Consider the following 57,671-nt stretch of genomic DNA (forward strand, 5'->3'; position numbering starts at 1 on the left):
ACGTTCGATTGCGGTTTCCAAATTAGGTGGCGCCATCGAAAAGAATAATCCTTCGGTCACATCAATAACCAGCTTTCCTTTAAAGTTTGGATCGTTAGCCAAATCTTCTAAAATAGGTCGCGGACAACTACCTTCAATAGCTAATTGTATCGGATGATAAGCAGTCAGACTATTCCAGGTAGCCTGGTCAAGATCGTACTTAATACGGGACGAACCAATAAAAACAATCGCTTTATCTGATGGTTCATAAACCATCGCCCGTTTATCTGACCAAAGCGGTGCTCCATCATCATAATCTATGACAACGCCTTTAGACCTTAAATAAATTTCAAAGCTTAATACAACAGTGACTACAATAACTAACGTTAAAATAGCCGATTTGAAAAGGGATTTTTCGTTCATAATGTTACAGTTGAGATGATGAAGCATTATAAAATCTAATCAAGTGGGGAAATGATTATAATTGACTTTATTGCTATCTGTCTCAAATTTAACAAATAAATTAGTTAAGGCACGAACAGCTAATTATATTTATGAACCATTTTCTTGTTAATAAGTTAATTGAAGTACTAACTCATTTGAAAACAAGAAAAAAACCGAAACTATCTTTTATAAAACAGTTTCGGTTTTAGCAGTTACTCAGCGGTAACCGGATTGATTATATTCTTAACTTCAGCAATGCTATTGGCTGGAAATCCACCCTGTTTAGCATGCTCTTTTATCAGTTCTTCATTAGGTGCAATGTAAACACAATAAATTTTGTCACCCGTAACAAAACTTTCCACCCATTGGATTTCTGATCCTAATTTACTCAAAACACCGCAAGAAGTTTGTGAAATTCCTTTTAATTGCTCCTGAGTTAAATCACCCGCTCCGGGAATTTCTCGTTCAATAACATACTTTGGCATGATTTCCTTTTTTAAATTAATATTGAATTATTCTTTATCCTTTCTCACCATAAATAACCAAGGCACTGGAATCAATTTGGACGTTTCCGTCGGGATATTTTTCATTGACAAGCTGATAAACTTCTCTTCTTATTTTTTCTTTCATGGCATCATCTGCCTTACTCAATGCTGCAACAAAAGGCGCAGCAACTTCGGTCATCATATTCCAATAAACATCTGTCGTATTGCATTTTAATCTTCCTGCTACTTCACGTTGGGAAACATTTGTAAACCCGGCCTGTTGAAATAATTCGACAATGAAATTGTCTTTGGCACAACGAAACATTCCGGGAGATCCTGGTGGTGGTGGCGGTAATTCCATGTTACTGTTTATGGTTCCCATGGAAGCGGTTACCCAAAAGTTCTTTTCCGGACCATTCCAAACCGAAGTAGCTATTCTTCCTCCCGGTTTTAAAACACGTTGCATTTCCTTGGCTGCAAGAAGCATATCAGGGAAAAACATAAAACCAAACCGACAGCTTATAGCATCAAAGGTGTTGTCTTCAAAAGGCAATTCGCAGACATCACAAGCCTGCGTTTCAATATTCTTTATGCCTTTAAGCAGAGCGTTTTCACGTGCTATTTCGAGCATATCATCTGATAAATCGGTGATTACTACTTTTCCATTGGTAACAATTTTGGCTATTGTCAATCCGGGTTCGCCTGTTCCGGCTGCTATATCCAAAACGTTATCGGTTTCTTTTAACCTCAATAATTTAATGATTTCATCGCCCATTGGCTGTAAAAAATCCATCATTAGGTCGTCCCATTTTTTCCATCCGGGAGAAAACTTGTTCCATGAAGCTTTTTGTTGTTCACGGATTTCTTCTAATTGTTGTTCCATACTATTGGCATTTTAATTTGTTAGTAAACCAGTAGGAAGTTATAGAGTCAGGCAGTTTTATTTGCCGAATAAGCTGAGAAATGAGGAGTTTTTACTTATTCCGAACGTAAAGATACTAAATATTTAAATTGAAAATCAATGGTTTACAATTGTTTATTTTCTTTGCTATCTTTGAAAAACAGAAACAACCATTTTGCCTATATCTAACGACCAAAACAATATGCTTCAGAAACAATTAGAATTAACTAACGAGCAAACTTCTCCACTATTCAGGATTATGTGGGTGCAAAATAGTAATGAACCAAACAGAAGACATTTCGATAATAACATTTGTGCGTTTCATATTGGCAACGGTTATATATTATCAGTAGCTCATAATTTAAAAACAGAAGCAAGGCATTTCAAATCGATTGAAAATGGTCTTTACCTAACCAATATTTTTCCTTATCTGAATGCTGAGCAGGCCCAACTATTCGAAACCTGCTATCCATTGGATATTACTACCGGAAAAAGATATTGGAATAGTAATAATTCGAATGATTTTCAAGTTGTAATTGACACACTTAGGCAAATCAATTTTGATACGCGTTGGATAACAATGATGGAGCGCAAGATTTGTAAACCGCATTTGGTAGTACAATTCAAGGAAAATCAGTTTTATAATAATCCGGCGTTGACCGTTCATTTTAATGAAGCCACTTCTTTTGCAGAGTCAGCTATCAATCGTCATACTTTTTTGGTAGAAGTAGCCTTGGTTGAATCTTTTTATAATGAAGATATTGCTTTATATAAAATTGTAAATACGCCTCAAACTATTATTGATGCGATGCCAAGCCTTGAAGTAGATTACACCATTTTAGACGATAATCAGGAAAACTATTATTGCCTGCAAAGTTCACCTATGAGCGAGATTGGGAAGCTACTCAACAAGGCCAAAATAGAAGGTTTTACAGAACATTTTGCTATCTATCAAGACCGCATTGGCGGAAATTATAATCTCGAAGGTTTACGCTACTTAATCAAAGGTTATTTTAGATTTGGCTCTTCGGGTGCGCCTTATGTGGTGTATGACTCCAAATCAAATGCGTTTAAAGTAAATGCCATTCAAAGTGAAGCATGCCCAATACAGCTTTCCATAAACAATCAACGCGACGGAAATTTTCAATACATCAATGCGATAGCGACGCCTTTACTGGTTATTCAGGAAAGACTGGAAGCACATACCAAAACAATAGCTTAAACTAAATAGTCATGAACAACTTTATCTTTTACCTGATTGGTTTTATTTTGGTAGTTTATATTGCCCGTTTAATGGGAGAAAAAGCAATGAAACTTTTAAACACAGAACAAAAGGCGGGTTTAATCGATTTATTTGCTGCAGACCGTAAATACGGTTCGGCTTTAATATTCATTGTTGTAATTGCTTTTTTGGTCGTATTGCAATTCAGGCTTATAGAGCCTATTATCGCTTTTAGGATTTACTTTATTGTAATGATTGGCTATGTTATATTTAAAAACTACCGAACCTACAAAAAACTTACTTTCAATAATTATCCTGCTGAATATATCCAAAAAATACTTGTAGCAAATGTTATAGCTATTCTTGGTATAGTAGTGTTTTTATCACTCATGTTTGTTGAAGCCTTTTAATCATTGATTGCTTAAATCCCAGGTTTCGCTTTACAATTCAGAACCGACTATTAATAATTGTACGCAACAGCCTCATAAGTTCCGTCTGCTTTTTGGTTAACGGTAATAAAAGGATAACCTTTGGCGGCAGCTTTATTTTTTACACTTTTAATAGTTTGTTCCGCCTGTTCTACTGATGATATTCCTTTAGTTTTATTGAGTATTCCGGTATAAGTAGCTGCTTGCTTCAAACCGGTAGTTTGATCTTGCTGTTTTAAAACGATGACTTTATCAAAATCACATTTTGCAGCTACAGCAACTTTTGCAGAAACGGTTTGAAGATTCGATGTCTTTAGATTTTTCAACGAAGCCACCGCAAAGGAGCTTATTTTTTGTTGTTCTTGGCTTTCCGGATTCGAGTAATAAATTACATTATTTTCATTTTTAATATAATTAACAACATGCTCTGTTCCGTCGTGTTTTACTAATTGATGCGTTTGAGCAAAAGCATTACAACCCAAAATCAGTAATAATGTTAAAAAGGTAGTTTTCATAAGATTAAAATTTAAAATATATTCAAAATAAATAATGTGATTAAGAATGAATAAAAGTCATTTTTAATCACATCAAAAATATAAATTATCGCTTTTGTTTTGTGTTAAGAATGCGTTAAACGAACTCTTAATTCGGAATAAAAAAGCTAAAACTACTGTCTTTCTAATAAGCTAAAAGCTCTAGCAAATTGTTTTCAAATCGCTCCTTTGGCAAATACTGGTCTTCCAAGGCTTTTACAAACGGAATAGCACTTTCCAAACTACCAACTCTTCTAACCGGTGCGTCTAAATGCTCAAAGCATTGTTCCATAATCATAGCCGAAATATCGCTGGCAACACCTCCAAAAAGCGTATCTTCCTGTAGAATGATTACTTTGTTTGTTTTCTTTACAGATGCAAAAATAGCTTCAGTATCCAATGGTTGCAACGTTCTCAAATCCAATAAATCAGCGCTAATTTCAGGATATTTGTTTAGTGTTTCCAATGCCCAATGCACTCCGGCTCCAAACGAAATAATGGTTACCTGTGTTCCTTCTTTCAACAAAGCTGCTTTTCCAAACGGAATGGTGTAATAATCGGAAGGCACATCCTGATAAACCGAACGGTATAATTGTTTGTGTTCAAAAAACATCACCGGATTTGGGTCATTGATGGCTGTATTCAATAAACCTTTTACATCATAAGGAAATGCAGGATACACTACTTTCAATCCCGGAGTTTTGGTAAACCAGGCTTCATTCGTTTGCGAGTGAAAAGGTCCGGCTTGTGTGCCACCACCGCAAGGCATACGCACAACTACGTCTGCTTTTTCATTCCAACGGTAATGTTGTTTGGCTAATAAATTTACAATCGGATTAAATCCTGTAGAAACGAAGTCAGCAAACTGCATTTCTACAACTGCTTTGTGACCGTTGATGGATAATCCCATTCCGGCAGAAACCACAGCGCTTTCACAAATTGGGGTGTTGCGGACTCTTTCCTTTCCAAATTGAGCTACAAAACCATCCGTGATTTTAAACGCTCCACCATATTCAGCAATATCCTGTCCCATGATAACAAGGTTGTCATGACGTTCCATTGATTGGCGTAAAGCATTTGAAATTGCATCTACGACTCTAATGTTTTCCACTTTATCAGAAGGATTAACTTCTTCAAAATCATACGGTTTGTAAACATCACCTAATTCTTCTTCTAAACTAGCGACGACTTCCGGTTCTGCTTGTGTAATTGCCCAATGCTCATCTATTTCTTTCTTGATTGCTTTCGTAATCTTCTCATCTTCTTCTTCAGAAAGCACACTTATTTGAGTCAAATAGTCTTTATAATTTGAGATTGGGTCTTTGATTGCCCACATATCCATCAACTCCTGAGGCACATATTTGGTACCACTCGCCTCTTCGTGACCACGCATTCTGAAAGTCTTGAATTCCAATAAAACTGGTCTTGGGTTTTCAGCCAAAGACGCTTTAAGTTCAGCTATTTTAGTATAAACTTCTAATATATTATTCCCATCAAGGATATGACTTTCCATGCCATAACCTATTCCTTTGTCAGCAAGGTTTTCACAACGGTATTGCTCGTTTGTTGGTGTCGAAAGTCCGTAACCATTATTCTCAACCACAAATAAAACCGGTAAATCCCAAACAGCGGCAATATTCAATGCTTCATGAAAATCGCCTTCTGATGTTGCTCCTTCTCCGGTGAAAACTGCGGTAACCTTTCCGTTCTTTTTTAATTTATTGGCTAAAGCAATTCCGTCAGCAACACCTAATTGCGGACCCAAATGCGATATCATTCCGATGATATTAAACTCTTGTGTGCCAAAGTGAAAACTTCTGTCTCTGCCTTTGGTAAAACCCGTTGCTTTTCCCTGCCATTGTGAAAATAATCGGTGCAACGGAATATCACGACCTGTGAAAACTCCCAAATTCCTGTGCATCGGCAGTATGTATTCGTCTTTATCCAAAGCAGCAGTTATTCCAACAGAAATCGCTTCCTGTCCAATGCCGGAAAACCATTTAGACACTTTTCCCTGACGCAGCAGTATTAGCATCTTTTCTTCAATAAGTCTTGGTTTTAGCAGTCTTTTATATAAGTCCAACAATTGGATATTGGATAATTCTTTTCTGTCGAAATTCATTTGGTTTTATTTAAAGCCCTGCAAAAATATCACTTTTTTTGTTCCTAAAAAAAATGAAACTGTTTGACTTCTCCCTTTTTCCCTGCTGCTCGAGTCTTTCGATAATTAATTCTTCCGATTAGAGAAATAAAAAATTGCTAACAATTGTCGGTTAATAAGATTATGAAATATGTGAAAAATTAACATTTAAATTTCATAATTATTTATTACTTTAACGAAAAATTATAATTATGAAAGTTAAGAAAGGTTTCTTTAGAGCATTAAGAGTATTTTTTTTATTTGTGATTGGGGCGCTGGTCTTAGGATATATATATGACAATATTCAGCTTGCAGCTACTATAGGAGTTGGCTTGGGAGTACTCTGGATGGGAGTTGCATATTTTAATGCGGAAGAAGGAGAAGAAGAAGAATAAATAATCAATCTATTTATCGGATGAAATATGTAGTGATTGTTTTAGTCGCCTTTTTCTTTATTTGTTGTAGTAAATCAACATTCAATCCTGAATGGACAAAAGAAACTGCACCACCTAATTATACCGCACGTTTTGAAACATCGAAAGGAAATTTCGATATCGAGGTTACCAGAGCCTGGTCTCCACAAGCTGCCGACAGGCTGCACCAACTATTGACACACAGCTTTTATGACAATCAGTATTTTTATCGTGTGGTACCAAATTTTGTCGTACAGTTCGGGAATATCGATACCATTGTCTACAAGAAATGGGAAAAATTTAAGGTTCCGGATGAGCCGGTGCTTAAAAGCAACCTAAAAGGTTATGTCAGTTTTGCCCGGGATGGTAAGGAAACACGCGGGAATGACTTGTTCATTAACCTAAAAGACAATGTGAGGTTAGACACCGTATCTCCCAAAGATGTACGAGGTTATCCGGTGTTGGGCTATGTGACTAATGGCATGGATGTGGTGGAAAAACTTTATTCAGGCTATGGCAATAAAACTATGGATGTTTATGATTCCTTAAGCGCCAATCGAAAAAAGTACTTGCAACTGTTTCCAAAAATGGACTCCATTAAAAAAGCGTATATAATTAAAAATAAATAGTAAGCACCAAAATATAAAATTCCAAATTCCAAAATGTACAATTTATTGGGATTTGGGATTTGTTTTTTTGTAATTTTACCAGCTATGGATTTACAAGACCAACTAAAAAAACTATTTCCAGAGCACCAACCTTCAAACGAACCTGAAGTAGTTGAAGAGACAGAGCATGTTCTTTTTATCCAAAAAGAACCTATGATTTGTAAATATGAAAGACGAAAAGGAAAAGCCACAACCATCATTGAAGGCTATGAAGGCAGTGAGGAAGATTTTAAACTATTAGCCAAAGAACTCAAAACAAAACTCAGTGTTGGTGGTACTTTTAAAAATAGCGCTATCATCATTCAGGGCGATTACCGCGATAAAATAATGAACCTGCTCAAAGACAAAGGTTTTAAAGTAAAGCGTGTAGGTGGATAATAAAATTGAATTACAAATAACCAAATAACCGACCCGAGGCGAAGCCGAATTGTATGGAGCGCAGCGGAATAAATAACCAAATTAACAATGATTAAATCTTCAGAATTAATACTAAACCCAGACGGAAGTGTTTATCACTTAAACCTAAAACCGGAACATATTGCCAAAGACATCATCTTTGTGGGCGACCAAAACAGAGTTGAAAAAATAACACAGTTTTTTGACCGCATCGAATTTTCTACACAAAAGCGTGAATTCAAAACCCAAACAGGTTATTACAAAGGCAAAAAAATCACTGTAATGTCAACCGGAATTGGTCCTGACAATATTGATATTACCATTAACGAATTGGATGCTTTGGTAAATATCGATTTGGAAACGCGACAACCAAAAGAAACTTTAACTTCATTGAATATCGTTCGTATCGGAACTTCGGGTTCGTTGCAGGAAGATATTCCGGTAGACAGTTTTGTGATGGGTGAATTTGGTCTTGGTTTAGACAATATGCTTCGCTCCTACGTCATTGATGACATCTGCGAAACGGATATGGAAGAGGCGTTTATCAAACACACCAATTGGGATTTGAGAAAAGGAAAACCATACATCATTGGATGTTCGGAAACACTAAAAAATAAATTCGACAGCAGCCTAATACACAAAGGAATTACCGGAACTGCCGGTGGTTTTTATGGCCCACAAGGAAGAGTATTGCGTTTGGCAATTCAGGATCCAGAGTTGAACAGCAAAATGGATAATTTCAAATTCGGCGATGTCCGAATGGCAAATCTAGAAATGGAAACGTCTGCTATTTATGGCTTAGGAAAGCTTTTGGGACACAATTGTTTGTCGTTAAATGCCATCATTGCAAATCGTGCCAGCGGAACTTTCAGTGCTGACCCATATAAAGCTGTAGATGCTTTGATTCAGTATACTTTAGGGAAATTTGCCGAATAGAAAATAGAGCAAAGAAGAAAGAAGCAAGAGAAATGGCTTTAATCCTTGAAACCAAACGACTCCTAATGCGTCCATTAGAGCTTTCTGATGTCGATGGTTTCTTTGCCATGAATGACAATCCAAATGTAAATGTTTATTTAAGGAATCCGGTTCGAACAAAAGAAGAAGCACAACAATACGTTCAGAAAATTATCAATGAATATCAAAAAAATGGCATATCAAGGTTTGCAGTATTTTTGAAAAAAACAAATAAACTAATTGGGTTTTCAGGCTTAAAGTACAGGGCAACCGAGGAAAACAATCATATCAATTTTTATGATTTGGGTTATCGTTTTGCAGAAGAACATTGGCGTAAAGGCTTTGCCACAGAAGCGGCGATTGCCTGGCTCGATTACGGATTTAACACAATGAAATTACCTACCATTTATGCTTCTGCCATTAGTGACAATATTGGCTCCAATACTGTTTTAAAAAAACTTGGTTTTGAATTAACTAATGAATATTTACAGAATAATATCCAACACAGTTGGTATAAATTTGACAAAGATAAATGGATTTAATTCTGGAAACTGAAAGATTGTTGCTCCGCCCATTAGAGTTTTCTGATGCAGAAGCTATGTTTGCCATGGATAGCAATCCGGAAGTACACAAATACCTTTGGCAGAAGCCATTTCAGGATATAGCCGAAAGTATCAAAATAATCGAATACGTAAGAGAACAATATAAAACCAACAATATCGGCCGATTTGCTACTATCATAAAAGAAACCGGCGAATTCATTGGCTGGACAGGAATAAAGTTTGTGGACAACCATGTCGAAAATGGCAATACCAATTTCTTTGATTACGGTTATCGTCTGAATGAGAAATACTGGGGAAAAGGCTATGCAACAGAAGCGACAAAACTCTGGCTGGATTACGGTTTGAACCAAATGAATATTGATAAAATACACGCTTATACTCATAGTGAAAACATTGCTTCGAATATCGTTTTAAGAAAAACAGGCATGACTTTCATGGAAGAATATATAGCTGAAGATGGTGTCAAATGGAATTGGTGGTTAATAGAAAATCAAAAAGAGAATAGATAATAGACAAAGAGATAATAGAAAAAAAGTCTATCATCTATCATCTCTCTGTCTCTCATCCAAATAATTATGAAAACAATAAAAATAGCCGGAGTTCCCGAACATTTCAACCTGCCATGGCAATTGTGCATCGAAAATGGCGAGTTTGAGGAAATCGGAATTGATTTACAGTGGACAGATATTCCGGAAGGCACAGGTAAAATGTGTCAGATGCTTCGTGATGGCGAAACTGATATGGCTGTTATTTTAACCGAAGGCATCGTAAAAGATATCGTTGGCGGAAATGACTGTTCGATTGTACAGGTTTATGTTGAAAGCCCATTGATTTGGGGAATTCACGTTGCAGCTGCTTCAAAATACAATGCATTAGCTGATTTAGAAAATACCAAAGTCGCCATTTCCCGCTATGGTTCGGGTTCGCATTTGATGGCGTATGTTAATGCACAAAATCAGAATTGGAATACCGATGAACTTCAATTTGAAATCGTAAACACTATCGATGGCGCAGTGGATGCTTTAACGAATGGCACCGCCGATTACTTTATGTGGGAACGTTTTATGACCAAACCTTTAGTTGACAAAGGTATTTTTCGTCGTGTAGCCGATTGTCCAACGCCTTGGCCTTGTTTTGTTATTGCAGTGAGAAATGAGTTTTTAGATGCGAACAAACAATCTGTTGCGCTGATTTTAGAAACTATAAACAATACCACTATCGAATTCAAAGATATTCCGAGTATCGACAGAACTTTGGCATCCAAATACAATCAAAAAACAGCAGATATTCAGGAATGGTTATCGCTAACCAAATGGTCGCAAAAACCATTAGCCGAAAAAGTGTTAAACAATATCCAAAATCAATTATTTGACCTAAAAATTATAGATAAAAAAGGTACTTTTGCTGAAATAGTGAAAGCCGTTTAGCTTTTGCCATTGGCACTATGATAAAATTAGGGAGTCTTACTTATCAACAGCTTAAAGAAAAATTCAGGATAAAAAGTCCGTGGGATTTGATTATCATTTTTGTACTGAACATCCTTATTACCATTCCCATTTTTATTATTGCTCATCACAATTTTATCACACTCGATTGGGCACATCACGTAGACAGAGTTTTATTGTTTCTTGTTATTCTTATAGCAATTCAATTCATTTTAAGAGCGATGAGAAGAGTAACTTTAATTTCGGTGATACTCTATTTAATTTTTTTGCTTTTTGGAACCTTATCAGGCAAATACAATTTTAAAACCGTGTTTGAAGATTACCGCTCGATGATGTACACCATGAGTGAAGATCCTTATCCACAAGATATTATCATTACCAAATTGCTGCCTTTTCCCAACAAATCAAAAATTCTGGACGCTGTTGAATATCAAAATCCCAAAATCAGAAACTTTTCCATCATGGCTATCGACAAGCATTTTAAAGATGTAAAAGGATATCATGATTATTTTACTATCATACAGTCGTTTGCTATTTTTAAAGAAATAAACAGCCGCTGGAATTACGTCAGTGATCCAAAAGGACATGATTATATTGCCAAAGCCACTGAATCGCTTCAATACCTTTCCGGCGATTGCGATGACCATTCCGTTTTCATGGCAGCCTGCATCAAATCTATTGGTGGCACAACGCGATTGATTCATACCAAAGGACATATTTATCCCGAACTATTAATTGGCAATAAAAAAGATTTGGAACATATCAATTATGCCATCAAAAAAGTACTTTTTCAAACAGAAAGCAAAGGCAAACCGATTAATTACCACATTGACGAAAGAGGAAACATTTGGCTAAATCTTGATTATACCGCGAAATATCCCGGTGGTCCATTTATGAATGAAGAAATTCTTGGAGCATTGACACTCGATTAATTCGGTTATTTGGTTATTTGGTTATTTGAAACTCATAATTTATTTCTATCTTCGTTTTCAATAAAGCAAACGATAATGAAAAAACTTATTTATCTACTCTTCTTATTACCTCTGGCATTACAAGCACAAGATGGTGGAGAAAACACGGTGATTACCAATAAAAAGAATGAATTTCGTGTAGATGTTTTGGCTGCTCTTGTTTATACAAAAGCAAGTTTTAGTTACGAACGCTTTTTTGGAAAAGACTTCTCGACAGGTTTTAATGTAAATTTTTCAAATAGTGGCAAACTAAATGATGACTTCGACAATGGCTACAGAAACAATGTTCCTAAGTTTGAGTTCAATCCGTATTTGAGATATGCTTTATCAAAAAGTAAATCAAGGTATTACTTCGCCGAAGTTTTTGGTTCGTATAATGGCGGTGATTACAAAGAAATAGTCCGAATAGACGGCATGGCAATGCCTGATTACTACACCACTAAAAAGTCAAAATATACCGATTTCGGTTTAGGCGGAAGTTTGGGATACAAAATGTATTTTAAGGACAGCTTTGCTTTGGAGTTTATCGTTGGATTTGGTTCAAACCTTACCAATCGTGATAAAAGTCCCGATGTTATTTCAAGAGTTGGTTTAAATTTAGGGTACAGATTTTAATAAAAAGAAAGATGAAAAAATTACACTATATACTATTAATAGCTACTGCGTTCCTGGTTTCAAATTGTGATACCAACGACGATGGTTTTTACAATAATGTTTTTGTAGATATCCCAAACTTAGTTTCCATAGAGACACATACGCCTACCTATACTGTTGGTGAAAAGTTATACATCGATGCCGATTTCTCAAGGTATTTAAATGATGGCGCACTCTTAGATATTTATCAAACAACAGGAGCAACGCAGTTTGCTTTTTCTTATGTAATCGAAAAACAAATCAGTGCAACAGAATGGGAAACAGTATCTGTGAGTGACAGTCAATTGGATATCGTTAAAGGCGATGCCCAAAACGGTTCTTATGTTTACGGAATTTGTGAATACAATACGACAGACTCAACTTATGAATATCGTGTTGGGTTTCCATTATTAGCTACAGGAACGTATCGCTTGAGTTTTGGCTATAATAGTGATACTCATGATAGTGTAATATTACGTTCGTTGAGTCCGGCTACTCGCTTAATTTTAAACATTAATTCCGCGATTGCCGGATTGAATTCAGGAAGCTATTATACTTTCACCGTAAATTAAGCTTACCATTCTATCGTTTCTTTTCCTAAACTTTGCAGGTAAGTATTGGTTTTACTAAAGTGTTTGTTTCCAAACCACAAGCCTCGATTGGCGCTCAACGGCGATGGATGTCCGGTTTCTAAAACATGATGTTTGGTTCGGTCAATTTTGGCACCTTTCTTTTTGGCAAATCCGCCCCAAAGCAGAAATACAACACTTTCTTTTTCGTCTGATATTTTCTGAATAATTGCATCGGTAAACGTTTCCCAACCTTTATTCTGATGGCTTCCCGCTTCACTTTCTCTGACTGTTAAAGTAGCGTTGAGCAATAAAACACCTTGGTCTGCCCATCTTTCTAAATTTCCGGATTTTGGAAAAGACACATGAATATCGGTTTGGATTTCTTTAAAAATATTAATCAACGAAGGTGGAAAAGCAATGCCATCATTCACCGAAAAGCACAAGCCATTGGCCTGACCAAATCCATGATAGGGATCCTGACCAATAACGACAACTTTTACTTTATCAAACGGGCAATGATCAAAGGCAGCAAATATTTCAGTTCTTTTTGGAAAGCATCTATTAGTATTGTATTCGTCTTTAACAAAGGAGATTAACTGTTGAAAATAAGGCTTCTCAAATTCGCCGGAAAGTACTTTTTGCCAGGAAGAATGTATCTTAACGTCCATCTCTTAATTTTTTATCAAAAATAACACATTCTGTTGCAATATGGATTGCATCCTTTGTAACTTTGACACTTTGCTACTTATATGATTTCCATCACAGATAAAACACTACAAGATTTAGAATTCAGCACCGTTTTGCAAACCATTTCAGAAAGATGCACTACTGAAATCGGGAAGCAGAAAGCACTCGAAATTGTTCCTTTCAAAGACAAAGAAACTCTGATGAATGCTTTGTTACAAACGTCTGAATACCTATCTTCTTTTTCCAATAACAATGCGATTCCCAATCACGGATTTGATAATCTGACCAATGATTTGAAGTTCCTCGCCATTGAAGATAGTTTCCTGGAAGTGGGCAGTTTCAGAAAAATAGCCACGCTTTCAGAAACCGTAAATGTGTTGCTACTATTCTTCAAGAAATTCCATGATTATTATCCAAAACTAAACGACAAATCGGCACAAGTTGAATACACCAAATTCATTATTCAAAAAATAGATGAAATCGTTGATAAATATGGTGAAATAAAAGATAACGCTTCTCCTCAATTAAATGAAACCAGAAAGGCAATGAATTTGGTTCGTGGTAAAGTCAATCAGAGTTTTGGGCAGGCAATGACACAATACAATTCGCTTGGTTATTTGGACGAAATCAAAGAAAGTTTTGTAGAAAATCGTAGGGTTTTAGCGGTTTTAGCGATGTATCGCCGAAAAGTAAAAGGTTCTATTTTGGGAAGTTCCAAAACAGGAAGCATTGCTTATATCGAACCCGAAGCAACGCTTCGTTATTCACGAGAATTGAGTAATTTGGAATATGAAGAACGCGAAGAAATCACCCGAATTTTAAAGAAATTATCAAGCGATATTCGTCCGTTTTTAGACTTGTTAAATCAATATCAGGAGTTTCTGAGCGATATTGATGTTATTTCGGCGAAAGCCAAATATGCCAACAAAATCAACGCCATTTTGCCAACGATTACTACTGAAAAGCAATTGTATTTCAGAGATGCCTTCCATCCTATTTTGTTTTTAAGCAATTTGGAAAAGAAAGAAAAAACATTTCCACAAACCATTGAATTAACTACTGAAAGCAGAATCATTGTCATCTCCGGTCCAAATGCAGGTGGAAAAACCATATCTCTAAAAACCGTTGGATTGCTACAGCTAATGCTGCAATGCGGAATTCTTATTCCGGTTCACGAACGCAGCAAAACGTTTTTATTTGACAGGATTCTGACTGATATTGGCGATAACCAATCAATAGAAAATCATTTGAGTACGTATAGTTATCGCTTAAAGAACATGAATTATTTTCTGAAGAAATGCAACGGCAAGACGTTGTTTTTGATTGATGAATTCGGAACGGGTTCAGATCCTGAATTAGGCGGTGCTTTGGCGGAAATATTTTTAGAAGAATTTTATCATAGGGAAGCATTCGGAATTATCACCACGCATTATTCGAATTTGAAAATTCTGGCAAACGAATTGCCTTTTGCATCCAATGCCAACATGCTTTTTGATGAGAAATCTTTGGAACCTATGTACAAGTTGATTTTAGGGCAAGCCGGAAGTTCTTTCACCTTTGAAGTAGCACAGAAAAACGGAATTCCGTTTGGATTAATCAATCGTGCCAAAAAGAAAATTGAAGGCGGAAAAGTACGCTTTGACAAAACCATTGCGACACTTCAAAAAGAACGTTCTAAATTAGAGAAAACATCCCAAAACTTAAAGGAAGAAGAAACTAAGACTCGGGAAGAAAGCAGGAAAATGGAATCCATAAATTCTAAAATTCAGGAGAAATTAGAACGCTATCAGGAATTGTATGATGCCAATCAGCGCTTGATTTATATTGGGCAAAAAGTAGATGACATTTCGGAGAAATACTTTAACAACAAAGACAAAAAAGTTTTGATTGGTGAGTTTTTGAAAATGGTAGAAATCGAAAACTCCAAGCGTAAAAAAGCAACTGTAAAAGAGAAAGCGGCCAAGGAAATCATTCAAAAAATAGTTATCGAAGAAGTCAAAGTTAAAGTAGAAGAAATTCGGGCAGAGAAGAAAGAAAAGAAATTAAAAGCTCTACCAGTAGAAAAACCAAAAGTTGCTATTAAAGTCGGCGACAGAGTTCGTATGATTGACGGCAAAGCCATTGGAACGGTCGATAAAATTGAAAAGAACAAAGCCGTTGTCAATTATGGTGTTTTTACTTCTAAAGTTAACCTGGAACAACTTGAATACGTTCAGGCAAAATAATAAATATGGAAATTTCAGACTTACCAAAAGATAAAAAAATAATCCTTTTTGATGGGGTTTGCAATCTTTGTGATTCGTCTGTTCAATTTGTGATTAAACACGATAAAAAAGATGTTTTCAGATTTGTGCAGCTTCAATCAGAATTGGGTGTAAAGATTATCAGCCATCTTAACATTGATTCTTCAAAAGTAGACAGCACAATTTTATACGAACCTGGAAAAGCATATTATTACAAGTCTGATGTCGCATTCAAAATCCTAAAAGAAATTAATAGCATTCATCGATGTTTGCTTGTATTTTCAATTTTCCCGAAAGCTGTTTTGAATTTTATCTATGATTATGTTGCCAAAAACAGATACAAATGGTTTGGCAAAAAAGAGAGTTGTATGATTCCAACATCTGAACTTCAATCTAAATTTTTAGCATAAAAAAAGCCATCTCGTTTTTTGGAACGAGATGGCTTTTCTATTGTATAATTAAAGAATTATTGCTTAACAATTTTCTTAACAGCAACTCCTTGGTCAGTAGTGATTTTCATCATATACATTCCGGTTGCTAAATCGCTAACTGAAACTTGTCCTTCAGTTGCATTAACTTTTTCTGTTTTAATTACTCTTCCGTTCAAATCAGCCAATTCAACAGTACTAACAATTGCATTCTGATCGTTAGAGAAGTTGATAACATTATTTACAGGATTAGGGAAAACAGAGAACTTAGATGATAAGAAATCATTTGTTCCTAAAACTGAAGTAAAGTTAGTAGTATCTATACGCAATGTCGCAGCAGCAGCTGTAGCGGCAGAGATATCGTTAAATGCGAAATAATAAATACCAGCTGTTGGAGCAGTCCATGCCGGAGCAGTTTGCTGTGCATAAGTAGTAGCTAATAAAGCTGTATTAGCCCATATTTGTGTTGTTTGAGCAGCAGTAGAGTTTAAATTACCAACTGTTAATCTCAAACTTCTTGCAGAAGCACAACGTACCCAAAAAGAAACTGTAACCTGCTCACCAGCTTGTAAATTAAAAGGAGGTGAAAATAGCCAGTTGTTTGAAGTTGTTGCTGTATTGGTATTCATAATCCAATATTGAGTAGGAGATTGAGCATTAGCAGCAGTAGTACCTAATCCATAAGCACCATTACCAGCTGTTGTCCAACCTTGCAATTGAGCTGTAGTGTCAAAACCACTAGCGTAAGGACAAACTTTTGCCAAAACTAAATTATTTACAGCAGACCACGCGCTTTGTGATGATACAGAACAAACACTTCTTATATAATAATCATAAATAACAGAAGCATTTAAACCTGACAATGCAATTGAATTTGTACTAGTAGTAGCAACTGTTCCGGTACCTTGCGTAAATCCTGTTAATCCATACTCCACTTCATAGCCTGACGGAGCAGAAACAGAAGCATCCCAGTTTAGTGTTGCAGAAGTAGTTGTTAAATTAGTTACTGCATTAATGTAATAAGGTTTAATACAAGTATTTGCCGTATAATTAAAAGTAAATTCAAAACCATTACCATCCCAAAAGTTATCCCATTGAATATAATAGGTTGTACCTCCAACTACCGGAAATGTTATAGTTGATAAAAAGTTTGTAGCATTATCGTCGTTTACATCATAACAAGTTAAGGCAAAACAGTCTCCAGTGAATATAGACACCTTTGTATCAACACTGTTAGGCGCAATGTTTACAGGCAAATTTGCATCAATTGTAATTTCCCCGTTAGCTGCCGGAGTATACTTATACCATATACCGTTAATTGCACCTCCTCCATCAGTGGTGGTGTGAGTATAACAACTATTTGAAAATGTACCCGTTACCGCAGGTGCAACGATTGTTCCGTTTGTTGTAATGTTGATAGCTGCAGCACAACTACCTTGAGCAAACGAATTTAATGAACCTAAGAGGATCAACGAAAGTAAAAGTTTTTTCATAAAATATTTTTTAAGGTTTAAGACACAAATTTAATAAAGTATTTCAAATATTATATATTTTTAACTTTCTTTTTCCCATTTACCTACAACTGATGTAGCTAAGGCGTTTCCAAGCACATTTGTTGCACTTCTGAACATGTCACAAAAATGGTCAATTGGCAGGATTAAAGCAATACCTTCAATTGGTATTTTAAACATCCCACAAGTGGCAGCAACCACAACCAAACTTGCTCTTGGAACTCCGGCGATTCCTTTACTGGTAAGCATTAAGACCAGAAGCATTGTCATTTGCGTGCCAAAATCGAGATGCACTCCATAGGCTTGCGCAATAAAAATACTGGCAAAAGTCATGTACATCATACTACCGTCCAGATTGAATGAATATCCTAAAGGCAACATGAAAGAAACTATTTTGTCTTTTACGCCAAAACGTTCTAATTCTTCTGTTAATTTAGGAAAAACAGCTTCAGAACTTGTAGTTCCAAAGGCAATTATCAACGGACTGACAATATGTTTTAACAAAGTAGTCATCCTTGACTTTAAAAAAATATAGCCAACTAATAACAATACAAACCAAAGTGTTGAAATTCCAACCATAAAAGAACCAAAGAATTTGGCATAAGTAAGTAGCAGCTCATTTAAATCCCGAATGGCAAAAACGCCGGCTATAGCTCCAAAAACACCAATCGGCGCAAACTTCATTACATAATTCACCATTTTCAAAATGATGTGTGAGGTTTTATCTAAAGCATTTACAACCGGTTTTGCATGCGCGCCAATAGAGGCTGCAGCCAATCCGAAGAAAATAGAAAAAATTACAATTTGTAATATTTCATTAGTAGCCATCGCTTCTACAATACTTTTCGGAATGATATGTTCAATAAAATTCTGAGCCGAAAAACCATCTGTTTTTTCTACTACATCTGTTGCAGTTGACACATCTACATTTCCTAATTTCAAACCAACGCCCGGTTGCAATGTATTCACCCAAAATAATCCTATCAAAAGAGAAATAAACGAAGCTGTGAAAAACCAAGCCAATGCCTTTCCTCCTATTCGTCCAACGGCTTTGATGTCGCCCAATTTAGCAATCCCAACAACAAGCGTCGTAAATACTAATGGGGAAATAATCATTTGCACCAATCGGATGAAAATGGTAGCCAGCATTTTTATGTAACCGCTAAAATCTTTAGCAACGTCTTCAGAATAATTATAATGGACAAAAATTCCCAGTAAAGCACCGGCAATCATCGCAATTAGAATCTGAACAGTAAGATTAGAAAAGAAGGACTTTTTTTGGTTTTCGATTAGAGTCATTTATTTTTGATAGGTTTTGTTTAGTAAATAAAAATCAGCCAGAACAATTGCTGCCATAGCTTCTACAATTGGCACAGCACGAGGCACCACACAAGGATCATGTCGTCCTTTGCCTTGTTGTTCAACCAAAGTATTTTCATTCGTCAGCACTTCCTGTTTTTGAATTAATGTCGCAACCGGTTTAAAAGCCACTCTGAAATAAATATCCATTCCGTTTGAAATTCCGCCTTGAATTCCGCCCGAAAGATTCGTTTTGGTCGTGCCGTCTTCGTTATATAAATCGTTGTGTTCGCTGCCTTTCATTTTGGCGCCACAAAATCCGCTGCCAAATTCAAAACCTTTGACTGCATTGATTGATAACATCGCTTTGCCTAATTCGGCGTGAAGCTTATCAAAAACCGGTTCACCTAATCCAATTGGAACATTTTGGATAACACAGGTTACCGTTCCGCCAACAGTGTCACCTTCTTTACGAATTTCCTTGATATAGCTTTCCATTTTTTCGGCTGTAGCCAAATCCGGGCAACGAACTGCATTGCTTTCGGTTAAAGAAAAATCTAAAGCTTGGTATGGTTTGTCAATAAATATGTCACCAACAGAAGAAACAAAAGCATTGATTTTAATAGTAGATAAAACTTGTTTGGCAATCGCACCAGCTACAACTCTGCAAGCTGTTTCTCGTGCTGAACTTCTTCCGCCACCGCGATAATCACGAATACCATATTTCTTTTCGTAGACATAATCGGCATGACTTGGACGATAACTGTCTTTGATATGTGAATAATCATCCGACTTTTGATTGGTATTTGGGATAATGAAACCTATTGGTGTTCCGGTAGTTTTGCCTTCAAAAATTCCTGAAAGCAATTGCACTTCATCTTCTTCTTTTCGTTGGGTAACGATGGACGATTGACCTGGTTTTCTGCGTTGCATTTCATTTTGAATAGCATCCAAATCGAGTTCAATTCCTGCAGGGCAACCGTCAATAATTCCACCTAAAGCTTCTCCGTGCGATTCACCAAAAGTGGTTAGTCTGAATAGCGTTCCGTAACTGTTTCCTGCCATATTTTATTTTTTTGAGATAAACGAGTCATAGGTGACAATGAGCTAAAGCTAATATACCTGAAGCCCACCGGGCTTCCTCCTCTTAATATCAAATGTTTTTTACTTCGTACAATTTGTCTCGTCTTCCTGACGAGACTCGGGTTAACAAATATAACATTAATGAGACAAAGTCAAAAGTTATTATTTAAAATTAAGTGACTATCGAAAAGATTGCACCAAACAAAGAAGCTAGATTGATGCTCACATAAATTTTCGAAAGCTTTGCGTCTTAGAGGCTTTGCGATATTTAACTGCTCGCAAAGACACCAAGACGCAATGAAAAAGTACTAACTTGTCGGAAAGAAACTTTAATGTAAAGTTCCTCAATAGTAATTTAAATTAATAATATAAAGATTTCTTCATTACATTCGCAATACAAACTAATTATAATAAAAATGAAAACTAAATTATTCTTTATTGTTATTGCCTTTACTCTTCTTGCCGGATGTTCAAGTGATGATTCATCAGGAAGTATCAATTCCGGAGTTTATTTGCCTTTGGCAGTTGGAAATTACTGGACTTATGATGTTACAACTGATGGTCTGGCCATCACCAATAGGGACTCTTTATATATATCGAATGATACTGTTATCAATACCAAAACCTATAAAAAATTTAAAACCCTGAATATTCCGTTTGGTTTTTATTCCAATTCACTACGTAATAATGGAGTGCGTAAAGAGAACGATGCCCTTTATATGTCAGGGAATGCCGGATTGAATTTAGGAGACGTTCTGCCAATTGATTTAAGTGTCACTGATTTAATGATTTTTAAGGAAAGTGCCACTGCAAATCAAGAATTAGGTTCCGTTTCCGGAGTTATCAATCAGGATTTTCAAGGTTATCCACTTGTGATAAACTATACCCTGAAAACAACAGCATTAGAAACCTTACCTACTTTTAGTATTGATGAGAACCACTCTTATACCGATGTTAAAAAAGTAAAAACCACTTTAAATCTAAGAGTTTCAACAACAGTAACAGTTCCGGGAATTCCTATTCCGCTGACTGTTGCATTATTGAATACCCAGGATGTTGTTTCGTCCACTCAATATTATGCAAAAAATATTGGAATGGTATATGCCAATACAATTCTCAGTTATGAACTTCAGGATTTCTCCTCATTTGGAATTACATTGCCAATACCGCAATCTGGTTCGCAAACCCAAAATGAATTACTAGATAATCATCTTGTCAACAACTAATAAAGTTGCAAAGTTTGCCTTACCGGAACAAAATATGTGAATTTGATAACGTTGACTTTTAATTCAATTAATGTTAGAGTCTTTAATTTGCTAAACTCTAAATTCATTTATTTTGAAAAAAAGAAAATTAGATGTAGTAGTGATTTCAGATGTTCATTTAGGAACCTTTGGTTCACACGCTCACGAACTGAGCTATTACTTATCGGCAATCAAGCCAAAGATTTTAGTATTAAACGGAGACATCATCGACATTTGGCAATTCAGAAAATCCTATTTCCCCAAAGCACATTTAAAGGTCATCAAAAAGATTGTTGACTTAGCTTCCAAAGGCACAAAAGTGTATTACATAACCGGAAACCATGACGAAATGCTGCGTAAATTCAGCGATTCGAGTATTGGTAATATTTCCATTGTGGACAAGCTTGTTTTAGATTTAGATTATAAAAAAGCATGGATATTTCATGGCGATGTCTTTGATGCTTCGGTGCAGCATTCTAAATGGATAGCAAAACTTGGCGGATTGGGATACGATTATTTAATACTTACAAATAGGTTTGTGAATTGGTGTTTGAAAAAACTCGGGAAAGAACCTTACTCCTTTTCCAAGAAAATAAAAGCCAGTGTAAAATCGGCGGTAAAACATATTTCTAATTTTGAAACAACCGCTACTGATTTAGCCATCGAAAAGAACTATGACTATGTTATTTGTGGTCACATTCACGAACCAAAAATTGAAGAGAAAAAAAACAAGAACGGCTCAACCTTATATTTAAATTCGGGCGATTGGGTAGAAAACCTCACCGCATTGGAATATAATAACAGGAGATGGAAACTCTACAAATATGAAGAGCATACCGAACGAGAAGAAGAGGATTTATTTGAAATGGAAGATTTTATAAGCCAGCAACTTATCGCTTCAGTGATTTATTCAAAAGAAAAATAATTTGCAACTGATTAGTTTAGTCAGAAATTGTATAATAAATTTGTGTTATTATATAAGTGAGTTGGCATTATTTTTGTCGACCTTTGAAAAAACTAATTAAAAATTAAACAATGAAAAAAATCATTTTATCTGCTTTTATGCTAATGGGATTAGCATTTAGCGCACAGGCTCAGGACATTTCGAAGAATGCATTAGGATTACGTTTAGGAGACAACGATGGTTTTGGAGGAGAAGTTTCATACCAGAGAGGTCTAGGCAAAAACAATCGTTTAGAATTGGATTTAGGATGGAGAAACAGTAATGATGTTGATGCATGGAAGCTTGTTGGTTTGTATCAATGGGTTTGGAATATTGAAGGAGGATTCAATTGGTATGCTGGTGTTGGTGCCGGTTTAGGAAGCTGGAGTTATGACAAAAACGGTTTTAACGACAGTGGTACTATCATTCTTGCTGCCGGAGACATTGGTATTGAGTACAACTTTAAAGAAGCTCCAATTCAGTTATCATTAGATTTCAGACCTGAATTCTATTTGAATAATAATGATGATAACAGATTTAGAGAAGATAATTTCGGTCCGGATATCGCGCTTGGAATTCGTTACAGATTTTAATCAAAAAATTACATAAATAAAAATCCCGTCCTAATCCAGACGGGATTTTTTATTTAATAACAATTGGCTTCTTAGAATTGATTTTTATAACCGTATACGGATACAAGGTTTCATCATTTGTTTGAACAGCTTCTATATTCTTTTGATCATCCTTAATATAAATTTCTATTTGAGTTGGTGTCTCGATGACATTTTCAATTGTTACTTTATTTTTATTTTCTAATGTTGGTCCGGTATTAAGGATAACAAAGTTAGATGTGTTTATATCATTTGGGCTTATTTTTTTTCGCAGTGTTTCATCTCCCAAAAGCATTTTGATTTCTTTAGATTCTGTGAATATTTCATAAAATTTAATGTTTGCGCCACCATCGTTATTGACTAGCAGTACTTCATACAAGGGTTTGCTAGCTGCATTCTTAGTCGGTGAACAAGAATATAGTAGTGCAATTAGCAGTATGGAAATTATTTTTCGCATTTCGAATTGTTAATGGCTTTATGGTATAATTCTTCATACAATGGAAGTATATTTTTGATGTCAAATTGTTGCGCAACACTCAAGGAACTTTCTCTGAATTTGGCTAAAGTTGTATCATCAGAAAGTATTTTTAATGCATTTTCAGCCATACCGTCAATATCGCCAACGTTGCTGAGATATCCCGAAACTCCATCAAAGTTTACTTCGGGCAAACCTCCCGAATTACTTGATATCACCGGAACGCTCCATGCCATTGCTTCGAGTGCAGCCAAACCAAAACTCTCGGTTTCTGATGGCAATAAAAACAAATCAGAATAAGACAGAATTTGATCAATCTCGTTACTATTTCCAAAGAAGATTACTTTATCCTGAATACCAAGTTCTTTGCAAAGTTGTTCCGCTCTTGATTTTTCAGGACCATCGCCAACCATCATTAGCTTAGCCGGAATCTTCTGTTGAATTTTATAGAATATCTTGATGATATCCGGAATGCGTTTTACTCTACGGAAGTTACTAATATGAGTCACAATTCGTTCTTCCTTTTTTGCCATAACAGAACGATGACAGGAAATCTGACTTTCGTTGCGTATCTTATCTAATTCAATAAAATTCGGGATTACATGAATCTCTCTTTTAACATTAAAAAGACGCAGAGTATCATCTTTCAAACTCTGCGAAACCGAAGTCACTATATCTGATTTATTGATGCTGAAAGTAACGGCAGGTTTATAAACAGGATGATTTCCAACCAAAGTGATGTCAGTTCCGTGTAATGTTGTAACCATCGGAATCTTAATTCCTTCTGCTTTCAACATTTGCTTTGCCATATAACCCGCATAAGCATGTGGAATAGCATAATGCACATGCATCAATTCTATTTTATAGAGTTTCACCATGTCGACCAATTTGCTCGACAACGCTAACTCATACGGTTGATAATGAAATAAAGGATATTCCGGAACATTAACTTCGTGGTAATGCACCTTTGAATTTAAGAGTGCCAAACGAACAGGCTGACGATAGGTAATGAAATGAATTTCGTGCCCGCGACGTGCAAGTTCTAAACCTAATTCAGTAGCTACTACTCCGCTTCCCCCAAAAGTCGGATAACATACAATGGCAATCTTCATGTGTTATTTTTAATTTTATAGAAAAGAGAACTAAAGTTCGCATACCTGAAGCCCACTGGGCTTCCTCCTCTTAATATCAAATCACCAAAGGTTGGATAGCATACAATGGCTATTTTCATGTGTGTATTTTAGTGATACGAATTTAAGCAAAATGACTTGTCTTTTTGTTAAAAAAGGTTAAAAGTTGATGAAGTAAGGTTTATAACAATCCGTTATACTTTCTGATAAACCATTCGGCTGCCAGGGAAATAGCAATCAGAACCAATAACCAAATCCAATCAATCAAAGGCGATTTCTTTACCAAAGTTTTTTGAATGGCCTTGTAGCTGTCGTCAGCCAAAAGCTGTTTAATCAAAGTATCAACCTGATTTGGCAGGTATGCTTTGCCTTTAGTTTGTGCTGCCAACTGATTAAGTTTGTTCCAATCCGGATTCACAAATTGTTTTTCAATATCAAAATCCAATACTTCAAACCTACTTGAGTAAACCGAATTTGAATTCAATTCTTTTACCGTAAACGCATAATTTCCGGCTCCTAATCCATCTAAATTAACCTGAAAAGCATTTGTGGTTCTAAGCAAATCATAATTTTTAACTTGCTTGGTTTTGGTGTTTGTAACCGCGATAGTCAAACGTGCTTTTTCGTCGAGTTCATAGTTTTTATTGAAAAACTGAGCCGTAATTTCAATGCCTTCACCCGAATTATAAAAGCGCTCATGCGTAACTACCAATGATTTTCTGGCATTATTTGATGCCAAATATTGTATGGTTTTGTCAAGAAAAATATCGAAATCAGCAAAGCTCTTTTTGTCAACAAAATTGTTTGCGCGCCATTTCCAGATATTTTCTCCAAATAAGAAAGCACTACGTTTTCCTTGATTTTCGGCGAAAGCCATTAAAGGCTGATTGGTTTCAATATTGCGAATCGTAGAAGATAACAACGTATTGGTATTACCGTTAGCCGTAATCGCTCCAAAAGGATTTTCCAATGGAGGAAACTGTTCAAACCCGATATTATCCAAAGCAAAAAGATTAAACTGACTGTCAAATGCGGCCAAATAATCTTCCTTGCTTCCACTCATTTTGAAGCTGAAATTATTTTGATTTTGATTCAGAAAATTATAATCAGTATCATTTCCGGTAATTATCCAGGTATTGATTTTGGCATTTTCGTTCTGGTCAAAAATGGCTTTAAACTCGCCATTTGGCTGATACAATATCAAAACATTATAATTTGTTAACGAGCTGATTTGTTTTGGTTTAACAATAGTTACTTTTCTTTGTGCATTAGATTCAATACTTCGTTTAATGGCACCCAAATCAGGATGCGAAATTGATGAAACCAATGCTACTTCTGTCTTTTGATCGATAACTTCTACGGCAAAATTCTTGACATTGTTATACGTATTCTTTTCCGACTCTTTTGATAAAATGGTAGCTTTAAGAATCTGCAAACCAACTTTGTCCGCAGGCAACAATACATTTAGCGTAGCTGATTTTTTAGATGGAGATAAAGCAACCGTTTGCTCATTCAGAACATTACTTCCTCGTGATATTTTGAATGTTGCGTTAATGCTTTTGGTTCCGGCATAATTCAGAAAAACTTCAACCGGGAATTTGTTTTTGTGAAATGCATATTTGTTGACATTCAGCTGAGTGATTCTCAAATCCAAATAAGTCGTCGTATCACCAACAACCAATGGATAAACCTTATTGTCAGGATTAAATCCAAAAACGTAATCTTCACCAGATGTTTGATTTCCATCAGAAATCAAAACCGTTGGATAATGCTGGTTTTTGTAAATGTTTTTTAGGTTTTTGGCAACCACATCAATATTCGATTGTGTTCCTTTGAAATCAATAGTATCTGCCGGAAGAAAACCAGCATCAAACTGATAGGTTTGAACATCAAATTTATCAGCTAAAGCGGTGTTTTCGGAAAGCTTTTGAAATACTTCCATTGCCGATTTATCTGCTTTCAAATCAGTAAGAGAAGCCGAATTGTCAATAACAATAGGCAAAGGCGTTTTAACCGTTTCAACTGTTTTTCTTGAAATTATCGGATTAATCAATAAAAGCAATAATCCAAAAATCGAAAAGAAACGCAAAAAAGCCAAAAGCAAGGTCGCTTTCGACTTGCTTTTGACTCTAAAAAAATATTGGTAAAATGATAAACCAGCAGCAATAAGTATTGATACGAGTAATAACAGGATTGTTGTGGTGTTCATATTTTTAGTGTTCAGTGTTCAGTTATAAGTGTTCAGTTAAGTCGGATACTGCCAACTAATTTCTGAACACTGCCAACTTTCTTAGGTAAGCATTCCTCCGCAAACATTCAACACCTGACCAGAAACATAAGCACTCATATCGGAAGCAAAGAAAAGACAGGCATTCGCAACATCTTCCGGAGTTCCACCACGCTTCAACGGAATAGAATCTCTCCAGCCTTGCACCACATCTTCGTTTAATTTTGCAGTCATTTCAGTTTCAATAAATCCAGGTGCAATAGCGTTACAACGAATATTTCTCGAGCCTAATTCCAAAGCTACTGATTTGGTAAAACCAATCATTCCCGCTTTTGAAGCCGCATAATTAGCCTGACCGGCATTTCCTTTTACACCAACAACCGAACTCATATTGACAATAGAACCTTTACGGTTTTTCAGCATGATTTTTTGAACAGCTTTAGTCATATTGAAAACCGACTTCAGGTTGATTTCAATTACTTTATCAAAATCCTCCTCAGACATACGCATTAAAAGATTGTCTTTGGTAATTCCGGCGTTGTTGATTAGTACATCAACATTTCCGAATTCTGCTAACACATCATCAACCAGTTTTTGAGCTTCGTTGAAATCGGCTGCATTTGATTTATATCCTTTGGCTTTGATTCCCATCGCCGATAATTCGTTTTCTAAAACTAGCGCAGATTCTGCAGATGAACTATACGTAAACGCAACGTTTGCTCCGTGTTGTGCAAATATTTTTGCGATTCCGCTTCCAATTCCTCTACTTGCGCCGGTGATGATGGCTACTTTTCCTTCTAATAATTTCATGTTATAAAGATTAGTTTCGATTTATTCCGCTGCGCTCCATACAATTCGGCTTCGCCTCGGGTGTTTAATTTGATAGCCCAAATATAGAATAATTTATACTTCTAAAAAACCATTTGTATTTAAACCTTTAGTATCATTGTATGTCGAATGCTGACAACCTAACCAAATGATTGAAAACCAATTCCTTTTTGAAAAACTTTATCATGAGTATAAAACGCTCGTGTTCAATGTGGCGTTGAATTATCTGCAAAACGTTGAAGACGCTGAGGAAATCACGCAAGATGTTTTTGTGAAAGTTTATAATTCTTTGGAAAACTTCAATCAAAAATCGTCGCATAAAACCTGGATTTATCGAATTACGATTAATCAATGTTTGGATTATATCAAGCAAAAGAACAGTCAGAAGCGCTTTTTTATTTTTGGAAAGAAAAGCCAGAACGAACAGGAATATCTCAACACAGCAACCTTTGAGCATCCTGGAATTTTAATGGAAAATCAGGAAGATGCCGCAATTCTTTTTTCATTCATCAACACCTTAACCGAAAATCAAAAGACCGCTTTTTTGCTTTCAAAATTAGATGGATTGAGTAATCCTGAGATTTCTGAAATTATGCAATTGAGCATTTCCTCTGTGGAATCACTTGTATTCAGGGCAAAAGTCGTGCTTCAGGATAAATTATCTGAGAAATTCAACAACTACCGCAAGAAAAAATAATAACCTTCGTCAAAGTAAATACTGAACTTAATTCAGCACAAGCATGGAAAGAAATAATTGGATAGAAAACATTTTGAACAGCACTAACGGTCTTACGCCTGTAACGCCAAGTGACGATTTGTTTTCCAAAATTCAGCAAAGAATTCAGCTGGAAAGCAAAGTGTCTTCAAAAACCGTTTGGCTTGTTGCCGCTTCAATCGCGGTTTTAGTAATGCTTAACTTCTCAGTTATCGCATTTAAATCCAAAGAAAAAACAAGTTCAACCACAGCCTATTTAGAAATGACTGTCAATAAAAGTAACCAGTTATATTAATAACAATGGAAAAAACAAAACTATTAACGATTGCCGTTATCGGATTATTGCTGCTCAATTTGGGCACATTAGGCTTTTTGATTCTAAAGGGAAAAGACCACAGACTTCCACATGAAGGCGGCAGACCGGAACCAAAAGAAGTAATTATAAATAAATTGCATTTTGATGCACAACAACAAGAGAATTATGCCGAGTTAATAAAATGGCATCGCGGAGAAATTACAAGGCTTGATGATAGCATTCGAAGTGCTAAAAACGAATTGTATACACAATTAAATCAAGCTGAAGTCAATGTAAAAACAAAAGACAGTCTGATTCTGCTTTTGAATTCATATCAAAAACAAGTAGAAGAAACACATTTCAAACATTTTGAAGATATCAAAAAGCTGTGTCACCAAGACCAAATGGAGAACTTCAAAGAGTTGACGCAAGAATTATCCAGAATATTTGCTCCAAAACCACGCAGACCAAGACATGACTAGAAAGGGAATTCATATTATTTCCTTTTTATTTTTTTGTTTTTCGCTTTTAGCACAGAACAAAAGCGATTCGTTGGCAGTTAGTTTTCATTTGGAATTTAATAAACTTCCACTCGAATTAAACAAAAAATATGTTTCGGTAAGCAAAGACACTTTGATTATTGAAACCTTTAGATGTTATATTTCCAATATTCAGATTCAGTATGAAGACAAGTCTGTCTTCACTGAAAAAAACAGCTATCACCTACTCGATGCTGAACATCCAGATTCGTTTCAAATTCCAATTACCAAAAAGAGTGACAAACTAATTTCCAAAATCACTTTCGATATTGGCATCGACAGTTTAACCAATACTTCTGGCGCAATGGCTGGTGATTTAGATCCAATAAAGGGAATGTATTGGGCTTGGCAAAGTGGTTATATTAACACAAAAATTGAAGGTAAAAGCTCGAGCTGTAAGACTAGAAACAATGAGTTTCAGTTTCATATTGGCGGCTATCTGCAACCCTATTATGCCATACGCAAGATGAAATTTGATTGTAACAAAAAAGCTGATAATGACATTTATATTGGTATCGATTTGAATCCGTTTTTCTCTAATTTGGAACTAAAAGAAACCAACAGCGTAATGATTCCGGGAAAGGATGCGATGAAATTGGCAAATTACAGCACCAAAATGTTTTATTCGCAATGAAATTCAATTGGAAATATATCTTGGGAACTTGGATTGCTTTAGTTGGTTTTGGATTTTCAAATCAAACTACTACTCCACTATATCTTGATGTGCCAAAAGGCTGGCCAAAACCAGTTTATGATTTTGATAGAAACCCATTAACCGAAGAAGGTTTTCAACTTGGCAGGTATTTGTTTTACGATCCAATTTTATCAAAAGACAGTACCATTTCGTGTGCTAGCTGTCATTTGCAGCAAACCGGTTTTACACATGTTGATCATAAATTGAGTCATGGAATTGAAGGAAAGATTGGCACTCGCAATGCAATGATTTTAATTAACCTGGCCTGGAACAAAGACTTTATGTGGGATGGCGGTGTAAATAATTTGGAAATGCAACCCATAAATCCGATAACTAATCCGGCAGAAATGGGTGAAACATTGGAACATGTAATAGCCAAATTGCAGGCAAGCGAAAAATACAGAACGTTATTTTCTAAAGCTTTTGGTGATGAAAAAGTCAACAGTCAAAGGCTTTTAAAGGCGTTAGCACAATTTACCGTAATGCTAAAATCATCAAATGCAAAATATGATAAAGTCATGCGCAAAGAAGAAAGTTTCACAACGCAAGAGCAACACGGTTATGATTTGTTTAAAACGAATTGTGCATCCTGTCATAAAGAGCCGCTTTTTAGCGATACAAAATTTGAAAGAAACGGATTGGCTGTTGATGAAACTTTGAATGATTCTGGCCGAATGAAAATCACCGGAAAACAAGAAGATTATCTGCGTTTTAAAATTCCGTCGCTGAGAAACTCTTATTATACCTATCCATACATGCATGATGGCAGGTTTAAAACCCTAATGGAAGTTATAAAGCATTACAATTCTCTTGGAAACGATAAAAATCTACCTGCAGCATTGGTTAAACCAATGAATCTTTCAGATAATGACAGGGTAGATTTAATTGCATTTTTATATACACTAACGGATAGAGAATTTCTATTTAACAAACGATTTTCATTTCCAAGAGAATAATTTTAAACCAATACGCAAGAAATAAAAACATCTTTCGTCTAACGTTCTATAACCAAACCAGACCACATGAAATCGAAGATTCACGAATACCAAAAAAACAATTTTAAAATCATGAGTAATAAATCAATCTTATTACTGCTGCTTACCACTATCGCGCATTCGCAAACCAATCCCATAATTACACAATGGCTGCGCAATACTACAGGAATTACAGGCCGTCATTATGTATCGGGTAATCCAACACCAATTACTGATGCCGTTGCTGCCAATGTACAAACGGTTCAATATTCAACCAATTGGGTTTATGTGACTACCAATGGAATTCCGGCTTATATTACCGGACCTTTTTTAGATGGAAATCCATCTTTGGCAACTTCACAAAATGGAGCCATTTTCAAAATGCCTTTAAATCCAACTCAGAATACCGGAACGCCAACAGCAACAAACGGAGGAAATATTGGACTGTTTAAAAATGGTGTGGCTTTGTTTGATTATCGTGATGGTGCTTCGTGGAGAAACGCTTCAAGCCAGATGTGTGGCGGACCAACTGGTATGTGCACCGGTGATGCTGTTTGGAACAGAGATGCCATTCCGGCTGAACGCGGCGGATTTGATTGTGCAAAGGCACATCCTGCAATGGGAAATTATCATCATCACCAAAACCCGAGCGCTTTTAATTTAGATTTGGCAGTAATATCAACGGTTTGTGACACGTATCCTTCGGATGGATTATACGTTATCAATTCAGCAGAACATTCTCCGTTGATTGGTTTTGCTTATGATGGTTTTCCAATTTATGGTGCTTATGGTTATGCCAATGCTGATGGAACCGGAGGCATTGTCCGAATAAAATCAAGTTACCAATTGCGTAATATCACCACAAGAACCCATTATGCTGATGGAACCAATGTTACCGATGGTCCTGCGGTAAGTACGACCTATCCTTTGGGTTATTTCAGAGAAGATTATGAATATGTAGCACATCCTTCTGATGCTAGTTATTTAGATGTTCACAACGGACGTTTTTGCATAACGCCTGAATATCCTTTGGGAATTTATTGCTATTTCGCTACGGTTGATGCCAATCATAATTCGGCTTATCCTTATGTAGTTGGCCCAACATTCTACGGTAATAAAACTGCGGTTAAAGTGACTTCGATTTCTGAAAGTACAACACAATATACTTTGGCCAATGCCGATTTTAATTTGTCAAAACTGAATATCAAAATCTATCCGAATCCGGCTCAGGATTTTATTGCTATTCAATCGGATATGATAGAAGATAATTTGGACGTAACACTTATCGATGAACTTGGCAAAGTGATACAATCGAATAAAATCCTTCAGGGAAGCACACTTTCCATTATCGATTTAAGTACCGTTTACAATGGAATATATTTTGTAAAAGTTGCCAGTGTGAAAGACAATAAAACGTTTAAAATAATCGTAAACAAATAAGCCATGAAACTACGTTATTTATCATTTCTTCTTATACCAACATTTTGGTCATGTAGCAGTTCTTCCGGTAGTGATTACGTTGATCCGTATGCTAATGTAAAAGCAACATTTGGAACGAATATCGATTTAGATAATCTGGCAAATTATGCTAATCAAACCATTCCACCTTACATCACAAAAGACAATACCGCCGGAAATCCAATCACGGATAAAGGAGCAACTTTAGGAAGAGTTTTATTTTATGACAAAAATTTGTCTTCCAATAATACCATTTCGTGTGCCAGTTGCCACCAACAAGCAAATGCTTTTAGCGATACCAATGTAGCCAGCAATGGTGTAAACGGAACCACAGGCAGGCATGCCATGCGTTTAATTAACTCCCGATTTGCTGTTGAAAATAAGTTTTTTTGGGATGAGCGTGCGGCAACATTAGAGTTTCAAACAACACAGCCTATCCAAAATCATATCGAAATGGGATTCAGTGGTACCAGTGGCGATGAAGGTTTTAGTGGTTTGATAACCAAGCTTAATCAAATTGGCTACTACAAAGAACTGTTCAAGTTTGTCTATGGTTCGGAAGAAATTACCGAAAGTAAAGTTCAGTTGGCATTGGCACAATTCGTTAGAAGCATTCAGTCCTTCGATAGTAAATACGATACCGGAAGAGCCCAAGTTGCCAATGACGGACAAGCATTTCCCAATTTTACAGCGCAGGAAAATCAGGGAAAACAATTATTCTTAGCGCCTCCTGTTTTTGATGCTACGGGTAACCGAACAGGTGGTGGCGTTGGCTGTGCCGGTTGTCATGCTGCGCCCGAGTTTGATATTGCTCCAAATTCAGGAAATAATGGAATCATCGGTAATTTAGGCACAACAGGCATTGACATTACCAATACCCGAGCTCCTTCCCTACGCGACCTTGTTAAATTGGACGGAACATTGAATGGACCGTTGATGCATACAGGTGTAATTACAAGTTTACAGGCTGCCATTGGTCATTACGGAACTATAAATATTGCTCCGGGAAATACGAATCTTGATCCAAAGCTGAGACCTAATGGATTTGGGCAACGGTTAAATTTTAATGCGCAGGAAATTAATTCTTTAATAGCCTTTTTGAGAACCCTTTCCGGTTCTAATGTCTATGTTGATACAAAATGGTCAAATCCATTTCCGAATTAAAATAAAAAAAGCCTCGACAAAATGTTCACGCAGCTTCGACAAGTTGTCGAGGCTGCGTCGAGAAGTTGTTCAGGCTGCGTCGACAACTTGTCCAAGCTAAGGCTATAAAAATACTGTTTTGCTTTTTCTGCTAAACATTTAGTATCAACACCTTTTTTATTCTTTAATAAACTTACTGCTCGCCGTTCCTTTATCGCTTATAATCTTGATAAAATAGCTTCCGGTTTTCAATCCTGAAACATCTATCGTTTCATTTGGATTAGTAATAACCTGAACCAATTGCCCAAGTGTATTATAGATATTTACCGAACTTATTATCACATTTTGTCTTGTTGTGATTGTCAACACATTTTTGGCAGGAACCGGAGACAAAGTAAATACGCTGCTGAACTCAAAATCCTGTGTTCCTAAAGCGGCAATTGTCGTTGTAGCCGTATTGGTAACAATTGGAAAATTATAATCAAAATAAATACTTGAGCTATTACTAAAAGTATTTCCAACCACCAATGTTGACTTGGTTTTAATTTTAAACACCACATAACCATCGTTGTTGGCATCATCAAATGGCAGATTGATATTTTCAAAGATAAACTCCACTCTATTTGTATTTGTAATCTTTGTTATAAAAGAATGGCTGCCATTTAAAGGCACTAAAGTGGCAATATCAAACTTAGCAGTATCAATAATATCTTTCACAACAACATTTTCAGCAGCATAATTTCCGGTGTTTTCAAAGCGTATCATATAATGTACATACTCACCAACCTTTTCGACACCAACTATATTTCCTTCCAAGCAGTTTTTATCATTTGGATCATATGAACCCACAACAACTTGCTGTAAGCGGTGTGAATTGTCCGTTTGGGTTTCGTCTCCGGCCAATGGAAATATTGTAGATTCAAATTTTATTACGCTGCCAATATTAAGCGGAAGCGACTCCGATGGCGTGTTCATATTGAGCGTGACTTCTATCTCACGTGTTTCAAAAGGAAAGAGATTAACATAACTCCATGTCAGCAAACTAAAGTTTATACTTTCCGGTGCCGGTGAAGCCGAAACAAAATCCATATAATCATCATCAAAACCAAATGTCAACGTTCCCGACATCATTTGATTTCCTTTGTTTTTGTATACAATTTTATATCTTGCATCAAATCCTGCTCTGGCTCGGGTTAATGGATAAATCCATGTTTCTACATCATTGTGAATTCCATTTGCAGAAATACAAAAGTCTTGTGTATATGGACTACTTGCACTAGGGAAAGTCACAGCTGTCGATGCTGGAGAAACTGTAAAATAAGTTGGATTTTCTAAAACAGGCGTAATGGCATGAGTTCCCGCTGAAACAGGTATTGAATAATTGCCTGATGTATTTGCAAACATACTCCCGGTAGTCACTCCTGAAAAGTTAAGTTTTAGGTATGGATAAGGGATGTCCAACAAATCACAGCCATTAGTATTATAATCAAATTTACCGTTACCTTGGATTGTATAATAATTTCCTCCGGGTGTAAATGAGCAATACGTTCCAATGTTACAATTGGTCATTGAAAATACATCTAAAAGATTTTGGATATTATTTAACTGACCTTCATCAGCACATATATATCTTAAATTTGGATTACTACCGAGACCGACGTTTGCTTCATTTTTCCCGTTTTTTATATTCATAAACACGAGTTGATTACTGGTACAGTAAACATTATTCAAATTTATGCAAGAACTAAAATCTACAGTGGTTAATTGATTTGTATCAAACCAAGCTGTCGTAAGATTTACTAATCCATTTACATTTACAGAAGTAAGTTGATTTTGCCATGCTGTTATACCTGTTACACTAGTTAGTCCTGTAAAATCAAGAGAGGTTATTTGATTTGACTGACATAAAAAAACTTGCAGATTTGTAAAGGGAGCGAGATTAATAGCGGTAATGGTATTATATGCAACATTTAATCTTACCAGATTTGTAAAATTTTCTATTCCGGTAACATTTGAAATTAAAACTGAAGCTGCTGCATTTTGGTTATTAACATCTAACCATGATATTTGTTGAGCTTCACTTATTTCAATTTCTCCGTTATTATTAGCATCAATTTTTATATAATTCCCAGCTAAATCTTTACCAATTTGATTACTCGTACTCGCCGCCAACAACTTCGCCTTAAAATTAGCATCCGGGAAATTAATAATCTGAGCCTGACATGTCATACCAACTAAAAATAAAACCAAAAATGTACTGAGTTTTTTCATAATTAATTTATTCTTTAATAAACTTACTGCTTGCAGTTCCCTTATCGCTAATAATCTTAATAAAGTAACTTCCTGTTTTCAATCCTGAAACATCAATCGTTTCGTTTGGATTAGTAATAACCTGAACCAATTGCCCAAGTGTGTTATAGATATTTACCGAAGAAATCATGATGTCTTGCTTAGTTGTAATAGTTAGGCTATTCTTCGCAGGAACCGGAGACAAAGTAAATATATTACTGAACTCAAAGTCCTGTGTTCCTAAAGCGGTAATTGTCGTTGTAGCCGTATTGGTAACAATTGGGAAATTATAATCAAAATAAATATCTGCTGTATTGCTAAAAGTATCTCCTACAACTAATGTTGGTTTTGTTTTGATTTTAAAGGTAACATAACCATCATTGTTAGCATCATCAAAAGGAAGATTGATGTTTTCAAATATAAATTCTACCTGATTCGTATTCATAATTTTGGTTGTATAATTATGGCTTCCGTTTAATGGGATTAAAGTAGAAATGTCAAACTTAGTTGTGTCAATGATATCTTTTACAACAATATTTTCAGCAGCGTACGTTCCTGTATTTTCAAAACGGATTACGTAATGAACATATTCCCCAATCATTTCAGGCCCAATGATATCACCTTCAACACATGTTTTGTCATTTGGATCGAAGGAACCTACAACTGTTTGTCTTAGGCCACTATAATTGTCCATTGTATTTTCATCTACTGTTGATGGATTTATACTTGCGGTAAAACCTAATTTGTCACCAATATTTACTGCAGGAGTTTCCAAAGGAGAATTGACATTGAGTGTAGTTATTATTTCCCGTATTTCATATGGCAGTGAATTAGCATAATCCCAACTTAACACCCCGAAATTTTGAGTTGTTGGTGCTGGTGTAGCCGAAACAAAATCAATTCTATCATCCTCAAATGTAAAGCTGATACTTCCAGTTGAAGGAACATTTCCTTTATTCTTATATATAATTTTATATCTCGCATCAAATCCTGGTCTTGCAGGTGTCAATGGAAAAATCATTATTTCTACATCCTGATGAGTCCCAATTGGCGTAATACAAAAGTTTTGTGTCAAAGGTGATACTTGGTCTGGAAATGTTACTTCTATATTGGTTGGCGAAATACTGTAATATTCCGGATTTTCTAATACAGGTGTTATGGTATACGTTCCCGAAATAAAATTTAAAGTAAACTGTCCACTGGAATTCGCAATTATATTTCCGGAAGCTGTTCCATTTGAGAAAATAAAATTAAGATTAGGATAATTCAAATCATCATTGTCACAACCGTTATTATCATAGTCAACATGAGTATTACCCTGAACTGTATAAAAGTTTCCTCCCGGAGTAAAACTGCAATAGGTATTTACCTGGCAAAACTCAATTCCCTGTAATTGAAGATATGCCTGAACTACAGCAACTAGTGGCTCATCAACGCATATGTACCTTAAATTAGGGCAATTTTCAAATTCTATTTCGTCATTGCTTCCATTTTTAGCATTCACATAAACAAGTTGGGTATTATTAGCAAAATCCAATTGGTTTAGGTGAATCAATTGACTAAAATCCAATTCAGTAAACGGATTGTCGTCAACCCTAATATTTGTAATATTAACAGAACCATTTGTGTTTAAGGAAGTGAGCAGGTTGTCTGAGCAATCCAGATCTAAAAAACTTGGTAAATTACTGATATCAAGTGACGTTAACTGATTAGAGGAGCATACAATGCCTTCAAGATGGATTAGTCCATTAACGTTCAATGTTGTCAGTTGATTAAATCTGCAATCAATTCCTTTTAGGTTGGGAAAAATTGTAAGATCCAATGTGGTCAATTGGTTATCGTAGCATCCTAATCCTTTAAGATTTTGTGAAGCATTCAGGCTTAAAGATGTAAGATGATTTTCACCGCAATATAAATCTGTTAAATTACTGAAACTGCTTATCCCTTCTAAATTTGAAATATTGCTGGCATTGATGTTAAGGAACTTTATAGCCAATGCTTCCGATAATTGAATTTCTCCATCGCTATTGGTATCAATAGAAACAAAAGTATTCACAGCAGGATAACTTATATATTCTTCTGCTGATGCGATTGGATTCGTTGGGCTTGCCTGCAATAACTTAGCTTTAAAGTTTGCATCAGGAATGCTTACTATCTGAGCAGTACTAATTAAACCAATAAAAAAAGCAGTGAAAGCGTAAAGTTTCTTCATAAGAATGATTTGATGTCCAAATATATATAAAATATTGAATAAAAAAAGCCTCACAAAATGTGAGGCCTGAATTATATTTTCCAATAATGGGTTATCCCATCACTTCTTTTACTTTTTTACCAATCTCAGCAGGAGAATCCACTACGTGAATACCACATTCTCTCATGATGCGTTTCTTAGCTTCTGCTGTATCATCAGCCCCACCAACAATTGCACCTGCATGTCCCATTGTTCTACCTTTTGGAGCAGTTTCTCCAGCGATAAAACCAACAACCGGTTTGCGGTTACCATCAGCTTTTATCCATTTGGCAGCATCAGCTTCCAATTGACCTCCAATTTCACCAATCATCACGATGCATTTGGTTTCAGGGTCATTCATCAATAATTCAACAGCTTCTTTAGTTGTTGTTCCAATGATTGGATCACCACCAATTCCGATAGCCGTTGTAATTCCCATACCTTGTTTCACCACCTGATCAGCTGCTTCATAAGTTAAGGTTCCCGATTTAGAAACAATCCCAACAGTTCCTTTTTTGAAAACAAAGCCCGGCATAATACCAACTTTTGCTTCTTCCGGAGTGATAACTCCTGGGCAGTTTGGACCGATTAATCGGCAATCTCTTTCTTTGATATATTCATACGCCTTAATCATATCCGCTACAGGAATACCTTCAGTGATAGCAATAATCACTTTGATACCAGCATCTGCAGCTTCCATAATAGCATCAGCAGCGAAAGCCGGCGGAACAAAAATAATAGAAGTATCAGCTCCGGCCTTTTCAACAGCATCTTTTACGGTATTGAAAACCGGTTTGTCTAAATGGGTTGTACCACCTTTTCCTGGCGTTACTCCACCAACAACATTAGTACCATATTCAATCATTTGTGAAGCATGAAAAGTTCCTTCGCTTCCTGTAAATCCTTGAACTATTATTTTTGAATTTTTATTAACTAAAACGCTCATGTTTTTGGTTTGTTTATTGTTTTTATTTTTTAGTGTTACAAAAGTATGAAATAGTGTTCAGTGTTCGGTAATCAGTGTTCAGTTTTTTTATTATTACAACTGACTCATTTGATAACCTCTGTAAAGCTTGTTGTTTTTTAATTCCCAAATAACCATAAAGTGAGCCAATAACATCTCTTCTCTTGGGTTTTCAATGGTTTTTACATAATGTGAATAACGAACAGAAACCGTATTGCCATCTTCCATAATATGGGTTATTCTGGCTTTTGAACGAACATAAGCTTTACCTAATTCTGTTGTTAAATCAATTATCTCTTGGTGTTTAAGTTTCAGAAAACCTTTAGAACTGTGCCACTCCAAAACTACATCATTATGCAAAAGTTTGGCAACAGTTTCGCTTTCCAGCAAAGCATCTGATTTGTAAAATTCCTGAACGATTTCTTTAGCGCTCATCTTTATTTAAGTTTGTTTAAAATTTCCGGTATCCTTTTAACGTTGGCCAACTGCTTTAGTTTTTCTCTTGATTCTTCGATTGGTGTTCCAAAATAGCTCTTTCCGCCTTCAACCGATTTGGTTACTCCGGTTTGCCCCATAATAACCGCTTTGGTTCCAATTGTGATTCCGCTTGTGGTACCAACTTGTCCCCACATAGTTACTTCATCTTCAATGATTACACAACCAGCAATTCCGGTTTGTGAAGCAATCAGGCATTTTTTACCAATGACAGTATCGTGTCCAACATGCACCTGATTATCAATTTTGGTTCCTGCTCCAATAGTTGTATCTCCGGTAACGCCTTTATCAATAGTGCACAACGCTCCTATTCCAACATTGTCTTCAATTACAACTCTTCCACCAGAAAGCAATTGATCAAAACCTTCCGGACGTTTTTTATAATAAAAAGCATCTGCTCCTAAAATTGTCCCCGAATGAATAATAACATTATCGCCAATCACAGTGTTATCATAGACAATTACATTCGCGTGAAGCAGGCAATTTTTACCAATGGTTACATTGTGTCCAATAAAACAATTGGGTTGTATAACTGTATTTTCGCCAATAGTGGCCGATTGTGAAACACTGGCATTTGCCGCCACAAAAGGACGAAAATGTTTTGTCAACGTATTAAAATCTCTAAAAGGATCATCTGAAATCAACAATGCTTTTCCTTTTGGGCAATCCACTTCTTTATTAATTAAAACAATGGTCGCTGCCGATTCTAATGCTTTGTCGTAATACTTTGGATGGTCAACAAAAACAATATCTCCAGGTGTAACCACATGGATTTCGTTCATGCCTTCCACAGGAAAATCATCAGCACCAACATATTGGCTTCCGATGATGGCTGCGATTTCTTTTAAAGTATGTGTTTTTGGGAATTTCAAAACTATTCTTTTACTCGTTCCATATAAGAACCGGTAGCAGTATCAATTTTGATTTTGTCACCTTCATTGATAAACAAAGGAACGTTTACAGAAGCTCCGGTTTCAACTTTTGCTGGTTTAGTAGCATTTGTAGCTGTGTTTCCTTTTACGCCTGGTTCAGCATAAGTAACTTCCAAGACAATCGAAGCCGGCATATCTACAGAAAGTGGCAATTCAGTTTCGGTGTTGATTTGAACCATTACGTTTGTTCCTTCTTTCAATAAATCCGGTGCATCAAGGATATTTTTATCCAAAGTAATTTGCTCATATGTCTCAACATTCATAAAATGAAATTGATTTCCTTCAGCATATAAGTATTGGAAATTCTGGGTTTCCACTCTAACAGTATCTATTTTGTGTCCTGCAGAAAAGGTGTTGTCTAATACTTTTCCGTTGGTTAAGCTTTTTAATTTAGTTCTAACGAAAGCCGGGCCTTTTCCCGGTTTAACGTGAAGAAATTCGATGATTTTATAAATATCGTGATTGAACTTGATGCATAATCCGTTTCTAATATCTGATGTAGATGCCATTTTTTATTTGTTAATTTGGTTATTCGTTTATTTGTTGTGCCTTAATTAAGCTCCAGAGTAGCCTTTCATGATTCCTCTTGATGAGTTTCTGATAAAATCTAAAATCTCATCACGCTCCGGTGAAGCTGACATTTCGGCCTCGATAATCCCAACAGCTTGTGATGTATTATAATTTTTCTGGTACAGAATTCTATAAATATCCTGTATTTCTCTAATCTTTTCAGAAGTAAATCCTCTTCGTCTTAATCCGACTGAATTAATTCCGACATAAGAAAGTGGCTCTTTTGCAGCTTTAGTATATGGCGGAACGTCTTTACGAACTAAAGAACCTCCGGAAATCATAGCATGATCACCAATTTGGATAAACTGATGTATAGCAGCTAATCCTCCAATGATGGCGTAATTTCCAACAATTACGTGTCCGGCCAAAGCTACACCATTTACAATAATGGCATTATCACCAATATGACAATCGTGAGCAATGTGTGCTGTTGCCATGATAAGACAGTTATTTCCAATCTTAGTTTGACCCGAAGCAATTGTACCACGATTAATCGTAACACACTCTCTAATAGTTACATTATCTCCAATTACCGCAAGTGATTCTTCTCCTCCAAATTTTAAATCCTGAGGCACTGCAGCAATTACTGCTCCCGGAAAAATGTTACAGTTCTTTCCAATTCGTGCGCCTTCCATGATGGTAACATTGGAGCCAATCCAGGTTCCATCACCAATGACTACGTTATTGTGTATGGTTGTAAATGGTTCGATTACTACATTTTTCGCAATTTTTGCTCCCGGATGTACGTATGCTAAAGGTTGGTTCATAAGGTATCTATTATCGTTTAATTAACTCTGGCAATTTGCGCCATCAATTCCGCTTCGGCTACTAGTTTTCCATTAGCGTAAGCACTAGCCGACATGTGACAAATTCCTCTACGAATTGGCGAAATCAAATCACATTTAAATATCAAAGTATCGCCCGGCAATACTTTATGTTTGAACTTCACGTTGTCAATTTTCATGAAGTATGTCAAATAGTTTTCAGGATCCGGAACAGAGCTCAAAATCAATATTCCACCCGTTTGCGCCATTGCTTCCACGATGATTACACCTGGCATTACCGGTGCTCCCGGAAAATGTCCTACGAAGAATGTTTCATTCATCGTTACATTTTTCAAACCAACTACATGATTATCTGACATTTCAATGATTCTGTCGATAAACAAAAATGGCGGTCTGTGCGGAAGAATACTCATGATTTTATGAATATCCATTAAAGGCTCCAGATTTAAATTATAAACGGGAACCTGATTTTTTTGTTCTATTTTGATAATCTTAGACAATTTTTTCGCGAACTGAGTGTTTACAAAATGTCCCGGTTTATTAGCAATTACTTTTCCTTTGATACGAGTTCCTACTAAAGCTAAATCACCTATAACATCAAGCAATTTGTGACGTGCCGCTTCGTTTGGATAATGCAAAGTCAGGTTGTCCAAAATTCCATTTGGTTTCACCGAAATAGAATCTTTTCCAAAAGCCACTTTCAGGTTTTCAATGGTTTTTGGTGAAATTTCCTTGTCCACATAAACGATGGCATTGTTCAAATCGCCACCTTTTATCAAACCATTATCCAATAATGTTTCTAATTCGTGAAGGAAACTAAACGTTCTGGCATCAGCAATCTCAGATTTAAATTCTGAAATGTTTTTCATGGTAGCATTTTGGGTTCCCAAAACTTTGGTACCAAAATCAACCATGGTTGTTACCTGATATTCATCAGAAGGCATAAGTAGAATTTCACTTCCTGTAGCTTCATCTGTAAAAGAAATTACTTCTTTCACAACATAATAATGACGTTCTGCCTCTTGCTCAACAACTCCGGCTTTTTCGATTGCTTCAACAAAAAACTTAGAAGAACCATCCATAATTGGTGGCTCAGATTCATTCAATTCAATAATTACGTTATCAACATCACAACCCACAAAAGCTGCAAGAACATGTTCTGAAGTTTGGATTTTAACGCCTAATTTTTCAAGGTTAGTGCCACGCTGTGTATTCACTACATAATTAGCATCAGCTTCAATAACCGGAGAACCTTCTAAATCTACTCTGACAAAGGTAAAACCATTGTTTACAGGCGCAGGTTTGAAAGTCATTTTTACTTCTTTTCCAGTATGAAGTCCAACACCAGTGAGTGAAATTTCGTTCTGGATGGTCTTTTGTTTAACCATGGTAAGCTATTTAATTAGTATTATTATTTTTTTTCAATTCTTCTAAATCAGCAACAATCTTAGGCAAATTCCTAAAGTGAACATACGATTTGCTGTAGTCCGAATATCCGAAAGACGGACTGCCTTGCAACACTTCGCCATCCGGAACATTTTTCCCAACACCCGATTGTGCCTGAACACGAACATTATTTCCGATTGTAATATGCCCGGCAATACCAACTTGTCCGCCAATCATACAATTGCTTCCTATTTTTGTCGAACCCGCAATACCTGTTTGTGCTGCGATTACCGTATTCTCACCAATTTCAACATTATGAGCAACCTGAATATGATTGTCTAGTTTTACTCCTTTTCGGATTAATGTTGTTCCTAAAGTAGCTCTGTCGATAGTAGTGTTTGCTCCTACTTCAACATCATCTTCAATGATTACGTTACCAATTTGAGGAATTTTACTAAACGTTCCGTCTTCTGTTGGTGCAAAACCAAAACCATCCGAACCAACAACACATCCTGAATGAAAGTTGCAATTGCTTCCAATCACTGTTTCAGAATATATTTTTACGCCGGCAAAAAAGATACAATTATCGCCAATCGTTACGTTATCGCCAATAAAACAGTTTGGATATATTTTTACATTGTTGCCAATAGTTACGTTTTTACCAACATAACTAAAGCTTCCTAAATAAAGGTGTTCACCATAAGTCACATTTTCCGAAATCACTGATGGCTGTTCAATGCCCGATTTCATTAACTTAACCTGATTGTAATATTCTAATAACTTTGAAAAAGACTGATAAGCATCTTCGACTTTAATCAAAGTTGTAGTCAACTCATTTTCAGGAACAAAATCATTATTGACTATGGTAATTGTAGCTGCTGTAGTATATATAAAATTAACATACTTTGGGTTGGCTAAAAACGTTAGCGAACCTTCAGTTCCTTCTTCTATCTTAGCTAATTTAAAGACTTCGGCTTCAGGGTTACCTACCACTTCGCCTTCAAGAATTCCCGCTATTTGAGCTGCTGTAAATTTCATTGGCACAAAAGTATAAAAAATTCGATTTTAATGGTAGTTTTCGTCAAGTAGTTTTGGAAAACATATAAAATACTTGGTTACCGGTTTTGACAACGCTTTTAAATTCAATTGGTCAGAAGCTTCAACCACATCTTCAATGGTTTTGTCTTTCTTCAAAATCCTAATTGGTTCTGCGTCTTTGCTGTAAGCTTGGTTTTTAATCTTTCCTTTAAAGATAAAATATTTGGCTTCCTGTTCTGTGATATTGTGCTCTTTTGCAAAACGGGTAATCATTTCCACCAATACTTCTTTTGGAAACTTTTCGCTGTTGAGTTTTATTTTTGATAAGTCTCTGTTGATAATCATTTTGCTCAAACTGCACAGGATAAAATCATCGTGATGCTGCCAGTTTTTTAATGCGCTAATAATGTCAAAATCATCAAGTTGCGAAAAGCTATCTAAATTATCATTAGAAAAATTTTCAGATGTAACTTTATGCTCCATAAAATGTTTTAACGGCTTGCTGCATTCTATCTCAACACCTTTATGAAGTAATTCTTTGGCTCTTTTTAGTGCATTAGTCAAAGTCATCTCGGCAACCAAACTTGTCTTGTGCAAATAGGCTTGCCAGTACATTAATCGTCTTGCCATCAGGAATTTTTCTATTGAATAAATCCCTTTTTCTTCCATAACCAAAAAATCATCCGTCACGTTCAACATCTGAATTAATCGGTCCGAATTTATATTTCCTTCAGCTACTCCGGAATAAAAACTATCGCGTTTCAGATAATCCATTCTATCCATATCCAATTGACTTGATATCAACTGTAACATGAATTTTCTGTGATATTCTCCTTTAAAAATCTGGATTGCCAAACTCAATTGTCCGTTAAACTCTTCGTTAAGTTTGTTCATAAACAACATTGAAATCTCTTCATGATGCACTTCTACGATGCTGTGTTCCAAAGTATGTGAAAATGGTCCATGCCCAATATCGTGTAGAAGTATCGCAATGTATAAGGCATTCTCTTCTTCTTTGGAAATCGAAACATCTTTTGAACGCAAAACCTCAACCGCTTTCTGCATCATGTGCATAGCACCAATTGCGTGATGAAAACGAGTATGATGTGCACCCGGATAAACCAAATATGACAAACCCATTTGCGTTATACGACGCAAACGCTGAAAATAAGGATGCTGAATTAAATCGTAAATCAACGTATTCGGAATGGTGATAAAACCATAAATTGGGTCGTTGAATATTTTAAGTTTATTAGTGTTGCTCACAAATCTGTTGGTTTTAGTAAAGATATAAATTTATACCAAAGCTTTGAAATAGTCCTTCAATAGTTTATCATTCTCACGAGTTGGAGTGAAAACTTCTAATATCATTGGTTTGTCGTTTTGCTTGTACAATTTTGACAATCCTTTTTTAAGTGAAGCTTCATCACTTGCCGTTACATAATCCAACAGATACATTTTGGCCAAATGCTCAGCCGTTAGGCAATGTGAAGTTTCAAAATACCTGTTGAAGGTTTCTGTTTCCTGATGTCCGGGTAATATTCTAAAAATACCACCACCACCATTATTAATCAAAATGATTTTAAAATTCTTTGGAATATAATTGTTCCAAAGCGCGTTGCTGTCATACAAAAAGCCAACATCTCCGGTAATTAAAACTGTTGGTTTTTGACTACCAACAGCAGCGCCAATAGCAGTTGAAGTACTTCCGTCAATTCCACTAGTACCTCTATTGCAAAACACTTCTATCGATTTATCAATATCGAATAATTGTGCATAACGAATAGCCGTACTGTTGCTGATTTGCAATTGAATTTCATTTGACAAACTTGACAATATACTTTCAAATGCTTTTAAATCACAAAACGGAACCTGAGAAAGATACTCGGCATGTTTTACTTTTCGTTTTGAATGAATGTTTTGAAAAGTGGCTTTGTAATCGCTTTCGATGTCTTTTACAAAAGGCAAAAACTGTTTAAAAAACTGATTTGGATTGACGCTAAAATGCTTGGTCAAAATGCCAAAGGTGTCATAGGCACGATGCTCATCAATATGCCAATGATGTCTTGGTTTGTATTTTCGTAGAAATGCTTTTACTCTTTTTGAAACTATCATTCCGCCAAAGGTGATAAGAATTCTGGGTTGCAGTTCCAAAAATTCAGATGGCGAAAAAGGCGTTATTAGTGTATCGATATTGTTTATAAAACTTGGGTGATGTAAGTTAGATGTTGCTTCCGTCATCACAACAACCGATGGGATTGACGCTAATTGCTCAAGCCATTTTTGTTCTATGGAATTTGGTGCACATTCGCCAACCAAAACTAAAATCTTCTTGCTGTGATTCCATAGTGTTGAAAAAGCAATGATATCATCAACATCAACTAATCTGTGAGGTATAACCAAACCGGTTACATTAAAATCGACCGAAAGCTTGTTGGTTGTTTCGTATAATGGTTCCTCAAACGGTACGTTTATATGCACCGGACCTTTTCGGGCAATGGCAACATTAATAGCTTCATTGATAAAAACATCATTTTCTTCTGAAGCTTCTTCGGTTAGATTGGCATTGTATAACGAATGATTGATAAAAACATTTTCCTGACGAATGGTTTGTCCGTCGCCAATATCAATTTTATCAAAAGGTCTGTCAGCCGAAATAACAATAAATGGAATCTGACTGTAGAACGCTTCGGCCAAAGCCGGATAATAATTCAGTAATGCCGAACCTGAAGTACAAACTACAGCAACAGGTTTTTTGGTTTGTTGGGCAATACCTAAAGCAAAAAAAGCGGCACAGCGTTCATCTGCAATGCTATAGCAGCTAAACTTTGGATTATTGGTAAACCCGATTGTTAGCGGTGCGTTTCTGGAACCTGGGGAAATAATTATATCGTGAACTCCTTTGGCGTGGCATATTTCAATAATGCTTTGTGCTAAAGGTATTTTAGGGTAAATCATTGTTACTTTTTAATGGAAACAAAGATACAAATTGTATCTCTTTTTTAATACTGTAATTTGTTTTCTTACATTTACAACTAGCTTTTTGCTTATGGAAATCAAAATCAGACCTTATCAAACTCAGGATGCGGAAATCATCGTTGCCATTCTCAATCATTATATTGCGACTTCGACTGCTTTATATGATTATAATCCGAGAACTATAGAACAGCAACAAGCCATTTTTGAAGAAAAGCTAATCAAAGAATTTCCGGTAATTGTTGCAACAATGGATGAATGTGTAGTTGGTTTTGGCTATTATAGTGAGTTTCGTTTTCGGGAAGCTTATAAATTCACTGTAGAACATTCTGTTTATGTAACGCCAAACGAACATGGTAAAGGCATAGGAAAAGTGATATTGCAAAGCTTAATTGATTTAGCAAAAAAGCAAAAATTGCATACGATGATTGGTGTAATTGACGCTGAAAATGAAAGCAGCATCGCTTTTCATGAGCAATATGGTTTTAAAACTGTTGGAATAATTAAGGACAGTGGATTTAAGTTTGACCGATGGCTGCACTCTGTGATTATGCAATTGATGTTGGAGTAAATTCACTATCTTTCAGTAATTTATTAAATAATAAATCATGAAAAGACGGAACTTTATAACCAATACAGCACTTGCCGCTATTGGAATCACAGCCACAATTGCAACATCCTGCAACACTAAATCGGATACTGAAAAATCAGACAGCAATGATACTTCAACTGAAGATGATTTTGAATTAAATGAAATCACTATCTCAGAACTTCAGGAGAAAATGAAATCGGGAAAATATTCTTCAGAGCATATCACAAAACTTTATTTAGACAGAATTGAAGCCATAGATAAAAATGGACCCAAGCTAAATGCCATCATTGAACTAAATCCTGAAGCTTTAGAAATTGCCAAAGCAATGGATAAAGAACGAAAAGATGGTAAAATCAGAGGGAATCTTCACGGTATTCCAATACTAATCAAAGACAATATTGACACTGCAGATAAAATGATGACCACTGCTGGTTCGTTGGCATTAGTTGGAAACATTGCTTCTAACGATGCTTTTATTGTAAAAAAATTACGTGATGCCGGTGCTGTATTACTCGGAAAAACAAACTTAAGCGAATGGGCAAACTTTCGTTCCAGTTCCTCTTGCTCGGGTTGGAGCAGTCGTGGCGGACAAACCAAAAATCCTTATATCCTCGATCATTCACCATGTGGTTCCAGTTCAGGTTCAGGTGCTGCCGTTGCTGCCAATCTGTGTGTTGTTGCCATTGGAACAGAAACAGACGGTTCGGTTGTTTGTCCCGCATCGTCAAACGGAACGGTGGGAATAAAGCCAACAGTTGGTTTATTGAGTCGTTCAGGTATTATACCCATTTCTCATACACAGGATACAGCCGGACCATTGGCAAGAACTGTGAAAGACGCAACTATGCTTTTAGAAACAATGATTGGTATTGATGCTGCTGATAGTGTAACTAAAGAAAGTAATGGAAAAACAACGGGGAAATACACTCAATATTTAAAAGCTGATGGTTTGAAAGGAAAAAGAATTGGCATAGAGAAAAAGAAATATTCAAATCCTCTTCTAAACGAATTGTTAGAAAAAGCAACTAACATCATGAAACAGCAAGGTGCCACTATAGTTGAAATCGAATATCTTGATAAGATTAATGCAAATGGCAATTCGGAATTTGAGATTATGAAATTTGAATTCAAAAATGGCCTAAACAACTATTTGTCAACTTCTAATTCCAATATGAAATCATTAAAAGACGTTATTGCTTTTAATAAAAAAAACGAAGCTAAAGTAATGCCTACTTTCAAGCAGGAAACACTTGAAATGTGTCAGGAAAAAGCAGGGTTAGAAAGTAGAGAATATTTAAATGCTTTAGCAAAAAGTCATACCGATGTAAAAAAGATGATTGATGCAGTTATTAAAGAAAACAAACTTGACGGTATAACGGGATTAACAATGGGACCGGCTTGTAGCATTGACACTATATACGGCGATCGTTGGGGCGATGTATTCTTAACCTCTCCGGCAGCAATGAGTGGCTATCCACATATTAGTGTGCCTTGCGGAAAGGTCTATGAATTACCCGTTGGGCTTTCATTTTTTAGTGGCGCTTATCGGGAAGGAGACATAATAAGCCTTGCCTATGGATATGAACAAGCTTCTAAAAACCGAATAAAACCTGAGTTTAAAAAGGCCTTTTTGGACTAATAAAAAAACCTGATGTGTAAAGCATCAGGTTTTTTGTTTTGTATGAATTGGGTTAAATTATATCTATTCCGTTTTCTTCTAAAATCGCTAAAAGGTAACTGCTTTGATAGGGGTTGTATTTTTCGATTCCACTTTGATACCATTTAGAAATAACATCAATCTGGAAAGCAGTATAATCGTCATCGTTTATACTAATTCCAAGCATTCCGGCCAAAAGAAAATCTTCTAAAACTTTATTAGTTACAATCAATTTAGGAATACCATGAATAATTTTGCCATTCATTCGTTCATAATCTAGTCTTCCCTGATTAAAACCAAAAACATAAGCATCGCTTTGATTTTCTTCTATTTTCAAATATGGATTTAGGCCATTTGAAAAACCTTGTAAATAATCTTGTCTGTATACTGGGCTGAATATATTCTTCATAAGTAGAAGTATTGTGGTATTGAAATTCTAATCAAACTTATAGAGAATAATTTAGTAATTATCTAAAAATCGTTTAAAGGAAAAAAAACTCTTCAAATCACAACACGAGTGACGTTAGTCGATAAAATAAAAGCAAAAAACCTGATGAAATTCACCAGGCTTTTATCTTGAAATAACGTTTAGTTACTATTTTCCATTAATCCAACCTACTATTGCAGTGTCTGTTGGCAATACTCTTGGAGATAATACTTTTACTAATTCTCCTTGTTCGTTGATTAAATATTTTTGGAAGTTCCATTCTACTTCGCTGTCCTGCAAACCGTTTTTACTTTTTTGTGTCAGGAACTTATAAACATCATCCATATCATTTCCTTTTACAGAAACTTTACTCATCATTGGAAATGTAACGCCGTAGTTCATTTCACAGAATTTTGCAATTTGCTCATTGCTTCCGGGTTCTTGTGCTCCAAAATTATTGGCTGGAAAACCAACTATCACAAAATTAAGATCTTTATACTTTTTATAAATCGCTTCCAAATCTTTGTATTGTGGTGTCAGTCCACATTCTGAAGCTGTATTCACTATTAAAATTTTCTTTCCTTTTAACGATGCAAAGTCAAACTCTTTCCCGTATAAATCTTTTACTTTAAATTGGTAGATTGTCTCTGCCGAAATAGCTGCATGTGTTTCCATTGTATTATTATTTGTTTTGTTATTTTGTGCCTGATTTTGACAACTCAATAGCAGCAGTAGGCTGCAACTTAATAGTAGAGACTTTTTCATAGCTTTAATTTTTTATAAAATTAGACAATATTTTTTTAGCTGATGTTATACAATTCCTAAAGTTTTGGAAATGCTAAAAAAAGCTCACTAAGTCTCATTATCACTGAGTCCTATGCAAACGAAATTTCAATTTACTATTGATGTTAATGAAATCATGCAGAGATATTTTAGCAAATGGTTTAAATTTTTGTTTTATCTTTATCAAATAATATTAAACACAATAGCAACAATTTTATAATAAATCCATAAGTATGACACAGGAAGAATTATTACCTTTACTACTAAGAAAGGAAGAAAGGGCATTTACGCAGTTGTATGACATGTATTCCAAAAGTCTTTTCAGTATCATCACTAATTTGATTAAAGACCGTGAAGAAGCCGAAGATGTGCTTCAGGAAGTATTTGTCAAGATTTGGAAAAACATCGATACCTATAATCAGAGTAAAGGACGTTTGTACACCTGGATGCTTAATATCACCCGAAATACAGCAATTGACAAACTGCGTTCTAAAGGCTATAACAACAGTCAAAAAAACCTGTCTTCTGATAATTTCGTACATCTGCTTGATGACAGTAATAAGTTGACGAATAAAATTGATAGTATTGGACTAAGAGATTTTGTAAATAAACTCAAGCCAAAATGTATTCAGTTAATTGATTTATTGTTCTTTAAAGGATTTACACAACAGGAGGCTTCGGAGGAATTAGCTATCCCACTTGGAACTGTAAAAACCCAAAATCGAATGTGCATGAACGACCTACGAAATTTTTTAAAAATATAAATGGAAACTAAAGAATATATAAACTCAGGAATTTTGGAGCTTTATGTTTATGGTTTGTTAAATGAATCAGAAAACGATGAAGTCAACGCTATGGCTTTCAAACATGCCGAAGTTAAAGAAGAAATTTTATCTATCGAAAAGGCAATTATTAACCTTTCGAGCAGTTTTTCTCCTTTTATTTCTCATAGTCAGTTTGAAAAAATAAAAGCACAACTTGAGCTGAAACACGGCAAAGTTGTAACGATGAAATCAGGAAGCAACCGTGCAACCTATTTGGGTTGGGCAGCTTCTATCGCATTGTTGATTGGTATTGGTTTTCAATATTCTAAACTGAATGACAGTAAAGAAGAAATTGAAAACACTAAAAAAGAGAAAGAAAATCTGCAGAAAACGGTTGTGGTCTTAGAAACGAAAAACAAAGAAACAGAAACTGTTTTAAACGTTATTCGGGATGAAGCCAATACAGTTATTACACTTGGCGGACAAGCGGCTGCACCAACAGCTAAAGCAAAAATCTACTGGAACAAACAAACTCAGGTTGTTTATGTAGATGCCAGCGGATTACCGGAACCACCAAAAGGCAAAGAATACCAAATCTGGTCACTTAAATTGCAACCACAGTTAACGCCAACAAGTATTGGTATGTTGACCAATTTCAGCGCCAACAGCAGCAAAGTATTTGCTGTAGAAAAAACCGGAGATGCTGAAGCATTTGGGATAACATTAGAACCAGCAGGCGGTAGCCCTTCACCTACAATGGAACAATTATACACTTTGGGGAAAGTCTAAAAATCTATTTCAAATAAACAATAGTCAAAAAAGGTTCAACAAATGTTGAACCTTTTTCTTTTCTCTTTCTTCTTTTCTCTATTTTCTTCTGTAATACTTTCGATACTTTGGATAAGTTACTATTCCAATCAAACTTATCGTCCCGATGGAATACCAAATCCAGCTCAATGATTTTGCTTCTCCGCTCGCATACGAGTGCAATCCAACCAAGTGGAAATTCACACCATAATACGTAAACAATATCGACAGAAAAGCAAACATTGCCATCAGATTAAATAACCATTTGTTGCGCAAAGCAGGAACAAAACGGGCATGAATTACAAAAGCATACACCATAATACTAATCAAAGCCCAAGTCTCTTTTGGATCCCAACCCCAATATCTTCCCCAACTTTCATTCGCCCATTGTCCACCTAAAAAGTTTCCGATGGCAAGCATTACCAATCCAACAGTCAAAGCCATTTCATTGATAATCGTTATTTCTTTGATGTTGAGTTCCATTTTGGCTTTATTCTTTTCGGTGGTGAAAAGCATCAATAACAAGGATACAAAACCTAAGATCATTCCCAATGCAAACGGTCCGTAGCTTGCCACAATAACCGCTACGTGTATCATCAGCCAATAGGAATTTAAAACTGGCTGCAGATTCGCAATTTCGGGGTCGATCCAGTTCGCGTAAGCCGCTGTTAATATCATTGCCGATACAAAAGCACAGGCAGCAACCGTAAGTTTGGAATTGCTTTTATAATAGATTCCAAAAAGAGTATCCACTATATATTTTCCCGAAAGCGATGGTTTTCTCTTTTCCCATGCAAATGCCAATCCGAAGAACATCGTTGACCAGGCAACATAAACAATCGCTTCATACGCATTACTCCAAGGCGCGTGACCCGAAATATACCAACGGAAAATTAAGGCTGTGGTATGCAGTGTAAACATCAATCCAATAGCAATATGAGCACAATTGATTAAGATGTTCGTTATTCTTCTTTCCTTAAAAATATTGATGATGATAAGCAAAAACATCAAAGCTGCTGCTGTCAAATACCAATAAGGCAACTTCTGAAGTACATCATATTTGTTATACAATATTTCATAATCAATCTTTTTGTCCGATGGGCGAACCGCTTTTCCAAACTTCTTTTGGTAGTTTTCCATGCCTACCAAATAGGTATTTGCCATCGTATAATTGTTATCCTGTGTAGCTTTAAGCAATGCGTCAAGATAAATTGGCAGCGCATTTTTTATCGTATCTAATGCAGTTCCTGTTGGATGACTGGCTTCTAAAAACGAAACCCATTTGTTATTGGCGTCTTTTGGAATTGGAAAAATCCGCAATATTTTTCCGCTTAAGGCCGCATTCAACAGATTGACTTTTTTATCGGTTTCTACAAAGTCTTTTTCAAACTGATTTGGATTAGCCGCTTTATATGCTTCATCTAAATAAGGCGATAATTTATAATTCCCTCTTTCATCAAAACACGAACGGAACGTAGCATATTTTGCATCCGATTTAATTCCGAGAATTTTTCGAATACTATCATTCCCGCTTTTGATATAAATCAAAGGAACTTCAAACCAAACGGCAGGAAACTGAGTCATCGATATAAATGCCTGATCGGAATTCATTTCGCCGTACTTGTTATTATGGCTCACTTTTCGCAACAATTCAGAAGAAAAAGTATTGATAGGTTTCATTCTTCCGCCATCATCCTGAATAACCAATCTTCCAAATTGAGAGGCATGTTTTTCAGAGACTTTGTATTTATTCAGAATAGAATCCAGCTGTTTTGACGAAGGCAATTGATTGTGAGCACCATGATTCTGAGCCAATCCGTTAAACGAAATCAACAGTATTAGTACGGATAAAAGTTTGGCTTTTTTCTTTTTTACATTTTCAAGTTTTCGTTTCAAATCATCAAATCGGGTGTTTTTAACAAACAATATGGCTAACAAACAAAAGAACAATATAAAATAACCAATATACGTTATCGTTGTTCCCCAAAAATCATGATTCACAGAAAGCACCGTTCCTTTTTCGTCCGGATCAAAAGAAGCCTGGAAGAAACGATAGCCTTTGTGATCCAAAATATGATTCATATATATTCGGGCATCATACGTTTTGGTAGAATCCAGCACAGTAACTTTACTTTCATAAGACGAATAACTTTTCTCTGTTCCCGGATATTTTTGAGCAATAAAATCGTTCAGTTTTAAGCTAAAAGGTAAGATATATACTTTACTTCCAAAACTCAAAGTAAACTCAAGATTTCCTAATTTAATAACCTTTGGCTCGCCTTGTTTTCCTTTGGAACCAACAAGTGTAACTTCTTGCTCTTTACCATCAGTTTTAATTACTAACGTAACCGCATCATCACCGTTTTTGGCTTTAAAATCACCGCTGCCTTTATAGGTTTTAATTCCTTTTTTAGGCTGATCCGGAATTACAAATTGTGCGCCACCAACATTATACAACGAACGATACATTAACGCCTGAACAGAATCTTTGGTTACTTTACCTTGTAATTTATCTGCCATTCGCATGAATTGCCCATCAAACGGAGAAGAAATTGTGTTGGTTTTCGTATCGATGTTAATTGCGCCTTTTGTTGGTTTATTCAAAGCAAAAAGTACATTGTGAATATCCTGAATTTCGCCTTCCTTCAGCATGTGTTCGTGACGTGTTCCTCCACCCGATTCTACTAACCTCAAATAAATATCGCCAGTAGCTGATTCTTTGATAGTTTCTTTGGCATCGAGCACAAAGTCTTTATACTCGACTTCAAACGGGATTTCAGCAAACTTATCATTAATCGAAAAATGATTGTTAGTAACCGGAGAAAGCAACAATGGCTTTTCAAAAACCCTGCGCATCATTTTTCCTTCGTACGTACCATCAACAAAAACCGTCAAATAATTTTTATCAGAATAAAATTGATTGGAAGCTGCGCCTTCGCGGATTGGCATCATGCCTTCAAAGCTGATGTATCGGGTAATAAAAGCACCGGAAATAATAAAAATAAAAGACAAATGAAGTGCTAAAGTTGCCCATTTTTCTTTTTTGTACAATTGGTAACGCTTGATATTCCCAATGAAATTAATCACAAAAAACAACATGATTCCTTCAAACCACCAGGCGTTGTAAACTAAAATTCTTGCTGTGTCGGTGTTGTATTTGCTTTCGATGAATGTTCCGGCAGCCATCGCGACAGCAAAACCAAGAAACAAAACAGCCATTAAACGTGTAGAGAATAAAATCGAGTATATTTTCTTTTCCATAAAGTTGGAATAATATTTTTAAAAAAGTGCTACAAAAATAACGTAAATAAATAGATTTCTCCTTCATTTATTTTGGGTTTTAATACTTTTTTATGAGTTGTGGATTTCTTTTATTTAAACTAAAAAATGAAATTTATTTTCGATAATTTAGCCACATGATTCGAGTGTCGATTATTGGTTCCGGAAATGTTGCCCAACATCTTATTCAAGTATTCAGCAAAGTTACTGATATTGAATTAGTTCAGGTATTTTCCCGAACAAAGGAATCAGTTTCTCATTTGATTCCAATTGACAAGATAACTTCCAATTTTAGCGAATTAAAAGCTGTCGACTTAACGATTATTGCAGTTACTGATGATGCAATTGCAAGTGTTTCGGAGCAACTTTCATTTCAAAATCAATTTGTTGTACATACTTCGGGAAGTGTATCGATAAATGCCATTGACAGCAAAAACCGTCAGGGTGTTTTTTATCCGTTGCAAACGTTTTCTAAATCAAAAGAAGTCGATTTTAAAATCATTCCGATTTGCCTCGAAGCAAAAAACGAGAAAGACTTTCAAACGCTGGAAACCGTTGCCAAATCCATTTCAAACGTTATTTACAAAGTTGATTCAGAGCAACGCAAAGCACTGCATATAGCTGCTGTTTTTGTGTCTAATTTTGTCAATCATTTGTATCAGATTGGTAACGATATTTGCATTGAAAATGATTTGTCGTTTGATATTTTAAAACCATTAATTCAGGAAACGGCTAACAAAATTTTGAGGCTTTCGCCAAATGAAGCGCAAACCGGACCAGCCAAGCGTAAAGACACTCAAGTAATAAATGCGCAGCTAAACTTTTTAAAAAATGATAACCAAAAAGAAATCTATAAATTGCTAACAAAATCTATTATCGATAATGGGAAAAAGTTATAAAGAAATACTAAACAACATCACGACTTTCATTTTTGATGTGGATGGTGTTTTAACTGATAGTTCAGTTCATGTCACGCCAACAGGTGAAATGCTTCGAATCATGAACATTCGCGATGGTTTTGCGATGAAAGCGGCGATTGAAAGTGGTTATCATGTGTGCATCATTTCAGGAGGAAATAATGAAGGCGTTCGCATCCGATTGCAAAATTTAGGGATTACCGATATTCATTTAGCTTCGCCTGATAAAGTAGCCACTTTTAATGAATACATCAAACAATACAAGATAAATCCTGAAGAAGTTTTATATATGGGTGATGACATTCCCGATTATCATGTGATGCAGTTAGTTGGATTACCAGTCTGTCCGCAAGATGCAAGTCAGGAAATAAAGGCAATCTGTAAATACATTTCACATAAAAAAGGCGGAAAAGGCGCTGTTCGGGAAATGATAGAACAAGTGATGAAAGTACAGGGCAAATGGCATATGTACTATAACGGAAAACACGATTAAAAAATTACGAATATTTTAATAAAATGAAATACCTAAAACTAATACGTTACCAAAATCTACTGCTACTTGCTTTTATGCAGTTACTTTTTCGTTATGGATTCTTAAAACTCAATACCTATTTATCATTAAGCGATTGGCAATATGGTTTGTTGGTTTTGGCAACCGTTTTAATTGCCGCTGCCGGATATGTTATCAATGATATTTTAGACCAGGAAACCGATTATGATAATGATAAAGTAATTGTTGGCAAATACATCTCCGAAAAAGCTGCCTATAATTTGTACTTTATTTTAAATATAACCGGAGTTGGTATTGGATATTATTTGGCAAGTGTAATTCAAAAACCTAGCTTTGCCGGTGCTTTTATAATCATTTCCGCTACTTTGTATATGTATGCCACGAGCTTAAAACAGATGCTTTTGATTGGCAATATTATTGTTGCCCTGCTCCTATCCTTTAGCATAATTATAATCGGACTTTTTGATTTATTGCCTGCTACTTATGAAGGTAATCAAAAAGAAATGGGCCTTATATTTTCAGTATTGATTGACTATGCCATTTTTGCTTTTATCATAAATCTGATTCGCGAAATAGTTAAGGATATGGAAGATGTTGAAGGTGATAAAAATGCCGGAATGAGTACCTTGCCAATTGCTATTGGATTAAACAAAACTTCAAAAATAGCGGCCGTACTAGGTATAATTGCTACATTAATTTTGCTTTGGTATATCAATGACAATTTGATGTCATCTAAACTCTATTATGCTGCGATTTATGGATTGCTATTTATTGTAGCACCAATAATTTTCTTTGTAGTTAAAGTATGGAATGCCAATGAAAAAGAAGAGTTTCATATCCTAAGCAATGTCTTAAAATGGGTAATATTCTTTGGAATACTTTCCATTTTAGCTATCAATTTAAACATAATATATAATGTTAAAGGATAAACTCAAAGGATATAAAATAATCTTAGCTTCCGGTTCACCCAGAAGGCAACAGTTTTTCAAAGATTT

At 35.7% G+C, this 57,671-nt stretch carries 59 protein-coding genes (2 of these 59 only partly in view); 32 read left to right on the forward strand and 27 right to left on the reverse strand.

Features of this window, described 5'->3' with window-relative positions:
• The 3 genes from GS03_RS10430 to GS03_RS10440 all read right to left on the reverse strand — a co-directional run.
• Positions 1–402, reverse strand: the 5' end (the start) of a protein-coding gene (locus tag GS03_RS10430) for a hypothetical protein (protein ID WP_136152484.1). The gene continues 654 nt to the left of window position 1, outside the view; the window shows 402 of its 1,056 coding nt (coding positions 1–402); it begins with the start codon at positions 400–402; its stop codon lies beyond the left edge, outside the window.
• Positions 403–635: 233 nt separating this feature from the next.
• The gene (locus GS03_RS10435) at positions 636–908 is read right to left on the reverse strand and encodes a DUF4242 domain-containing protein (RefSeq protein WP_136152485.1); all 273 of its coding nucleotides are present in this window, start codon (positions 906–908) and stop codon (positions 636–638) included.
• Positions 909–942: 34 nt separating this feature from the next.
• Positions 943–1,791 (reverse strand): class I SAM-dependent methyltransferase, encoded by an 849-nt coding sequence (locus GS03_RS10440; RefSeq protein ID WP_136152486.1) that lies wholly within the window; start codon positions 1,789–1,791, stop codon positions 943–945.
• Positions 1,792–2,011: 220 nt separating this feature from the next.
• Here GS03_RS10440 and GS03_RS10445 point away from each other — a divergent pair, with 220 nt between their 5' ends.
• On the forward strand, positions 2,012–3,031 hold the full coding sequence (locus tag GS03_RS10445; protein WP_136152487.1) for a hypothetical protein: 1,020 nt from the start codon (positions 2,012–2,014) through the stop codon (positions 3,029–3,031).
• An 11-nt stretch (positions 3,032–3,042) separates the two neighbouring features.
• Positions 3,043–3,441: a hypothetical protein gene (locus GS03_RS10450; RefSeq protein ID WP_136152488.1), complete on the forward strand. Its 399-nt coding sequence runs from the start codon at positions 3,043–3,045 to the stop codon at positions 3,439–3,441.
• 50 nt (positions 3,442–3,491) lie between these two features.
• Here GS03_RS10450 and GS03_RS10455 read toward each other — a convergent pair whose 3' ends face one another.
• Together GS03_RS10455 and GS03_RS10460 are read right to left on the reverse strand one after the other, a co-directional pair.
• Positions 3,492–3,974 (reverse strand): hypothetical protein, encoded by a 483-nt coding sequence (locus tag GS03_RS10455; protein WP_136152489.1) that lies wholly within the window; start codon positions 3,972–3,974, stop codon positions 3,492–3,494.
• A 163-nt stretch (positions 3,975–4,137) separates the two neighbouring features.
• The gene (locus GS03_RS10460) at positions 4,138–6,114 is read right to left on the reverse strand and encodes an alpha-ketoacid dehydrogenase subunit alpha/beta (RefSeq protein ID WP_136152490.1); all 1,977 of its coding nucleotides are present in this window, start codon (positions 6,112–6,114) and stop codon (positions 4,138–4,140) included.
• A gap of 230 nt (positions 6,115–6,344) precedes the next feature.
• Between GS03_RS10460 and GS03_RS10465 the strand changes: the two genes are divergently transcribed.
• The 10 genes from GS03_RS10465 (at position 6,345) to GS03_RS10510 (ending at position 12,747) form a co-directional block, all read left to right on the forward strand.
• On the forward strand, positions 6,345–6,527 hold the full coding sequence (locus tag GS03_RS10465) for a hypothetical protein (RefSeq protein WP_136152491.1): 183 nt from the start codon (positions 6,345–6,347) through the stop codon (positions 6,525–6,527).
• A gap of 20 nt (positions 6,528–6,547) precedes the next feature.
• A complete protein-coding gene (locus GS03_RS10470) occupies positions 6,548–7,174 on the forward strand; it encodes a peptidylprolyl isomerase (protein ID WP_136152492.1) in 627 nt (208 codons plus the stop codon).
• An 84-nt stretch (positions 7,175–7,258) separates the two neighbouring features.
• Complete coding sequence (locus GS03_RS10475) at positions 7,259–7,591, forward strand: translation initiation factor (RefSeq protein ID WP_136152493.1); 333 nt, start codon at positions 7,259–7,261, stop codon at positions 7,589–7,591.
• An 87-nt stretch (positions 7,592–7,678) separates the two neighbouring features.
• Positions 7,679–8,545 carry a nucleoside phosphorylase gene (locus tag GS03_RS10480; protein ID WP_136152494.1) on the forward strand — a complete coding sequence of 289 codons (867 nt, stop codon included), beginning with the start codon at positions 7,679–7,681 and terminating at the stop codon, positions 8,543–8,545.
• A gap of 32 nt (positions 8,546–8,577) precedes the next feature.
• Positions 8,578–9,105, forward strand: coding sequence for a GNAT family N-acetyltransferase (locus tag GS03_RS10485; protein WP_136152495.1), 528 nt, complete (start codon positions 8,578–8,580; stop codon positions 9,103–9,105).
• A complete protein-coding gene (locus tag GS03_RS10490) occupies positions 9,096–9,635 on the forward strand; it encodes a GNAT family N-acetyltransferase (protein WP_136152496.1) in 540 nt (179 codons plus the stop codon). Before GS03_RS10485 ends, GS03_RS10490 begins: the two co-directional genes overlap by 10 nt.
• 66 nt (positions 9,636–9,701) lie before the next feature.
• Positions 9,702–10,553 (forward strand): substrate-binding domain-containing protein, encoded by an 852-nt coding sequence (locus GS03_RS10495; protein ID WP_136152497.1) that lies wholly within the window; start codon positions 9,702–9,704, stop codon positions 10,551–10,553.
• Between the two features lie 17 nt (positions 10,554–10,570).
• On the forward strand, positions 10,571–11,503 hold the full coding sequence (locus GS03_RS10500) for a transglutaminase (RefSeq protein WP_136152498.1): 933 nt from the start codon (positions 10,571–10,573) through the stop codon (positions 11,501–11,503).
• 75 nt (positions 11,504–11,578) lie between these two features.
• Complete coding sequence (locus GS03_RS10505; protein WP_136152499.1) at positions 11,579–12,157, forward strand: DUF3575 domain-containing protein; 579 nt, start codon at positions 11,579–11,581, stop codon at positions 12,155–12,157.
• Positions 12,158–12,168: 11 nt separating this feature from the next.
• Positions 12,169–12,747, forward strand: a complete 579-nt coding sequence (locus tag GS03_RS10510) for a hypothetical protein (RefSeq protein ID WP_136152500.1) — start codon at positions 12,169–12,171, stop codon at positions 12,745–12,747.
• Between the two features lie 2 nt (positions 12,748–12,749).
• On the opposite strand, the gene GS03_RS10515 is transcribed toward GS03_RS10510, so the two are convergent.
• Entirely contained in the window at positions 12,750–13,415 is a 666-nt protein-coding gene (locus tag GS03_RS10515; RefSeq protein WP_136152501.1) for a uracil-DNA glycosylase, read from the reverse strand.
• Between the two features lie 81 nt (positions 13,416–13,496).
• Between GS03_RS10515 and GS03_RS10520 the strand changes: the two genes are divergently transcribed.
• Complete coding sequence (locus GS03_RS10520) at positions 13,497–15,659, forward strand: endonuclease MutS2 (RefSeq protein ID WP_136152502.1); 2,163 nt, start codon at positions 13,497–13,499, stop codon at positions 15,657–15,659.
• Positions 15,660–15,664: 5 nt separating this feature from the next.
• Entirely contained in the window at positions 15,665–16,087 is a 423-nt protein-coding gene (locus GS03_RS10525; RefSeq protein WP_394346351.1) for a thiol-disulfide oxidoreductase DCC family protein, read from the forward strand.
• 56 nt (positions 16,088–16,143) lie between these two features.
• On the opposite strand, the gene GS03_RS10530 is transcribed toward GS03_RS10525, so the two are convergent.
• Genes GS03_RS10530 through aroC form a run of 3 tightly spaced genes read right to left on the reverse strand, consistent with a single transcriptional unit; the run spans position 16,144 to position 19,980 of the window.
• Positions 16,144–17,598, reverse strand: coding sequence for a T9SS type A sorting domain-containing protein (locus GS03_RS10530; protein ID WP_136152503.1), 1,455 nt, complete (start codon positions 17,596–17,598; stop codon positions 16,144–16,146).
• A gap of 60 nt (positions 17,599–17,658) precedes the next feature.
• Complete coding sequence (locus GS03_RS10535) at positions 17,659–18,915, reverse strand: dicarboxylate/amino acid:cation symporter (RefSeq protein ID WP_136152504.1); 1,257 nt, start codon at positions 18,913–18,915, stop codon at positions 17,659–17,661.
• The gene (gene aroC, locus GS03_RS10540; RefSeq protein WP_136152505.1) at positions 18,916–19,980 is read right to left on the reverse strand and encodes a chorismate synthase; all 1,065 of its coding nucleotides are present in this window, start codon (positions 19,978–19,980) and stop codon (positions 18,916–18,918) included.
• 434 nt (positions 19,981–20,414) lie between these two features.
• Here aroC and GS03_RS10545 point away from each other — a divergent pair, with 434 nt between their 5' ends.
• The 3 genes from GS03_RS10545 to GS03_RS10555 all read left to right on the forward strand — a co-directional run bounded on the left by GS03_RS10545 (position 20,415) and on the right by GS03_RS10555 (position 22,778).
• Complete coding sequence (locus GS03_RS10545) at positions 20,415–21,224, forward strand: hypothetical protein (protein WP_136152506.1); 810 nt, start codon at positions 20,415–20,417, stop codon at positions 21,222–21,224.
• A 112-nt stretch (positions 21,225–21,336) separates the two neighbouring features.
• Positions 21,337–22,167 (forward strand): UDP-2,3-diacylglucosamine diphosphatase, encoded by an 831-nt coding sequence (locus GS03_RS10550; RefSeq protein WP_136152507.1) that lies wholly within the window; start codon positions 21,337–21,339, stop codon positions 22,165–22,167.
• 110 nt (positions 22,168–22,277) lie between these two features.
• Positions 22,278–22,778 (forward strand): hypothetical protein, encoded by a 501-nt coding sequence (locus GS03_RS10555; RefSeq protein WP_136152508.1) that lies wholly within the window; start codon positions 22,278–22,280, stop codon positions 22,776–22,778.
• Between the two features lie 49 nt (positions 22,779–22,827).
• Here GS03_RS10555 and GS03_RS10560 read toward each other — a convergent pair whose 3' ends face one another.
• The 4 genes from GS03_RS10560 to fabG form a co-directional block, all read right to left on the reverse strand.
• Positions 22,828–23,253, reverse strand: coding sequence for a hypothetical protein (locus tag GS03_RS10560; protein WP_136152509.1), 426 nt, complete (start codon positions 23,251–23,253; stop codon positions 22,828–22,830).
• Positions 23,241–24,383, reverse strand: coding sequence for an N-acetyl-alpha-D-glucosaminyl L-malate synthase BshA (gene bshA, locus GS03_RS10565; RefSeq protein ID WP_136152510.1), 1,143 nt, complete (start codon positions 24,381–24,383; stop codon positions 23,241–23,243). The genes GS03_RS10560 and bshA overlap by 13 nt, the downstream gene beginning before the upstream one ends.
• 199 nt (positions 24,384–24,582) lie before the next feature.
• The gene (locus tag GS03_RS10570; RefSeq protein WP_136152511.1) at positions 24,583–26,610 is read right to left on the reverse strand and encodes a hypothetical protein; all 2,028 of its coding nucleotides are present in this window, start codon (positions 26,608–26,610) and stop codon (positions 24,583–24,585) included.
• An 81-nt stretch (positions 26,611–26,691) separates the two neighbouring features.
• Complete coding sequence (gene fabG / locus GS03_RS10575) at positions 26,692–27,438, reverse strand: 3-oxoacyl-[acyl-carrier-protein] reductase (RefSeq protein WP_136152512.1); 747 nt, start codon at positions 27,436–27,438, stop codon at positions 26,692–26,694.
• A 166-nt stretch (positions 27,439–27,604) separates the two neighbouring features.
• Here fabG and GS03_RS10580 point away from each other — a divergent pair, with 166 nt between their 5' ends.
• The 7 genes from GS03_RS10580 to GS03_RS10610 all read left to right on the forward strand — a co-directional run bounded on the left by GS03_RS10580 (position 27,605) and on the right by GS03_RS10610 (position 33,295).
• Positions 27,605–28,153 (forward strand): RNA polymerase sigma factor, encoded by a 549-nt coding sequence (locus GS03_RS10580; protein ID WP_136152513.1) that lies wholly within the window; start codon positions 27,605–27,607, stop codon positions 28,151–28,153.
• Positions 28,154–28,196: 43 nt separating this feature from the next.
• Complete coding sequence (locus GS03_RS10585) at positions 28,197–28,466, forward strand: hypothetical protein (RefSeq protein ID WP_136152514.1); 270 nt, start codon at positions 28,197–28,199, stop codon at positions 28,464–28,466.
• 5 nt (positions 28,467–28,471) lie between these two features.
• Positions 28,472–28,948, forward strand: a complete 477-nt coding sequence (locus GS03_RS10590; protein WP_136152515.1) for a periplasmic heavy metal sensor — start codon at positions 28,472–28,474, stop codon at positions 28,946–28,948.
• A gap of 70 nt (positions 28,949–29,018) precedes the next feature.
• The gene (locus GS03_RS10595) at positions 29,019–29,639 is read left to right on the forward strand and encodes an MbnP family protein (protein ID WP_136152516.1); all 621 of its coding nucleotides are present in this window, start codon (positions 29,019–29,021) and stop codon (positions 29,637–29,639) included.
• Positions 29,636–30,655, forward strand: a complete 1,020-nt coding sequence (locus tag GS03_RS10600; protein ID WP_136152517.1) for a cytochrome-c peroxidase — start codon at positions 29,636–29,638, stop codon at positions 30,653–30,655. Before GS03_RS10595 ends, GS03_RS10600 begins: the two co-directional genes overlap by 4 nt.
• 66 nt (positions 30,656–30,721) lie before the next feature.
• On the forward strand, positions 30,722–32,113 hold the full coding sequence (locus tag GS03_RS10605) for a YHYH protein (protein ID WP_246034075.1): 1,392 nt from the start codon (positions 30,722–30,724) through the stop codon (positions 32,111–32,113).
• 3 nt (positions 32,114–32,116) lie between these two features.
• Positions 32,117–33,295, forward strand: coding sequence for a cytochrome-c peroxidase (locus GS03_RS10610; protein WP_136152518.1), 1,179 nt, complete (start codon positions 32,117–32,119; stop codon positions 33,293–33,295).
• A 156-nt stretch (positions 33,296–33,451) separates the two neighbouring features.
• On the opposite strand, the gene GS03_RS10615 is transcribed toward GS03_RS10610, so the two are convergent.
• The 11 genes from GS03_RS10615 to menD all read right to left on the reverse strand — a co-directional run bounded on the left by GS03_RS10615 (position 33,452) and on the right by menD (position 46,921).
• Positions 33,452–35,545 (reverse strand): DUF7619 domain-containing protein, encoded by a 2,094-nt coding sequence (locus GS03_RS10615; RefSeq protein ID WP_136152519.1) that lies wholly within the window; start codon positions 35,543–35,545, stop codon positions 33,452–33,454.
• Between the two features lie 7 nt (positions 35,546–35,552).
• Entirely contained in the window at positions 35,553–37,775 is a 2,223-nt protein-coding gene (locus GS03_RS10620) for a DUF7619 domain-containing protein (RefSeq protein ID WP_136152520.1), read from the reverse strand.
• Between the two features lie 91 nt (positions 37,776–37,866).
• Positions 37,867–38,739, reverse strand: coding sequence for a succinate--CoA ligase subunit alpha (sucD, locus tag GS03_RS10625; protein ID WP_136152521.1), 873 nt, complete (start codon positions 38,737–38,739; stop codon positions 37,867–37,869).
• 93 nt (positions 38,740–38,832) lie between these two features.
• Positions 38,833–39,192: a nuclear transport factor 2 family protein gene (locus GS03_RS10630; protein WP_136152522.1), complete on the reverse strand. Its 360-nt coding sequence runs from the start codon at positions 39,190–39,192 to the stop codon at positions 38,833–38,835.
• A 2-nt stretch (positions 39,193–39,194) separates the two neighbouring features.
• Positions 39,195–40,124, reverse strand: a complete 930-nt coding sequence (locus GS03_RS10635; protein ID WP_136152523.1) for a UDP-3-O-(3-hydroxymyristoyl)glucosamine N-acyltransferase — start codon at positions 40,122–40,124, stop codon at positions 39,195–39,197.
• A 2-nt stretch (positions 40,125–40,126) separates the two neighbouring features.
• The gene (efp, locus tag GS03_RS10640) at positions 40,127–40,693 is read right to left on the reverse strand and encodes an elongation factor P (RefSeq protein ID WP_136152524.1); all 567 of its coding nucleotides are present in this window, start codon (positions 40,691–40,693) and stop codon (positions 40,127–40,129) included.
• 45 nt (positions 40,694–40,738) lie between these two features.
• On the reverse strand, positions 40,739–41,521 hold the full coding sequence (gene lpxA / locus GS03_RS10645) for an acyl-ACP--UDP-N-acetylglucosamine O-acyltransferase (RefSeq protein ID WP_136152525.1): 783 nt from the start codon (positions 41,519–41,521) through the stop codon (positions 40,739–40,741).
• Between the two features lie 17 nt (positions 41,522–41,538).
• On the reverse strand, positions 41,539–42,927 hold the full coding sequence (locus GS03_RS10650; RefSeq protein ID WP_136152526.1) for a bifunctional UDP-3-O-[3-hydroxymyristoyl] N-acetylglucosamine deacetylase/3-hydroxyacyl-ACP dehydratase: 1,389 nt from the start codon (positions 42,925–42,927) through the stop codon (positions 41,539–41,541).
• A 10-nt stretch (positions 42,928–42,937) separates the two neighbouring features.
• On the reverse strand, positions 42,938–43,963 hold the full coding sequence (lpxD, locus tag GS03_RS10655) for a UDP-3-O-(3-hydroxymyristoyl)glucosamine N-acyltransferase (protein WP_136152527.1): 1,026 nt from the start codon (positions 43,961–43,963) through the stop codon (positions 42,938–42,940).
• A 27-nt stretch (positions 43,964–43,990) separates the two neighbouring features.
• On the reverse strand, positions 43,991–45,229 hold the full coding sequence (locus GS03_RS10660; protein WP_136152528.1) for an HD domain-containing protein: 1,239 nt from the start codon (positions 45,227–45,229) through the stop codon (positions 43,991–43,993).
• A gap of 30 nt (positions 45,230–45,259) precedes the next feature.
• Positions 45,260–46,921 carry a 2-succinyl-5-enolpyruvyl-6-hydroxy-3-cyclohexene-1-carboxylic-acid synthase gene (gene menD, locus GS03_RS10665; RefSeq protein ID WP_136152529.1) on the reverse strand — a complete coding sequence of 554 codons (1,662 nt, stop codon included), beginning with the start codon at positions 46,919–46,921 and terminating at the stop codon, positions 45,260–45,262.
• Between the two features lie 91 nt (positions 46,922–47,012).
• Between menD and GS03_RS10670 the strand changes: the two genes are divergently transcribed.
• A complete protein-coding gene (locus tag GS03_RS10670; RefSeq protein ID WP_136152530.1) occupies positions 47,013–47,510 on the forward strand; it encodes a GNAT family N-acetyltransferase in 498 nt (165 codons plus the stop codon).
• A gap of 37 nt (positions 47,511–47,547) precedes the next feature.
• Positions 47,548–49,170 carry an amidase gene (locus tag GS03_RS10675; RefSeq protein ID WP_136152531.1) on the forward strand — a complete coding sequence of 541 codons (1,623 nt, stop codon included), beginning with the start codon at positions 47,548–47,550 and terminating at the stop codon, positions 49,168–49,170.
• A 52-nt stretch (positions 49,171–49,222) separates the two neighbouring features.
• Here the strand turns inward: GS03_RS10675 and GS03_RS10680 are convergent, their stop codons facing one another.
• Complete coding sequence (locus tag GS03_RS10680) at positions 49,223–49,597, reverse strand: hypothetical protein (protein ID WP_136152532.1); 375 nt, start codon at positions 49,595–49,597, stop codon at positions 49,223–49,225.
• Between the two features lie 186 nt (positions 49,598–49,783).
• Positions 49,784–50,380, reverse strand: coding sequence for a glutathione peroxidase (locus tag GS03_RS10685; protein ID WP_136152533.1), 597 nt, complete (start codon positions 50,378–50,380; stop codon positions 49,784–49,786).
• A gap of 251 nt (positions 50,381–50,631) precedes the next feature.
• Between GS03_RS10685 and GS03_RS10690 the strand changes: the two genes are divergently transcribed.
• Together GS03_RS10690 and GS03_RS10695 are read left to right on the forward strand one after the other, a co-directional pair.
• On the forward strand, positions 50,632–51,162 hold the full coding sequence (locus GS03_RS10690; RefSeq protein ID WP_136152534.1) for an RNA polymerase sigma factor: 531 nt from the start codon (positions 50,632–50,634) through the stop codon (positions 51,160–51,162).
• Positions 51,163–51,951 (forward strand): anti-sigma factor, encoded by a 789-nt coding sequence (locus GS03_RS10695; protein ID WP_136152535.1) that lies wholly within the window; start codon positions 51,163–51,165, stop codon positions 51,949–51,951.
• Between the two features lie 78 nt (positions 51,952–52,029).
• Here GS03_RS10695 and ccsA read toward each other — a convergent pair whose 3' ends face one another.
• Entirely contained in the window at positions 52,030–55,230 is a 3,201-nt protein-coding gene (ccsA, locus tag GS03_RS10700; RefSeq protein WP_136152536.1) for a cytochrome c biogenesis protein, read from the reverse strand.
• Positions 55,231–55,385: 155 nt separating this feature from the next.
• Here ccsA and GS03_RS10705 point away from each other — a divergent pair, with 155 nt between their 5' ends.
• The 4 genes from GS03_RS10705 to GS03_RS10720 form a co-directional block, all read left to right on the forward strand.
• A complete protein-coding gene (locus tag GS03_RS10705) occupies positions 55,386–56,147 on the forward strand; it encodes a Rossmann-like and DUF2520 domain-containing protein (protein ID WP_136152537.1) in 762 nt (253 codons plus the stop codon).
• Complete coding sequence (locus tag GS03_RS10710) at positions 56,131–56,658, forward strand: KdsC family phosphatase (RefSeq protein ID WP_136152538.1); 528 nt, start codon at positions 56,131–56,133, stop codon at positions 56,656–56,658. Before GS03_RS10705 ends, GS03_RS10710 begins: the two co-directional genes overlap by 17 nt.
• Positions 56,659–56,732: 74 nt before the next feature.
• Complete coding sequence (locus GS03_RS10715) at positions 56,733–57,605, forward strand: geranylgeranylglycerol-phosphate geranylgeranyltransferase (protein ID WP_246034077.1); 873 nt, start codon at positions 56,733–56,735, stop codon at positions 57,603–57,605.
• On the forward strand, positions 57,592–57,671 hold the beginning of the coding sequence (locus GS03_RS10720) for a Maf-like protein (protein WP_136152540.1). 514 nt of this gene lie beyond the right edge of the window; 80 of the gene's 594 nt are visible here — the first part of the coding sequence; its start codon is at positions 57,592–57,594; its stop codon lies off the right edge, out of view. Before GS03_RS10715 ends, GS03_RS10720 begins: the two co-directional genes overlap by 14 nt.

It is taken from the genome of Flavobacterium sangjuense, assembly GCF_004797125.1.
GTDB classification, from domain to species: Bacteria; Bacteroidota; Bacteroidia; order Flavobacteriales; family Flavobacteriaceae; genus Flavobacterium; species Flavobacterium sangjuense.

Excerpts from the sequence above, each read along its gene's own strand:
- GS03_RS10435 (WP_136152485.1), bottom strand. The coding sequence starts at position 908 with ATGCCAAAGTATGTTATTGAACGAGAAATTCCCGGAGCGGGTGATTTA.
- GS03_RS10440 (WP_136152486.1), bottom strand. The coding sequence starts at position 1,791 with ATGGAACAACAATTAGAAGAAATCCGTGAACAACAAAAAGCTTCATGG.
- GS03_RS10445 (WP_136152487.1), top strand. The coding sequence starts at position 2,012 with ATGCTTCAGAAACAATTAGAATTAACTAACGAGCAAACTTCTCCACTA.
- GS03_RS10450 (WP_136152488.1), top strand. The coding sequence starts at position 3,043 with ATGAACAACTTTATCTTTTACCTGATTGGTTTTATTTTGGTAGTTTAT.
- GS03_RS10455 (WP_136152489.1), bottom strand. The coding sequence starts at position 3,974 with ATGAAAACTACCTTTTTAACATTATTACTGATTTTGGGTTGTAATGCT.
- GS03_RS10460 (WP_136152490.1), bottom strand. The coding sequence starts at position 6,114 with ATGAATTTCGACAGAAAAGAATTATCCAATATCCAATTGTTGGACTTA.
- GS03_RS10465 (WP_136152491.1), top strand. The coding sequence starts at position 6,345 with ATGAAAGTTAAGAAAGGTTTCTTTAGAGCATTAAGAGTATTTTTTTTA.
- GS03_RS10470 (WP_136152492.1), top strand. The coding sequence starts at position 6,548 with ATGAAATATGTAGTGATTGTTTTAGTCGCCTTTTTCTTTATTTGTTGT.
- GS03_RS10475 (WP_136152493.1), top strand. The coding sequence starts at position 7,259 with ATGGATTTACAAGACCAACTAAAAAAACTATTTCCAGAGCACCAACCT.
- GS03_RS10480 (WP_136152494.1), top strand. The coding sequence starts at position 7,679 with ATGATTAAATCTTCAGAATTAATACTAAACCCAGACGGAAGTGTTTAT.
- GS03_RS10485 (WP_136152495.1), top strand. The coding sequence starts at position 8,578 with ATGGCTTTAATCCTTGAAACCAAACGACTCCTAATGCGTCCATTAGAG.
- GS03_RS10490 (WP_136152496.1), top strand. The coding sequence starts at position 9,096 with ATGGATTTAATTCTGGAAACTGAAAGATTGTTGCTCCGCCCATTAGAG.
- GS03_RS10495 (WP_136152497.1), top strand. The coding sequence starts at position 9,702 with ATGAAAACAATAAAAATAGCCGGAGTTCCCGAACATTTCAACCTGCCA.
- GS03_RS10500 (WP_136152498.1), top strand. The coding sequence starts at position 10,571 with ATGATAAAATTAGGGAGTCTTACTTATCAACAGCTTAAAGAAAAATTC.
- GS03_RS10505 (WP_136152499.1), top strand. The coding sequence starts at position 11,579 with ATGAAAAAACTTATTTATCTACTCTTCTTATTACCTCTGGCATTACAA.
- GS03_RS10510 (WP_136152500.1), top strand. The coding sequence starts at position 12,169 with ATGAAAAAATTACACTATATACTATTAATAGCTACTGCGTTCCTGGTT.
- GS03_RS10515 (WP_136152501.1), bottom strand. The coding sequence starts at position 13,415 with ATGGACGTTAAGATACATTCTTCCTGGCAAAAAGTACTTTCCGGCGAA.
- GS03_RS10520 (WP_136152502.1), top strand. The coding sequence starts at position 13,497 with ATGATTTCCATCACAGATAAAACACTACAAGATTTAGAATTCAGCACC.
- GS03_RS10525 (WP_394346351.1), top strand. The coding sequence starts at position 15,665 with ATGGAAATTTCAGACTTACCAAAAGATAAAAAAATAATCCTTTTTGAT.
- GS03_RS10530 (WP_136152503.1), bottom strand. The coding sequence starts at position 17,598 with ATGAAAAAACTTTTACTTTCGTTGATCCTCTTAGGTTCATTAAATTCG.
- GS03_RS10535 (WP_136152504.1), bottom strand. The coding sequence starts at position 18,915 with ATGACTCTAATCGAAAACCAAAAAAAGTCCTTCTTTTCTAATCTTACT.
- aroC (WP_136152505.1), bottom strand. The coding sequence starts at position 19,980 with ATGGCAGGAAACAGTTACGGAACGCTATTCAGACTAACCACTTTTGGT.
- GS03_RS10545 (WP_136152506.1), top strand. The coding sequence starts at position 20,415 with ATGAAAACTAAATTATTCTTTATTGTTATTGCCTTTACTCTTCTTGCC.
- GS03_RS10555 (WP_136152508.1), top strand. The coding sequence starts at position 22,278 with ATGAAAAAAATCATTTTATCTGCTTTTATGCTAATGGGATTAGCATTT.
- GS03_RS10560 (WP_136152509.1), bottom strand. The coding sequence starts at position 23,253 with ATGCGAAAAATAATTTCCATACTGCTAATTGCACTACTATATTCTTGT.
- bshA (WP_136152510.1), bottom strand. The coding sequence starts at position 24,383 with ATGAAGATTGCCATTGTATGTTATCCGACTTTTGGGGGAAGCGGAGTA.
- GS03_RS10570 (WP_136152511.1), bottom strand. The coding sequence starts at position 26,610 with ATGAACACCACAACAATCCTGTTATTACTCGTATCAATACTTATTGCT.
- fabG (WP_136152512.1), bottom strand. The coding sequence starts at position 27,438 with ATGAAATTATTAGAAGGAAAAGTAGCCATCATCACCGGCGCAAGTAGA.
- GS03_RS10580 (WP_136152513.1), top strand. The coding sequence starts at position 27,605 with ATGATTGAAAACCAATTCCTTTTTGAAAAACTTTATCATGAGTATAAA.
- GS03_RS10585 (WP_136152514.1), top strand. The coding sequence starts at position 28,197 with ATGGAAAGAAATAATTGGATAGAAAACATTTTGAACAGCACTAACGGT.
- GS03_RS10590 (WP_136152515.1), top strand. The coding sequence starts at position 28,472 with ATGGAAAAAACAAAACTATTAACGATTGCCGTTATCGGATTATTGCTG.
- GS03_RS10600 (WP_136152517.1), top strand. The coding sequence starts at position 29,636 with ATGAAATTCAATTGGAAATATATCTTGGGAACTTGGATTGCTTTAGTT.
- GS03_RS10605 (WP_246034075.1), top strand. The coding sequence starts at position 30,722 with ATGAAATCGAAGATTCACGAATACCAAAAAAACAATTTTAAAATCATG.
- GS03_RS10610 (WP_136152518.1), top strand. The coding sequence starts at position 32,117 with ATGAAACTACGTTATTTATCATTTCTTCTTATACCAACATTTTGGTCA.
- GS03_RS10615 (WP_136152519.1), bottom strand. The coding sequence starts at position 35,545 with ATGAAAAAACTCAGTACATTTTTGGTTTTATTTTTAGTTGGTATGACA.
- GS03_RS10620 (WP_136152520.1), bottom strand. The coding sequence starts at position 37,775 with ATGAAGAAACTTTACGCTTTCACTGCTTTTTTTATTGGTTTAATTAGT.
- sucD (WP_136152521.1), bottom strand. The coding sequence starts at position 38,739 with ATGAGCGTTTTAGTTAATAAAAATTCAAAAATAATAGTTCAAGGATTT.
- GS03_RS10630 (WP_136152522.1), bottom strand. The coding sequence starts at position 39,192 with ATGAGCGCTAAAGAAATCGTTCAGGAATTTTACAAATCAGATGCTTTG.
- efp (WP_136152524.1), bottom strand. The coding sequence starts at position 40,693 with ATGGCATCTACATCAGATATTAGAAACGGATTATGCATCAAGTTCAAT.
- lpxA (WP_136152525.1), bottom strand. The coding sequence starts at position 41,521 with ATGAACCAACCTTTAGCATACGTACATCCGGGAGCAAAAATTGCGAAA.
- GS03_RS10650 (WP_136152526.1), bottom strand. The coding sequence starts at position 42,927 with ATGGTTAAACAAAAGACCATCCAGAACGAAATTTCACTCACTGGTGTT.
- lpxD (WP_136152527.1), bottom strand. The coding sequence starts at position 43,963 with ATGAAATTTACAGCAGCTCAAATAGCGGGAATTCTTGAAGGCGAAGTG.
- menD (WP_136152529.1), bottom strand. The coding sequence starts at position 46,921 with ATGATTTACCCTAAAATACCTTTAGCACAAAGCATTATTGAAATATGC.
- GS03_RS10670 (WP_136152530.1), top strand. The coding sequence starts at position 47,013 with ATGGAAATCAAAATCAGACCTTATCAAACTCAGGATGCGGAAATCATC.
- GS03_RS10675 (WP_136152531.1), top strand. The coding sequence starts at position 47,548 with ATGAAAAGACGGAACTTTATAACCAATACAGCACTTGCCGCTATTGGA.
- GS03_RS10680 (WP_136152532.1), bottom strand. The coding sequence starts at position 49,597 with ATGAAGAATATATTCAGCCCAGTATACAGACAAGATTATTTACAAGGT.
- GS03_RS10685 (WP_136152533.1), bottom strand. The coding sequence starts at position 50,380 with ATGAAAAAGTCTCTACTATTAAGTTGCAGCCTACTGCTGCTATTGAGT.
- GS03_RS10690 (WP_136152534.1), top strand. The coding sequence starts at position 50,632 with ATGACACAGGAAGAATTATTACCTTTACTACTAAGAAAGGAAGAAAGG.
- GS03_RS10695 (WP_136152535.1), top strand. The coding sequence starts at position 51,163 with ATGGAAACTAAAGAATATATAAACTCAGGAATTTTGGAGCTTTATGTT.
- ccsA (WP_136152536.1), bottom strand. The coding sequence starts at position 55,230 with ATGGAAAAGAAAATATACTCGATTTTATTCTCTACACGTTTAATGGCT.
- GS03_RS10705 (WP_136152537.1), top strand. The coding sequence starts at position 55,386 with ATGATTCGAGTGTCGATTATTGGTTCCGGAAATGTTGCCCAACATCTT.
- GS03_RS10710 (WP_136152538.1), top strand. The coding sequence starts at position 56,131 with ATGGGAAAAAGTTATAAAGAAATACTAAACAACATCACGACTTTCATT.
- GS03_RS10715 (WP_246034077.1), top strand. The coding sequence starts at position 56,733 with ATGCAGTTACTTTTTCGTTATGGATTCTTAAAACTCAATACCTATTTA.